Consider the following 55,025-nt stretch of genomic DNA (forward strand, 5'->3'; position numbering starts at 1 on the left):
TTTGGTTTTCAAAGACCGAGTCGCTTGTTTCAACCGCGACCTTCTGCTACTCTCGCTCCGCTTTCAACTTCCTTCTCGCCGTCAGCGGGGCGCCTCTTCTATTTCATCTTCGCGTCCGCTGTCAACCCCTCAGCTTCAGCTTTTTTCTTTTCAACTTCCCGCCAACTCCAGCGCCGCCCAGTGGCTTCCGCTTTCGTTTTCGGGAGGCGCGCCTTCTATCACCGCCGCGCTCCAGATCAACCTATTTGGTTGAGCCCTTCTTTTTCTTCCGTCCGCCATCCGCGTGCTGCCTGGATCAGCGGGCCGGTCGAGGGGGCGCGGCTTCTATCACCACCGCATCCCAGGTCAACAACCTTCGTCGACCTCCTACTTCCCCCGTCCTGCTGACTCCGGATGCCGGGGCACCGAGGCGTCGAGCAGGGGTCCATTTAGTACCCTGCCGCGTTGCGTCCGTCAAATACCCAATAACGGGTTCGTGACGGATGGGGGTCCCCCTTGTGGGGTCGCCCTGAAAATGGAACGCGGGCCCCCTCCCCGGGACTTCCCCCCATTTTCCGGCCGCCCCACCGCCCGCCCCTCCTTCACCGGGCCGAGCCTCACGCCCCCTCCCCGCGCTCCATTGGAGCGGGCCGCGGCTTCGCGTCCACCGGGAGCTCGGGGCGATGGAGGGTCCCGAAGAGCCAGTCCCCCAGGGGAACGGTGATGTTGAAGTGGTAGCGCTGCATCAAGGAGGGGTCGTGGTGCGCCTGGTGGTGGCGACGCAGGCGGGCCATCCCGGGGAGCCGGGCCACGGGGTTCGTGGGCGGCAGGTGGTGGCAGAAGTGCAGCCACTCATAGGAGAGGTAGTAGCCCACGGCCGACGCGGCGAAGAGCCACCCGACCTCCGGCGAGACCCACCAGTAGGCCAGGGCTCCCAGCGGGGTGGCGATGGCTCCCAGGAAGAAGAGGAGGAGCACCGGGGGGAAGAGCACCATCTTCACGTCCCGGTGGGACTCGTAGGCCAGGGCCTCGTGGGTGAAGAAGCGGTGGTGCTGCTCCGTGTGCCGCTGGAAGAGCAGCCCCAGTCCAAGCTTCCGGTGGTGCATGGGCCCCCGGTGCCCCAGGAATTCCACGAGGTTGCCCAACAGGAAGACGGCGGGGACCGTCAACCACTCCAGCGGGCGCACCGCCTCCAGCCGCCCGAGGGCGAAGGCGATGGCGCTCAGGGAGACCCCACTCGTGAAGGCGAAGTGCGCCACCCCCGAGTAGCGCGGCCCGACGTGGCGCCGCCGGTACTCCTCCCGGAACCTCGCCACCCCCTGCGGAACCGCGCGCTCGTTCATGGCTTCCCCCCGGGCGGGCGCTCAGCCCTCCCGCTTCTCGTGTCGCACCTTCGCCTTCTGGTACTTCTTCATCCGGTCGAGGATGAGCGTGCGCTTCAGGCTGGAGAGGTGCTCCACGAAGACGTGCCCGTCCAGGTGGTCGATCTCATGCTGGAGGATGTGGGCGAGGCGGCCCTCCGCCTCCAGTTCGTGCCACTCGCCCGCGCGGTCCTGGAAGCGCACCTTCACCTTGTGGAAGCGCGGGCACTTCTCCCACTCGCGCGGCACGGAGAGGCAACCCTCCTCCAGGGAGACGGGCTCCTTCTTCTCGAGCAACCGCGGGTTGACGATTTCGAAGGACGTCCCGTCCTCCCGGGAGACGAGCGCCACGCGGAGGGACTCGCCCACCTGGTTGGCGGCGATGCCGATGCCCTCGGCTTCCTTCATGGACTCGGCCATCTCCTCCAGGAGCTTCTGGAGCGAGGGGCCGAAGTCCGTCACGGGCTTCGTGGGAGAGTTCAGGACCTTGTGGGGCCAGATGACGATGTCGCGAGCCATATTGGCCCCAATCTGCCACGCGCCCCCGGGCCCTGCCCCCCGATTCCGCATTTCCACGGTTCGGCGGCACACACCCCATGTCCTGGCGCGGCCCCAGGTCTGGTAGACCTTGGACATGCACCCGCACGCCCAGCTCATCCACGACTTCTACACGGCGTTCCAACGGCGCGACGCCCAGGCCATGGCCGCCTGCTACCACCCGGACCTCGAGTTCTCCGACGCCGTCTTCGTCGGCCTCCGCTACGCGCGCGCCTGCGCCATGTGGACGATGCTCGTCGAGCGGGGCACCGACCTGCAGCTCACCTTCCGCGACGTCCAGGCCGACGACCGCACCGGCCGCGCCCACTGGGACGCGCACTACACCTTCTCCACCACCGGTCGGAAGGTCATCAACCGCATCGACGCCGAGTTCGAGTTCCGCGACGGGAAGATCGTCCGTCACCAGGACCGCTTCGACTTCTGGACGTGGTCGCGCCAGGCGCTCGGGCCCGCCGGACTGGTGCTGGGGTGGACGCCCTTCCTCCAGAACAAGGTCCGCACCCAGGCGCAGCGCTCCCTGGACAAGTTCATGCAGGAGCGGGGACTCACCGGCCCGTGAGCCCCCGTGCCCGAGTGGGCGCGCCGCATCAGGGCAACGGGGCCACGTCCGGCGCCACCCACCCGGTCCGTGCCTGGGGGGAGTCCAGCGTCTCCTTCCGGTAGTACCGCGCCAGGAGCCTCCCCTCCAGGAGCTCCGGGCTGCGCCCCAGGAAGTCCGCGAAGGTCTCACCCGTGGGAGCGGCGGCCACCGCGGCCCCCACCAGCAGGACCCACGCCCGGGTCTGCGTCTCGTGGTACTTGCCGGTCGCCCCCAGCGCGGCGGCGTACCGCTGGATGAGGTCCCGCACCTTCGCGTGCCCCGCCTCCACGCCGTGCGCCCGGATGCACAGCCAGGCCAGCCGGACATGCTCCCGGTGCCGGAAGCGCTCCCCCGGTAACGTGGCCCTGTCCACCGCCGCGAGGAAGGCCGCGTCGTCCAACGTCTCCGCCGTCGTGTCACCGCTCATGTCCGCCCCTTCTTCCTCGCGCTCGCGCGGGGGGCGTGGGACGCCGGCGGCGCCGGCTCCTCGGGGGTATCCGCCCTCGCGAACGCCTCGAGCACCTTGCACAGCCCCTCCACGTCCCGCTCACCCACGTGCTCCTGGACGAGCGCCTCCAGCGCCTCCAGCCGCCGGTGGACCCTCGCGGCCAGCGCGCGCCCCGAGGGCGTCAGCAGCACCTGGAACGAGCGCCGGTCCTCCTCCCGCGCCACCCGCTTCACCAGCCGCTTCGCCTCCAGCCGGTCCATGTAGCTGGTCAGCGTCGAGCGCTTGTGCGCGAAGGCCGCGTGCAGCTCCGCCAGCGACGCGTCCCCCGCCTCCACCAGGTAGGCCAGCAGGTGGGCCTCCCCCTGGGACAGGTCCAACGGCGGTTCCGCCCCCTCCAGGAACAACCCCACCCGATGGGTGGCCCGGTGGAGCTCCAAGATGAATCGAAGCGGCTTCATGCGTGGACATCAACATTCATTCCGACTTCGGATATTCCGAATTCGGAGCGAATCGTCCGATTTCCCACGCTCGGCCGGAGGGGACGCCCGCCGGGACGGGGGCTACTTGTCGACCTTCGCCTCCGTCTTCACCGCCGCCTCGCGCTCCTCGCGGTCCTGCTTGCGCGCCCGGGCGTCCTTCGCCTTGTCGTCCCGGTACGCGTGGAGCGTGTAGAAGGAGCCCGTCGCGTACCCGGGCAGCTTCGCGGGGTTGAAGATGCTGGTGCTGGAGACCATGCCGCCCTTGAAGCCCTCGGGGAACTCCACCAGCTTCAGCGCGCACCCGCCGAGCACCAGCCTGGGCTCCGGCACGTCGTTGCTCACCAGCGTGCACGCGCCCGTCGCCGTGAAGGTCCCGTCCGGCAGGTTGAAGCGGAAGTGCGCCGGGACCTGCTGCCCGGGCGGGAACGTGGGGTCGGTGATGCGAAGGCACGCGGTGGCCGTGCCCGCGCGCCGCTGCCCCTCGTAGACGACCTTGCCGTCCTGGGGCCGGTGCAGCGGGATGTAGACGCTCGCGCCCAGCTTCACCGTGGCCACGAACGGCGCCGCGTCACACACCGCCGCGTCCGGCGGCTTCGTCGGGTCCTCCTGCGTGCGGAACTGGTACATCACTTCCTCGGCGCGCGCCTGGGACACCCCCGCCAGCGACAGCAGGACACCCAGCGCCACATCCCCGCGACTCAGCGACATGCACCATCCTCCCGGGAAGACCTCGGTCCACAGCCCCACCGCGACGACGTGAAGCCTCTCGCGCCTGTCCGGGCGCCGGGCCCTCCCTCCCGGCGCGCCGAAGAAGGCCTACTGCCAGGACAGCTCGTACTCGGCGTCGAGCGGGCCCGTCTTCTGTCCTTGCACGCGCACGTTCTTGCCGCCCACCGCCTCGACGACGGCCTGCAGGACGCCCTCGTGGTAGGGCGGCGTCATGAAGTCGCGCTTCATGGTGAACACGCCGCTGGTGTCGCCCGTCCAGCGCACGCTGCGCTCGCCGTAGCTCACCGCCGCGCGATAGCCGGAGTGCAGGTTGCCCAGCATCCGCTTGGGGTTGTTGGCCGCCAGCAGCAGCAGCGTCTTGCCCGCCGCCGAGGACAGGAAGTCCGCCGTGGCCTGGACACCCATGCGGCGCACGGCGCCGTCGAAGCCGCCGAGCTGCGGGCCCATCACGTGCGCCGCGGTGAAGGCCAGCTTCAGGAAGGCGGTGACCGGGTAGTTGAAGAAGTCGACGAACTTCTTCTCACCGGCGGCGACGAGGCAGCGCTGCACCGCGGCGTCGCCACCGAGCACCCTGACCGCGCCAAGCGCGCCGTTGAAGAAGAGTCCTCGCGCGGTGTCGTCTCGCGTGGCCAGGGCCAGGCGTTCGTCCAAATCCCGTGCGTGTTGCGGTTCGAGCTCGATGGTGGAGTTGGGGTTCATGTCTCTCATGACGGAGTGTCTCCATGGGGGGAGGGAGCCACTCGAATGCTACAGGCGGATCAACTGCGCGCCGTAGTGCACGTTGGCGCCAACGGCCGCCACCAACACCAGGTCGCCACCACCCAACCTCACCCGTCCCGACTCCAGGTCCTCCGCCAGGAGGATGAGCATCCCCGCGGCGGAGGTGTTCCCGTATCGGTCCACGTTGCAGGCCACCGCGTCCGGAGGCAACCCCGCACGTGAGACGAACGCGTCCATCACGCGTTTGTTGGGTTGGTGAAAGTAGTAGCGGCGCACGTCGCCGCGCAGCTCCGGCCGGGGGCCCAGCACGGTGTCCAGGCACTTCTGCATGTACTCCGGATAGCTGCGCGCCACGCGGAACCCATCCACCACGAAGGCCATGTCCGCAGGGCGCATCCGCCCCGGCTGGTAGGGGAGCTTCAACAGACCGCCGCCCTTGCGAATCACCAGGTCCGCGTACGCGTTGCCGGAGAACGAGGCGACGATGCCCGACTGCCCCGGCGCGCCCGGCTTCGACTGGAGCACCACCGCGCCCGCGCCGTCCCCGAAGACGTACATGGACAGATAGCCCTGCAGCGCCTTGGTGCGGCCCGGCGCCGGCGGCAGTTCGTCCATGTAGACCTCCCGGTTCACCAGCGGGGAGGTGAAGGCGGACGCGACCACCGCCACCGAACGGAAGCGGCCCCCGTCCATCATCTTCTTCACCAGGTCGAGCACGTACGGCGTGCCGCCACAGCCGTCGTCCACCACCAGCGCGAAGGCGTCCTCGCGCAGCTCGAGCCGCCGGTGCAGCTCCATGGCGTCGTGGTTGAAGTGCGGCGCGTCCGGCGTGCACGTGACGACGAAGAGCGCGTCCAGCTCCCTCGGGTCCACGCCGGACTGCGACAGCGCCTTGCGCAGCGCCACCTCGCACATGTCCGTGTTCGTCGCCGGGTAGTAGTGCCCGTCATCCGTCGGCGGTGGCACCGCGCGGCCCGTCGCCTCGTCGATGTCCCAGAGGAAGCGCCGCTCGCGGATGCCCAGCTTCTCCTCGATGCGCTCCGCCGGCCACCCGGGGATGGCTCGCGTGATTCGCGCGTTGCTCACCTTGCGAGTGGGGACGAAGGCGCCAGCTCCGACGACACAGACATTGAGTGTCATTTCATGGCCTCGCTTTTTTCACAGCCACGCCGGAGGGGAGGAATTCCCTGGCCAAGACGTATCGAGCAGGATCCAGGCCAGAGGCGAAACCCTTGAAATGACGGATGCGGGCTGGTGAAGAGACTTCAACACTGAAGCCTCCTCCACCTTTCAACCCACTGTATTCATTCGCTTCTATGAGTCTTCTCAGATGCTTCAAAACTGAAGCACGAATCAGCACTCTTGAAGCACGCGTATTCCGCGGAGCGATACTTCCCGTGCGACACCGGCTGCACCGCGCGCATTCGAAGCGGCCATCACCCGGGTCGACGCAGACATTGCGCGCGTGAGACACCGTTCGCCATCCTCCCTTGGAACGATGTGAGCCGTACTGCAAGTGATTGGACCCGGGGGGCATGGAGGCTCGCTCGGGGGAGTGTTCCGTACTCCAAGTCCTTCCCCGCGCCGGAGGGCCCGTGTCAGGCTGCCGCCCCACCGAAGAAAGGCGCCGGCCACGAAGCGCGCGGGGCATGGGTCCCCGGCACGGCCCGACGAAGTGGAAGGACGTGCCCACGTTCGAGCTCTACCGCCGTAGCTGGCAGCCCCTCGCCCGACTCGTGCTCTTCACCTGCGCGTACCTGCTCGGCACGCGGCTGGGCACGACGCTGGCCTTCGCGCCAGAGGGCGTGTCCTCCATGTGGCCTCCCAGCGGCATCGCGCTGGCGGCGCTGCTGCTCACCCGACACCGCGAGTGGCCCGGCATCGTCATCGTGGCCATCCTCGTCGAGCCGTTCGGCGTCGTCGGGTCCGGGGCCACGGTGACCCCGGGCGCGTTCGTCATCTCCGCAGGCAACATGCTGGAGGCGCTCGCGGGGGCGGGGCTGCTGCGCTGGTGGGTGCGCTTCCGGCCCTCCCTGGACCGGGTGCGGGACGTGCTGGGGCTGGTGGGGTTGGCCGCGGCGGCGAGCCCCCTGCTGAGCGCGACGGTGGGCATGGGGATGTCGCTGCTGGAGGGCCGCATCGACGCGGCCTCCTTCTGGCCGGGGTTCCGCGTCTTCTGGGTGGGCGACGCGATGGGCGTGCTGCTGGTGGCGCCGCTGCTGCTCACCTGGCTCTCCCGGGGACAGGCGCCGTGGTCCCCGCGGCGGCGCTGGGAGCTGGTCGCCCTGCTGCTGCTGCTCGGCATCGCCACCCACGCGGTGTTCCGCATGCCGCCCGCCGCGGAGCCGCCCGCGACGTTCCACCCGGCGACCTACCTGTCCTTCCCCTTCCTGCTGTGGGCCGCGCTGCGCTTCGAGGCCCGGGGCATCTCCATGGCCACCGCGCTGATGGCCACGCTGTCGCTGTGGCACACCGCGCGCGGCAACGGCCCGTTCGCGCAATTGGCCTGGAGCCACGACAGCCTCACCTTCCTCCAGTCCTTCCTCGCCGGGGCCAGCGTGTCCGGGCTGCTGCTGGCGGGCGCGCTGGGTGAGCGGCGCCGCGCCCAGGAAGAGGTGAGCCACCTCAACCAGGAGCTGCGCCAGTCCCTCCAGCAGCTCGCGGCCACGCAGGCCGCGCTGGTGCGCCGCGAGCGCATGGCCGCGCTGGGCGAGCTGAGCGCCACCGTGGCCCACGAGGTGCGCAACCCCCTGGGCGCCATCTCCAACGCGCTGGCCGCGCTGCGCCGGCTCGCGCCCCAGGTGGCCGAGGGCCCCGCCAACACCCTCCTGGGCATCATGGACGAGGAGGTGCAGCGGCTGGACCTCATCGTCAACGACCTGCTCGACTTCACCCGCCCGGTGGAGCCGCGCCTCCATGCCCAGCCCCTGGGCCCGGTGGTGGAGGGCGCCCTGACGGCGTCGCTGCGCTCGGGCTCATCCGGCATCACCGTGTCCCACGCGTTCGACGAGCCCCTGCCGCCCATCTCCGTGGACGCCCACCTGCTCCACGTCGCGCTGACGAACCTGTTCACCAACGCCGTGCAGGCCATGCCCTCCGGAGGCCAGCTCGTCACCCGGCTCGAGCCGGACACCCGCGCCGGGACGCCTCACGCGCGGCTCACCATCTCCGACACGGGGCACGGCATCACGCCGGAGGTGCAGCAGCGCATCTTCGAGCCCTTCTTCACCACCCGCGCCAGCGGCACCGGGCTGGGGCTCGCCATCGTCCGGCGCATCGTCGACGGGCACCATGGCGAGGTGGCCGTCCACAGCACCGTGGGCCAGGGCACCACGTTCACCGTGTGGCTGCCGTACGCCCAGGAGTCCGCGCCCCGCGCCTCGGCCTGAGCCCGCGCGCGCCCCGCGTCCTCCAGACGCCCCACCGATTCCCACCGGCGGGGCGTCCACCACACTCCCGCTCAGAACGGGATGTTGTCGTCGTCGCCCGGCGGCGGGATGTCGTCGTCCTGGAAGCCGCCGCCGCTCCGGCCACCACCCCCGTAGCCGCCGCCCCCGTAACCGCCGCCCCCACCGCCCTCGCCGCCACCCTCGCCGCGCTGACGGGCCATCTCCGCCTCGATGGACGCCAGGAGCTGCTTCTCCTTGTCGTGCCAGCGGGACTTGCTCGGGTCGTTCAGCGAGCGGCGCGCGCCGTTCGCGTAGAACTCGAGGTCCTGCATGCTCGCGCCCGCCACGGGGGCGCCCTTGCTGCGACCGTAGTTCGGGAAGACCATGCCGTCCCCACCACCACCGCCGCCACCACCGCTCGGGGCCGCGCGACGCGGGGCCGGGGCCGCCGCGTCCGGCGTGGACCCGATGGACATCTCGCCCAGCTTCAGGCTGAAGCCCTCGGCGTTCTTGAACGCCGTGCCCACTCGCACCTGCTCCACGCGCCCGTCCGGACGCCGCACCGCCACGGTGACTGGATAGCCTTGCTCACTCATGCGCGCCCGAATCCCATCCCCGCCCCCATGGTGTCAACGGCCGCGCGGGCCCGCCTGTCGGCCAGCCACCCGCGCGCCACTCGGGCAAGCACGCCCCCCGTGAGCGACGGCGCCCTGACAAGGGAGCGCCCACATGCAGACTCCGGGCATCCGCGCCGGACTGGCAAGGTGCCATCCGAGCTTGGCGTCACGACACGCCACCCGAGGAGCGTCCACATACCGCCCCCTGCGCATCCGCGCCGGACTGGCAGATGCCATCCGAGCTTGGCGTCACGACACGCCACCCGAGGAGCGTCCCCTCGCCGACCCCGGGCGCGGACGCTCGACCCTGGTGGCGTCACGGGTCCGGACGACACACGCCCGGACCCGGGGCGACCTCAGTGCAGCGACAACTGGTTGGAGCGGCCGCCCTTCTTGCGCCCCTTGCCCTTCGCGCCGCGCGCCGGAGCCGCCGCCTGGCGAGCCTCCTGGAGCACCTTGCTGGCCGCGCGACCCCGCGGCAGCTTCACGTCCTGCACCGACTGCGACTTCGCGTCATCCACCCACGCCGTGGGGCGACGACCCGTGCGCATCAGGAGCCGCAGCTTCTGGTAGTGCGCGGAGCAGTACCCCTTCGACCGGCTGGGGCGCTTGCACCCGATGACCGCGCACGTGCGCAGGCCCTCGGCGCCACCGCGCGCCCGCACCACCGGCGCCTTCACCGACGCGGCCCGCGCCACGCTCGCCAGCGGCAGCTCCTCCTGCCGCGCCGCGCGCCGTCCACCCCGGCCACGCTTCGGGACGGGGAGCACCGCGGCCTGCTTCGTCGTGGGCGCCCGCACCCCCGCCATGGCCCCCAGCCTGCTGGTCAACGGCGCCAGACGGAACGTCACCGAACGCAGCATGTCCAGGGCCTCCAGGCCCTCCTCCATGCGCCGCACGGCATCCTGAAGGGGCACGAGCTGAGTCTGCAGCTCACGCCGGAACAATTCTCCGAGCTCATTCGCGATGGACATGTGTCGGGAAGATATACGCCCTGACACGTCTCGAAACGGGAAATCCGCTGCATGGCACGCGCCAACGGTCATCCCGAGGGCGAATCGCCGGCGCGCCCCCCGCCCAGGGTCGTCCTCCGGGCGATTGGCTCCGACCGCCGGGCCACCTCCAGCGCCAGGGATTGAACCCTCGCGCGAGACGGCCGCGGCGCGCGGGCCTCAGCCCCGGACCGACGCGGCGGGGGCGGGCGTCTTCCCCGACACCGGGCTGGTGACGGTGGGCCGCGCCGAGGAGTGCTCCGGGCGCAGCGACTCCGCCATGGGGCAGGCGCGCAGCGCCGTGGAGAGCGCCCACAGCAACAACAGGGTTGGAACGAACGGGTGACCCACGACGACGCCTCCAGGAGCCAGAGAATCCCCAGCAGAAACGTGACCGACCGCTTTCCTTGGAGGGAATACGCGCGAGCCTCGCGAAAGGGTCTGACCTGCACCCGGGGTGGGGGGCGGGGGCCCGCCCGGTGTCCGGGCGAACCGGGTGCCCGGCCCCCCCGCGGCGGCACGAGGGTGTTAAAGGAAGCCGGACATGACTTCGGCTCCCCCTCCCGTCCGCTTCAAAGGCACCGCGACCTACCTGACCCACGAAGGCCTCCAGGCCGCGGTCAACTGCGCGCTGACGCTCCAGCGCCCCCTGCTGGTGAAGGGCGAGCCCGGCACCGGCAAGACGCTGCTGGCGGAGGCCATCGCGGAGGCGCTGGGGCTGAAGCTGCTCACCTGGCACGTGAAGAGCACCACCCGCGCCCAGGACGGCCTGTACGTCTACGACACCGTGCAGCGGCTCTACGACTCGCGCTTCGGCGACGGGGACGTGCGCGACATCCGCCGCTACATCCGCCTGGGCCCGCTGGGCGAGGCGTTCTCGTCGCCCGAGCGCGTGGTGCTGCTCATCGACGAGGTGGACAAGGCCGACCTGGAGTTCCCCAACGACCTGCTCCACGAGCTGGACCGGATGCGCTTCCGCATCACCGAGACGAACGACGAGGTGAGCGCGAAGCACCGCCCCGTGGTGGTCATCACGTCCAACAACGAGAAGGAGCTGCCCGACGCGTTCCTGCGCCGGTGCGTGTTCCACTTCATCGACTTCCCGGACACGGAGCTGATGCGCCGCATCGTCGACGTGCACCACCCGGGGCTGGACACCGCGCTGGCCGAGCAGGCCCTGAAGGTCTTCTACGAGCTGCGCGGCTTCGCCCGCCTGCGCAAGCGCCCGTCCACCAGCGAGCTCATCGACTGGATCACCGTCCTCAAGGCGCAGGGCATCCACGACCTGAAGCTGGAGGAGCAGCTGCCGTTCCTCGGGGCGCTCCTGAAGAAGGAGCAGGACCTGGTGTCGGTGGCGGAGGCCTTCGGGCGCGGGCGCAAGAGCCGGGCGTAGCCGACGGGAGCACGAGCCATGTTCCTGCCCTTCTTCTACGAGCTGCGCCGACGGGGCCTGAAGGTGGGCGCGCAGGAGGCGCTCGCCCTGGCCGGGGCGCTCCACGCGGGCCTGCACGACAGCAGCCTGGACGGCTTCTACCACGTGGCGCGCGCGCTGCTGGTGCACTCGGAGACGCAGCTCGACCCGTTCGACCAGGCCTTCCTCGCCCACTTCCAGGGAGTGGAGACGGCGGGGCTGGAGCTGACGCAGGAAATCCTGTCGTGGCTGGAGGAGGCGCGCGAGCGGCCCCAGCTCTCCCCGGAGGAGATGGCGCTGCTGGAGGCGCTGGACCCGGAGGAGATCCGCCGCCTCTACGAGGAGCGGCTGCGCGAGCAGCAGGAGCGCCACGACGGCGGCAACCGCTGGATAGGGACCGGCGGCACGTCGCCCTTCGGCAACAACGGCTTCAACCGCGCGGGCATGCGCGTGGGCGGGAAGACGGGCGGCCGGCAGGGCATGGCGCTGATGCAGGCGGGCGCGCGCGCGTACGCGGGCTACCGCGACGACCTGGTGCTCGACACGCGGCAGCTCGCGGTGGCGCTGCGCAAGCTGCGGGCCTTCGCGCGCGAGGGCGTGGCGGAGGAGCTGGACGTGGACGAGTCCATCGCCGCCACCGCGAGGAACGCGGGCGAGCTGGAGGTGGTGACGCGTCCGCCGCGCAGGCCCAACACGCGCGTGGTGCTGGCCATGGACGTGGGCGGGTCCATGGACCCGTACGCGGCGGTGATGAGCCGGCTGTTCTCCGTCGCCAGCCAGGCCACGCACTTCAAGGAACTGCGCATCTATTACTTCCACAACTGCGTCTACGGGAAGCTCTACGCCACGCCCCAGCTCACCGGCGGCATGACGGTGCCGGAGCTGACGGCGCAGGTGGGGCGCCACCACAAGCTGGTGATGGTGGGCGACGCGTCCATGGCGCCGTACGAGCTGGCCATCCGCACGGACGCGGAGGGGCGCTACAAGTCGGACGGGCTGGAGGGCCTCACGTGGCTGATGCAACTGGCGCAGCACTTCGAGCGCAACGTGTGGCTCAACCCGGAGCCCATGGGGAGCTGGCGCTCGGGGAGCATCGCCACCATCGCGCGCGTGTTCCCCATGTTCGCCCTCACCGTGGAGGGCCTGGGTGAGGCCGTGAACCACCTGACACGGGGCCGCACCGCGAAGGGCAGCGCGGCCCGGCGCTAGCTCGGACGGTCGCCGCTCGGGGCCCGGGATTCCCGGGGACCCCGTGGACCGCAAAACGCCCCGGTCGGGGGGCATGGCGTTTGGTGCGGCGCCCCGGCGCCAGTTACGGCATGGTGCGCGCCACGCAAGGGAGTGCGAGGACACCATGACGACCAATTCGCAGGACGTGCTGAGCATCAACACCATCCGCACCCTGGCCATGGATGCGGTGCAGCAGGCCCACTCCGGCCACCCCGGAGCGCCCATGTCGCTGGCGCCCGTGGCGTACCAGCTCTGGCAGCAGGAGCTGCGGTATGACCCGGCCAACCCCATCTGGCCGGACCGCGACCGGTTCATCCTCTCCAACGGCCACGCGTCCATGCTGCTGTACGCGCTCCTCCACCTGTCCGGGGTGAAGCGCGTCACGAACGACTACCGCGTCGAGCAGACGCCGGCGGTGTCGCTGGAGGACATCCAGAAGTTCCGCCAGTTGGATTCGTCCACGCCGGGCCACCCGGAGTACCGGTGGACCACGGGCGTGGAGACGACGACGGGCCCGCTGGGCCAGGGCGTGGCCAACAGCGTGGGCATGGCCATCGCGGGCCGGTGGCTCGCCGGGCACTACAACCGGCCGAACTTCGACATGTTCAGCTACGACGTGTACGCCATCTGTGGCGACGGCGACCTGATGGAGGGCGTCGCGTCCGAGGCGGCGTCCATCGCCGGGCACCTGCAGCTGCCCAACCTGTGCTGGGTCTACGACAGCAACCACATCTCCATCGACGGCAGCACGGAGCTGGCGTTCACCGAGGACGTGGGCCGGCGCTTCGAGGCCTACGGCTGGCGCGTGCTGCGCGTGGCCGACGGCAACGACCTGACGGCGCTGAGCGAGGCGCTGCGCACGTTCAAGACGCTGCGGGGCAAGCCGACGCTCATCATCGTCACCACGCAGATTGCCTTCGGCGCGCCCAAGCTCCAGGGGTCGTCCAAGGCGCACGGCGAGCCGCTGGGCGAGGAGGAGATCAAGGGCACCAAGCGCAACTACGGCTGGCCCGAGGACGCGAAGTTCCTGGTGCCCGAGGGCGTGCGCGAGCGCTTCCAGGAGCGCCTGGGCGCGCGCGGGCAGGAGCTGAGCCGCGCGTGGGACCAGCGCTTCGCCGAGTACAAGAAGGCGCACCCGGAGCTGGCGGAGCAGCTCGAGAACATGCAGCGCCGCGAGGCGCCGAAGGGCTGGGACGCGGAGCTGCCCGTCTTCCCGGCGGACGCCAAGGGCCTGGCCACGCGCGAGTCGAGCGGCAAGGTGCTCAACGCGCTGGCGAAGAACTACCCGTGGCTCGTGGGCGGCTCAGCGGACCTGAATCCGTCGACGAAGACGTACATCAACGGCTCCGAGTCCATGAAGCCCGGTGAGTACGCCGGCCGCAACATCCACTTCGGCGTGCGCGAGCACGCGATGGGCTCCATCGTCAACGGCCTGTGCCTGAGCAAGGTGCGCGGCTACGGCGCCACGTTCCTCATCTTCAGCGAGTACGAGCGCCCCGCCATCCGCCTGTCGGCGCTGATGGAGCTGCCGGCCATCCACATCTTCACGCACGACTCCATCGGCCTGGGCGAGGACGGCCCCACGCACCAGCCCGTGGAGCAGCTGGCGAGCCTGCGCGCGATTCCGGGGCTCATCGTGCTGCGCCCCGGGGACGCGAACGAGGTCACCGAGGCGTGGAAGGTCATCGCGCAGCAGCGGCACCACCCGGTGGTGCTGGTGCTCACGCGGCAGGCGGTGCCCACGCTGGACCGCAGCAAGTACGGCGCGGCGTCCGGCGTGGCGCGCGGCGGCTACGTGCTGGCGGACGCGGAGGGCGGCAAGCCGGAGCTGGTGCTCATCGGCACGGGCAGCGAGGTGTCGCTGTGCCTGGATGCCCACGAGAAGCTCAAGGCCGAGGGCATCCGGTCGCGCGTGGTGAGCCTGCCGTCGTGGGAGCTGTTCGAGCAGCAGCCGCAGGAGTACCGCGACAGCGTGCTGCCCCCGGACGTGCACGCCCGCGTGGCGGTGGAGAAGGCGGCGGCGTTCGGCTGGGAGCGGTTCGTGGGCCTGCGCGGCAGCATCGTCGGCATGCGCAGCTTCGGCGCGTCCGCCCCCATCAAGGCGCTGCAGCAGAAGTTCGGCTTCACCGTGGACAACGTGGTGAAGGTGTCCAAGGACACGCTGGCCAAGGCAAAGGCTTAAGTCGCCGGCTGACGGCGCTCCGGGCGCCGGGAAAAGACAAGGGCCTCGGACCATCCCCCGAAGGTCCGAGGCCCTTCCGTTTTCCGGTGCTCCTCCGGGCGCCGGGAGCCCACCCCCCGGTGGCTCCCCATGCGCCCGGCGTCCTTCCTTTCCGACGACCCCGACCGGCTCCCGGGACCACCCCCCGGTGGTCCCCGGCCCCTGGCCGTGGCCTTCGTCCTTCCACCCTCCCACCGGGTGCCGGGAACCACCCCCCGGTGGTTCCCGACGCCCGGCGTCGGGGTTCTTCCTTTCGACCCGCCTCCCCGCGCCCGGAGCCACCCCCCGGTGGCTCAGGAGCCCGGTGTCGGGCCTGGATACGGACCTCACAGGCGACTGGATCCCCCGGACTCCAGGCGCCTGACGCCCCCTCTAAGAAGGGGCCCTTCCAAGAGAAAGGGACTCGGACCATCCCCCGAGCGCCCGAGGTACCCGGGGCTCCCGTGCAAGAGAGGAGCCCATCCCGGCGACCGCGGCTCAGCCCATGATGCGGCGGAGCACCGGCACGGCCACGGCCAGGTTCATCGTGCCCAGCATCTTCTTGAAGTCGCCGTTGGCGATGCCCGTCTCGCCCTTGGCGAGGGAGTTGGTGGCGGTGCGCTCGTAGATGCCGAGCACGCGCTTGGCGTCCGGGCTCAGGCGGCTGTAGTTGTCGCGGGCCCACTTCTGGAGGTCCGCGAACTCCACGCCCGCGGCCTGGCCGTCGGCGTCACCGGCGCCCTTGGAGATGGCCTTGATGAGCTCGCGGCCGGAGATGGTGCCGCCGCTCTTGTTGTCGAGCTTGTCCAGGGCGGCGCGCATGGAGTCGTCGCGGAAGGTCTTGAACTGGGAGGCGTCCTTCACCATGTCCTTGAACTCGGACTTGTCCAGCCCGTCGCGGCCGGCCTTCTTCGCGTGCTTCTCGTAGGTGGAGAGCACCTGGCGGGCCTCCGGCGTGAGGCGGTCCTGGTTCTTCTCCGCCCACTTCTTGAAGTCGCGCAGCTCGGACGTGGAGGAGTGGCCGTCCGCGTCGGAGACGCCCTCCTTGATGGCCTTGAGCATGTCCTCGCCGGAGATGGAGCCGTGGTCCTTGTCGAGCTTGGCGAGCGCCTTCTGCGCGCTCACGTCGCCGATGTTCTTGAAGGCGCGGTGCAGGTCGCGCAGCTCGCTCTTGGAGAAGTCCTTGCTGCCGGACTCGGTCACCTTCTTCGCGTGGCGCTCGAAGGTGGAGAGCACCTCCTTCGCCTCGGGCGACAGCTTGCCCTGGTTCTTCTTCGCCCAGTCCGAGAGGGCCTTGGCCTCCGCGTGCGTCTGGCCGTCCGTGTCGCGCACGCCGCGCTCGATGGCGCGGGCCAGGTCCTCACCGGAGATGGGGCCGGGCTTGCCGTCGAGGTGCGCGAGCTGGCGCTCCATGCTCTTGTCGCCCACCGAGCGCATGTCCTTGACGAGCTGGTTCCACTCGCCCACGGGGATGCCCGTCTGGCCCTGGGCCTGCGCCTTGGCGGCGGCCTTCGAGTACAGGTCCATCACCTGCTTGGCCTCCGGCGTGAGGCGGTCGCCGTTCTTCTGCGCCCACTCCTCGAAGGCGCGGTACTCGCCCCCCGCCGCCTGGTTGTCCAGGTCCGCCGTGCCGCGCTCGATGGCCTGCGTCAGCTGCTCCGCCGTGACGGGGCCCTTCGTCTGGTCCAGCCTGGCCGTCTCGCGCAGCGCGCCGGTGTCGAGCGGCTGCCAGTCACCGCCGCCCAGCTTGCGCAGGGCGCCCTGCCCCAGCTTGTGCTGGTCGAACAGGTCCGGCTTGCCGTGGCAGCCGTGCTGCACCACCGGCCGGCCGTGGTTCACCACCTGGTTCAGCGTGCCCAGCAGCTGGCGGTCGGCGCCCAGCGAGCGGGCCAGGCCCACCTGCGAGGAGACCTTCGAGGCGAGGCCGTTGCCCTGGAGGTTGACGGTGGCGGTGAGGTTGGCGTTCAGGCGGGTGGTCATTCGAGTTCTCCGTGTTTCGTGTGGAGCGTGATGACCAGCCCTATTGCGCGCCTCGTGCCACACCTCGACGCCAGGTTCCCACCTCCACCCCATCAATGATTTCAGCATGTTGAACAGCCGCGGTCGTCACCAGGGGGTGGTGACAGCAGTCACCACCGGTGACTCCAATCACCAGGGGTCTCCGCCTGGGGGGTGGTGACGGGAGTCACCGGCTCCGCGTGGAGGCCTTCCGTGGCGACAGGCGCCGACGCACGCGCTGCTTCCCCCGCGGCCGCTCCGCCACCAGGGTGAAGCCCTGCTTCACGAAGAGCGGCACCGTGCCGGTATAGGCGGACGCATTGGAGGTACGCGTGGCGCCCGGGGGCGGTTTCACCGGATAGGCCTCCACCGTGCGCGCGCCCTCGCGACGCAGCACGTCCAACGACGCCTTCAACAGGGCGGTGGCGACCCCCTGGCCCCGGAAGTCCTTGTGGATGAAGAAGCACGGCACCGACCAGACGTCGTCGGCGTCGTCGCACCGGAGGCTCGGCGCACGGTCCAGGCGGGGGAAGCTCCTGCGGGGCCCGAGCGTGAGCCACCCCACCGGCGCGCCGTCCACGAAGGCCAGGAGGCCCTGGGCCTCGCCCGCCAGCACCAGGGCCTTCATCCGCGCCTTCGCGGTGGGGCCCTTCACGTCGCGGAAGTGCTCGCCCTCCCCCAGCCGCCAGAACATGCACCAGCACCCCGAGCAGGCGCCGTTCGCGCCGAACAGGGTCTCGAGCGCGGGCCACAGCGCCGGGGTCAGCTCACGGATGTCGAGGTCGCGGGGCATGGGCTCCTCCAAGGTAGGGCCGGGGCGCTCCGCGCCCCAGGGGGCGTCACAGGCCGCCGCGCAGCTCCTGCTCGCCCCACAGCCCGCCGTCCCGCTCGCGCAGCAGGAAGGTGAGGCGCCCCTGGTGGAAGCCTCGGACGAGCGGCTCCGGCTCCGGGAAGCCCGACGGCGGACGCCAGTCGGGAGGCTGCCGGGGATTGAGCGGGATGGACTGCTCGCGCCGCAGCGCCCCGACCTCCTGGTCCGTCAGGAGGCGGGAGGCGAACCAGGGGAGCAGCTCGCGGCCGTGCACGCCCACGCGCGCGCCCTGGGGCCCCGGGTCCTCCCACGGGCCGATGTCCGTGCGACGCAGCGTGGACAGGTGCGCGCCGCAGCCCAGGGCCCGGCCCAGGTCCCTCGCGAGCGCGCGGACGTAGTAGCCGCCGCGACAGGTGAGGCGCAGGCGGCTGGTGCGCGGCAGGTCGTGGGACAGCCACCGCGCGGAGTGCAGGTACACGCGCGAGGGCGGCAGCTCCACGACCTCGCCCCGGTGCGCCTTGCGGTACGCGGGCTCGCCGCCCACCTTCTTCGCGCTCGTGGCGGGGGGCACCTGCTCCGTCCAGCCCAGGAACGGCTCGAGCGCGGCGTCGAGCCGCTCGGGCGTGAGCAGCGCCGTGTCTCCCTGGAGCGTGGGGCGGCCGAGCAGGTCGCCCGTGTCCATCTCCGTGCCCCAGACGACCTGCGCCTCGTAGGTCTTCGGCACCGCGTGCAGGAGCTCGAACAGGCGCGTGGCCTGCCCCACCAGCACCAGCAGCAGTCCGTCCGCGAACGGGTCCAGCGTGCCGCCGTGACACACGGGCACGCGCTTTCCCGGCGTGGCGCGCGTCTCCTCGAGGAAGGACTGCACCACGGAGAAGCTCGTCGGCCCCACGGGCTTGTGGACGCGGTAGATGCCGGGCGTCATGCGGAGGTCTCCCGTATCAGAGGTCCCGGGAGTTGGGGCTCATTCCGTGTCCCGGGCCTCGTCATCCCCGACACGGAGGCCCAGGGGGTGGACGCCCTCGAGGGTGGTGGCGCCCTCCGTCTTCACCAGCCGCGTGGGCTCACAGCCCGAGCCCTCCGACACCACGCGGGCCAGCGTCTCCGCGTGGGTCGTCACCCAGAGCTGGCTGTGCTTCGAGGCCTTCACGATGAGTCGACCGAGCGGGGCGAGCAGGTCGGGGTGGAGGCTCGTCTCCGGCTCGTTCAGCACGAGGAACGGCGGCGGGCGCGGGCTCAACACCGCCGCGAGCAGGCACAGGTAGCGCAACGTCCCGTCCGACAGCTCCGACGCGGTCATGGGCCGGCCCAGCCCCGGCACGTGCATCAGGACACCGAAGCGCGTCTCCCGCGAGCGGGTGATCTCCAGCCTCGCGCCGGGGAAGGCGTCCTCGATGGCGGCGAGGAAGCCCCGCTTGTCCCCAATCAACAGGATGGTCTGCAGCGCCGCCGCCAGGTCCCGGCCGTCCGGGGCCAGCACGGGCGTGCGCACGCCAATCTGCGGGTGGCGCATGGGCGCGTCCGGGTCCGTCCGGAAGTGATGGTAGAAGCGCCACGCGCGGAACTGGCGCTGCACCTCGGCCAGCCGGGGGAACCGCTGCGGGTCCCCGAGCTGGTCCATCACCGACTCGCCACTCCAGAGGTCCGAGGGGAACCGCACCCGCGTGCCCTCCGCGTCGCGAAGGAACGCGGTGCGGTTCTTGCGCTCCATCAGCGCGACCTTGCGGCCCCCCGAGAAGGCCCACAGGTGCTCCTCCTTCACCTCCGGGTCCAGGTCGAAGAAGGTCTCGGCAATGAACTCCAAAGGCACGGGCGTCGTCGGAGGGACGACGCCGCAGCTCAGCTCGTAGGCCAGCTCCCCCAGCTCCACGCCCACCGTCACCCTCGCGGCCTCCTGTCGCTTGCGAGGCCCCGCCCACAGCGCGCTCGGCGTCCCGCCCTCCTCCGCGAACGTGCGCGCCAGCCGGCCCTCCGCGGCGGCCACGAGGAGCGACAGCGCGCGATACAGGTTCGACTTGCCGCTGCCGTTGGCGCCGACAATCACATTCACGGGGCCCAGCTCGAGCGACAGTTCGCGCACGGAGCGATAGCCGGAGACATGCAGACGGGTGAGAGGCATTCGGGCCCGACCCTAACCTGGAACCCGGGCAGGCGACTCGACGCGGACCCGAGGGCTCGTGAAGACGCCCCCAGACCCGAACCGAGCCAGGGGAACCGAAGGACCGGCCTCCTCCCGCTCACCCCGACGGGACCGGAGGACCTCTCCATCCGTTCGCTCCGGCCCGGACCGCGGCCTCCAGCCTACCGTCGCGTGACAGCCGGCGTCTCCCCCACCCCTCGCCCCTCGCCCGCAGTGGTGTCACCGGACCCACCCGCGAAGTCGCCATGACGGGGTGTCCCAGGAAGCATCCGCGTCCGGCCGGGACGCGGGGAGCCCCTCCGCGCGCGCCCGAGACGTGCCGCGTCGAGAGGGCCGTGCGCTGGCGTGCGAAGTGCAGTTCCCCGCGGCCTCCAAGGAGCCACGCCATGGCCATGCGCTGCCTGCAGTGCGGTCACATCGAGGATGACGAGACACCTTCCATTCCCGATGGCCTCTCCCTGGACGAGGGGCTCGGGAGGCGGTCGTCCTCGTCGCGGTGTCCGGAGTGCCGGGGGATGATGAGCCCCATCCAGCTCTGCCGGCTGGTGCCGCCGCCCGTCGTGGTCCGCGTGGAGCCACCACGCCCGCGCCCCATCCTCGACTACCTGCTCGTCGACGGGCACCTGGGCAACTACGGTCCGCCTCCCGTGGAGGCCCTGGCGTTCGTCAAGGTGGAGGGGCTCATCGCCTCCCCGGGGGATTACCTCCCCCCGTTCAACGGGTGCCTGCTCCGCGTCCAATACAAGTTCGGCCCCTGGAACGTCTTCGTCCCCTGGCCCGCGGTGTGGCTCATCCGGGGCAGCGACTACGCGCCCGCCAAGAACCGCTACGGGTTCGCCCCCTCCGCGGAGTTCGGCGTCCCGACGTTCAGCGGAGAGACGGCGCCCAAGCTGGGGATGGGCACCGTCGCCCCCTTCGCCTACCTCACGGTCGGGGGGCACATGTACACGCCCGAGGTGCCCTTCATCTTCGGAGAGGCGATCTCCGGCTTCACCTATCGCTCCATCGCCGGAGCGGTGAGGAAGGGCATGTCCGTCGAGGAGGCCGTGAAGCAGTTCATTCCTTCGCGGAAGTGAGCGAGGGCTCGCCGAGCGTGCGCAGGAAGAACAGCGCCACGTCGTCGAAGACGTAGCGGTCCACCGGAGGCATGGGCGAGTGCTGCTGCCCTGGCAGGACGAGCAGCTCGAAGTGCTTGCCCGCCCGGATGAGCGCGTCCGCCATGCGCATCGTCACCGAGAACGGCGCGTTCACGTCACCCGTGCCGTGCCACAGCTTCAGGTGCCCCTGGAGCCTCCCCGCGAGCGGCAGGTTGGAGCCCACCGCGTAGCCCTCCGGGTTCGCGGCCGGCGTGCCGAGGTAGGGCTCGTTGACGAGGGACTCCTCCTCCATCGCCCCCGGCGCGCCCGCGTAGCCCGCCTTGAAGAAGTCCGGCGCCGTCAGCATGCCGCGCAGCGCGAAGTAGCCCCCCCACGACGCGCCATGGATGCCGACGCGCTCCAGGTCCATCCACGGCCGCGTCGACGCGAGCTGCTTCAGCCCCTCCACGTAGTCGGGAATCTCCGTCTGCCCCACGCGCCCGTGGTTCGCGTCCTGGAAGGCCTTGTCTCGCCCGGTGCTCCCTCGGGGGTCCAGCAGCACCACCACGAAGCCCATCCGCGCCAACGCCGCGCTGGTGAGCGACATGCTGTTGCCCACGTAGCTCCACGGGACCACGTTGATGAAGGGCCCGCCGTAGACGTACGCGAGCACGGGGTAGCGCTTCGCCGCGTCGAAGTCCGGAGGCATGTAGAGGACCCCATGCAGCGGCGTGACCCCGTCCGCCGCGCGCACGACGAAGCCCGTCGGCGGCACATAGCCCATGGCCTCCACCTGGCTCACGTCGGAGGTGGTGAGGCGCACGCGCACGCGCCCATCCATGGAGCGCAGCTCCCGCAGCCTCGGCTGCGTGCGCGAGGACCACGCGTCCACGAAGGCGTGCCCCGACGGCGCGAACGACACGCGATGAATCCCCTCCCCCGACGACACACGCTCCAGCGCGCCGCCCTTCAGGCTGCCCCGATAGACGAGCTGCGCGTACGGTGAGCCCGGCTCCGCGGAGGCCACCACGAGCAGCGCGTCCGTGCCGGGCTCCACGCCCACCACCTCGTGCACGGGGAACGCGCCCCGGGTGAGCTGCCGCGCCCGCTTGCCCCCGGTGTCGTAGTGGTAGACGTGACGCCAGCCGTCCCGCTCCGACAACCAGAGGAAGCCCCGGTTCGCCGGCAACGGGAACACCTGCCGCGCGGCGGCGCCCACCTCGAAGTCCAACCCCAGGACGAAGCTCTCCGCGCGCTCCTCGCGCAGCACGCGCCGACGCCGCCCCGACACCGCGTCCACCGCCGTGAAGTCCAGCCGCTTGCCGTCCCGCGAGAGGTGGAGGAACAGCGCCTCGCTCCGGTCCGGCCACCAACCGACGAAGGCATCGTGGTGCTCGCCCTCGGCGGGCGCGATGGCCGTCACGCGTCCCGTCGCCACCTCCACCACGTGCGCCTCCCAGCGCGGGAGCGGCGTCCCCGTCTTCGCGTAGGGCACCCACGTCACCTTCTCCAGCGCGCCGGAGTAGTCCACGACCGGCACCGGGTGGACCGCCCGCGTGTCCACGCGCCACACGACGAGGAAGCGACCCTCCGGCGACCACGCCTTCTCCGGGATGCGCCAGTCCCACCCGGACTCGCCGGCGCGCTCCACCACCGTCCGTCCCGCCGCGTCCAGCACCGCGAAGCCCTCGCCGCGACGCACCGCCACCGCGCCGCCCTCCGGCGCGACGACGTGCTCGCGGGACAGCCCCCATCCGCTCCGGTCCTCCTTCGAGAGCGCGGTGAGCTCCCCCTCCGCCAGGCCGAGCCGGAACACGCGCCCCCCCAGCGAGAAGACGAGGCCGCGCTCGTCCGGCGTCAGCGCCACCTCCGTGAAGCGGAGCGTGGACACCGGCTCGTCGAGCAGCTTCGACAGGCGCGCGCGCAGGTCCGCTCCCGACAGCAGCGGCTTCACCGTCCCCACGCGCGCGTCCGCCAGCGCCCACGTCCCGCCCCACTCCTGGCTCCAGAAGACGAGCCTCACGCCGTCCTTCAGCCAGCGCGGCGAGACGAGGCTGTCCCGGATGCGCGCGGGCATGCGCAGGAGGTCGAAGGCCGCGTCGAGCCGCGCCTGGAGGCCCGGCGAGGGCGTGGGCCCGGAGGCGTCGTCGCGCGGGGGACGTGCATGGCCGGCCGCGCCCAGGGAGAGCGCGAGCAGGGGGCCGAGACACACGAGGGAGCGTCGCATGCGCGGATGGTAGGGAGCGCGTTCGCGGAGGACCAATATCTCTTTCGACCCTCATCGAGACGGATATCGTCTCGATATGGAATTCCGACAACTCCACCTCTTCGTCGCCGTCGCGGAGGAGCTGCACTTCGGACGGGCCGCCACGCGCGTGGGCATGGCCCAGCCGCCGTTCAGCCAGCAGATCCGCCGCCTGGAGTCCGAGCTGGGCGTCGCGCTGCTGACGCGCACCAGCCGCCGCGTGGCGCTCACGGCCGCGGGCGCGTGGCTGCTGGAGGAGGCGCGGAGCCTGCTCGCCCGCCGGGTGGACGTGGTCACCGCCGTGAAGCGCGCGGCGCACGGCGAGACGGGCACGCTGCGCGTCGGCTTCGCCGCGTCCTCCGCCTTCGGCGTGCTGCCCGCCATCGTGTCCCGCTACCGCAAGCGCTTCCCCCACGTGACACTGGAGCTGGACGACCGCGAGGCCCTCAACGTGGGCGCCGCGCTCGTCGGCGGCGAGCTGGACGTGGCCATCCTCCGCGCGCCCTTCCGCCATCCCGGCGTCACCACCGAGCGGCTCCTGAAAGAGCCCTTCGCGCTCGCGCTGCCCTCCGGCCACCCGCGCGCGCACCAACGCACCGTCACCCTGTCCACCCTGGCCCACGAACCCTTCGTGCTCTTCCCCCGCCGCGCCGCGCCGGGGCTGCACGACACGGTGACGAGCATGTGCCTGGCGGCGGGCTTCTCCCCTCGCGTCGTCCAGGAGGCCAGCTCCTGGACCTCCGTCATCGGCATGGTGGAGGCGGACATGGGGCTCACCATCGCCCCCATGTCCGCCCAGGCGCTCAAGCCGCGCGGCGTCGTCTTCCGCCCGCTGCGCGGCGCGAACGGCCAGGCCGAGCTGACACTCGCCTACCCAGGCACCGACCCCTCCCCCGCGGCGGCGCACTTCCGCGCGCTCGCCCACGAGACGGTGGCCCGCACCCGCGCCGGCGCGACGGACTGAAGGACGGGCGCGCCAAGCCTCGGCGCCGCGCTGGAAGGCACAGGCCGCCTCAGCCGCGCGCCGCCGCCTTGCGTGACACGCGGCCCGTGCCCTTCGCGGGCTTGCGGCGGGGCGTGGACTTCACCGGCCCCAGGTTGAACCAGAAGGGGGACAGCAGCGGAGGCGCGCCTCCGCGTTCGGGCCGGGAGAGCACCTGCCTCCCATCCCGACTCCACGCGCGCCGCTCCGACCGCTCGGGCGGCACCACCCGCTTCTCACGGCGTGCCATCAGGGTTTCGCCCCGGGCAGACACCTCGCCCCCTCCACGTCCACGGGGTCCAGCTTGGGCTTGGGCATGCCCAAGAGCTAACATCATGACAGGACCCTGTCAATTCAGACCCTGGAGCGAGTGGAGTGTTCAATGGCTCAGCGAGCCTCATTCCCTCCATGTCTGCGCCACGCGGCGGGTGTGATTCCATGTACGCGGCGGAAGAGGCGGATGAAGTGCGTCACATCCGCGTAACCGACACGCTCCGCGATGATGTCCACGCGCTCGTCGGTGCCCCGCAGACGACGGCGAGCCTCGGCCATGCGGCACTCGAGAATCCATTCGCCGACGGTGCGGCCCGTCTCCTGTCGGACGATGCTCGCGACGTGGGGTGCGGAGCGACCGAGCGCGCGGGCCACCTTCGCGAGCGACAGCGGCTCCAGGCAGTGCGCCTCGATGTAGGTGAGGGCCTTGCGCCCCAGGCTCACGCTCGCGCCGTCGGGCGGGGCGGACGTCGCGGTCATCCGCTCCAGTTCGAGCAGGACCAGCTTCAGCAATGCCAGACACGCCTCGTCGCGGCCGGGCTCGTTGCGGGACAGCTCGTCGGCGACGAGGAGGATCCACCGGCGCAGGCGCCGACGCTGGGTCACCGTGGGCCGCAGCACCGGGTGACAGCCCTGACGCACCTTCAGGAGCGGACCGAGCGGGGACTCGCCCTCCTTCGCGGGCAGCGCGTCCGGATAGAAGGCGATTCCCAGGCCCTCGCCGTCCGAGGTCTCCCGACCGTGGACGTCCCCCGGAGGGATGAGGTGGACGTCGCCCGGGCGGCGCACCACCTCACCGGCGTGGTGCACCCTCGACTCGCCGCGCGTGACGAGCAGCACGACGGCGTACGTGTGCACCGCCGTGGTCTTGCAGGGCCGTGGGCCATGGCGGCCCAGCGGCCCCGCCCACACCGGCAGGCGCCCCTCCTCGAAGTCGCGACGGGAGGGGGAGTGGGGCCGGGCTCGGCTCTCGGCGCGGGGCTCGGGAGACATGCCCGTCTGCGTAACGGGTACGGCGTATGGACTCAAGCCCCCGTCATCCATGGCTCGCGCCCAACGCCTCCATGTTCAGCTCGTGATTCATCCGGTACGCGGACATGGCGCCCGCCGCCGCCGCCACGAGCGCGCCCTGCAGCCGCGTGGTGAGGTCCCCCGCCGCGTACAGCCCGGGGACGGAGGTCTGCTGGAAGGCGTCCACGCGCACGAAGCCCATCTCGTCCAGCGCGAGCCCCATCGTCTGGACCAGCGACTCCACCAGGGACACCTGCTTCTGTGGCGGGTGGATGAAGAGGAACTCCCGCGCCACGCGCGTCCCGTCCTCCAGCTCCACCGCCTCCAGCGCCTCCGGGTCCGAGGCGGAGACCCCGAGGCGACGGACGCGCGACTCGACCACGCGAATCTCCGCCCGGCGCAGGCGCTCGCGGTGCTCGGCGGACAGCTCCAGCGCGCCGTTCGTGAACAGCACGAGGTCCGAGGACCAGCCCTTCACGAACAGCGCGAACTCGAGCGAGTGCTCCCCCGACGCCACGATGCCCCAGGCGCGGTCCTGGATCTCCCAGCCGTGGCAGTAGGGACACTGGAAGAGGGCCTTGCCCCACAGCTCACGGAAGCCCGGGAGGTCCAGCGGCTGGTCCACCAGGCCCGTGGCGAGCAGCATGCGCCGGGCCACCACCCGCGTCCCGTCCTCGAGCGTGAGGTGGAACACGCCCTCGTGGCGCTCCACGCTGGCCACGCGCACGTCGCGCAGCTCGACGTCGTAGCGCGCGAGCTGCTCGCGGCCGATGGCCCGGAACTCCGCCGGGGAGATGCCGTCCCGCGAGACGAAGCCGTGCATGTGCTCCGCCGCCGCGTTCCTGCGCGGCCCCGCGTCACACACCAGCACCTTCTTGCGCCCGCGCCCCAGGTTCAGCGCCGCGCTCAACCCCGCGGGCCCCGAGCCCACGATGACCACGTCCTTGCTCAACACGCTCCGCTCCATGCCGTCCCTCCGGGCCGCTCGGGGGGAAATGCCCCCCGGGAAATCACCTGGGAGAGAGGTAATCGGCGGGTGCCGCCGTCACGAGAGCGGGGGTTGCGCTGGAATCGGCGCATCGGCGGGTCCTCCCGCGTCACCCCACCTGACGAACGGCCCGCCGGGGACACGGGTGTGGGCCCGCACTCACGGTGAGCCCCCGAGCGATGGAGCCCACCGTGAACCTCTCCGCTCGCGCTGGGGCTTCGTGTTCCCGCCCCGCGGGGAACACCTCCATCCGACAAACACCCTCCGGGCGAGCCAGTACGTCCGCCCCTGCGTGACGTTCCAGGGCCGCCCGCCACCTTGGAGCGGGCCTTCTCACGAGGTGCTCATGACCGGTTCCACCGTCCGTCGACTCCGGACGTCCCTGCCCTGTTGTGTCCTGCTGTTGCTCTCGCTCCCCGGTTGCGAGGACTCGCCCGCGCCGGGCACGCCCACGCCGACGGAACCCACCACGCCGACCGAGCCGACCGAGCCCTCCACGCCGCTCCCCTGGGATGGCACGTACACGGAGATGGCGGACCCCGGGGACATCGTGGACGAGGGGCCCTTCGACACCTGTCGTTTCCTGGCCGCGGAGAACCCCGACCCGGCGGTATGCGAGGACCCCTCCCAGTTCGACCTCTCCGGGTGTGACGCGGCCGGGCTCGCGGCGACGGAGATGACCGGCATCTACGGCAACAACCTGCGCATCGAGCAGCGCCTGCGCGAGGGACAGCCTCCCTCGAACACCCTCGCGTGGAGCGCGGCGGACTTCCAACTGTTCGCGGATGGCACCACGGGCACGATGTTCCGCACGCCCCTCGCCACGCGGGACACGTCGGGCGGGCGCTTCTTCGTGCTCAACAAGCGCGCGCTCCGCAACACTCCCTACACGACGACCACCGCCCTCATGGGCTGCCACGCGCGCACCCCGGGGCTCATCACCGGCTGCTTCGTGAGCTGCTCCACCAACCCGCGCACCGGGCGCACCGTGGGCACCTTCGCCGCGCACCGCATGTCCTGGCACGGACACGAGGGCGAATCCTCGGGAGGCCTGACGCTCGTCTCCGAGGCCCCCACGCCGGTGGGCATGCCCGTGGATGTCTACGTCACCAAGGGGCACGCCTATGTCGTCTCCCTCTCCGAGGGGGTCCGGCTCGGCGGGCTGAGCGTCTTCGACGTGAGCGACCGGAGCCACCCCAGGCTCAAGACGACCCTCTCCCCATCCGGCGACAACTCGTGGAACGGCGTCTGGGCGAAGGGCGATGCGCTCTACATCGCGGCCAACGGCTCCGGCCTCATCGTCTTCGACATCACCCAGCCGGCGGCGCCCGTCTTCGTCCGTCACTTCCCGGCGGCGCCCTATGGCGTGCACACGGTGCTGGTGGACGGCGACCGGCTCTACGCGGTGGCGCCCGACGGCCGCACGCTCGTCTACGACGTCACGAATCCCCTGGACCCGGTGCTGCGCACCGTCATCACGCTGGCCGAGGAGTTCGCCTCCGGCGGCCCGCATGACGTCTTCGCGTACCAGGGCCGGCTCTACATCAGCAATGGATTCGGCGGCTACTCCGTCATGGACGTGTCCGACCTGGACGACGTGAAGCACGTGGGCCAGTACCCCCACCCGGACCAGGGCTTCGCGCACCACAGCGCGGTGGGGACGTTCGCCGGTCGCACCCTCGCGTTCGAGGGCGGGGAGTTCGGCGGCTCGCACCTGCGCGTGCTCGACGTCAGCGCGCCCGAGCGCATCGTGAAGCTGGGCGAGTTCCGCCTGCGTCCGACGGCGTCCATCCACAACCTGCTGCTGCGGGGCGACCGCCTCTACATCGCCTGGTACCAGGAGGGCCTGCGCGTGCTGGATGTCTCCAACCCGACGAAGCCCCGGCAGGTGGCGCACTTCAACACCTTCCGCGACAGCGACCCCTACCGGACGGACAACCTCTTCGAGGGAGCCATCGGCGTCCGCCTGGGCGAGGACGACACCGTCTACGTCGTGGACACGTCACGCGGGCTGCTCATCCTCGACGCGCCGTGAGCCTCCGGGCCCGCCCGGGCCTCCGGCGCGGTGCGGGCCCGCGAGCCGATGTGTGAGGTATGGCGAGGAACCCCACCTCCCAGGGTGGGCTTCCCGAAACACTCTCGCAATCCCTACACTTCGCTCCAGGGGGCCCCCTGCCCGAGGAGGACGCCCCCGGAAAGGGAGCGCGATGAGGCCCACGCGTCTCGCGTCGATGGTCCTGCTCGCTTGCGCGGCATCCATCTCCGGATGCTCCGGCGCCGTGGAGGACGCTCCCTGGGACGGCAACTACACACCCTTGGTCGAGCGCGGGGACTGGGTGGACTCCGGGCCCAAGTCCACATGTCGGGTGTTGGGCGAAGAGGCCCCCTGTGGGTCGCTGGAGTCGTTCGATTTGTCGAAGTGCCAGCGCCGTACGCTGTCGACGCTGGAGCGCCAGGGCATCTACCGCGGCGAGCTGCGCCCGTCGTTCGGGGCGGTGGATGCGACGCTCTCCGGGCCGGTGGGCGCGGGGTTCAAGCTCGACGCCCAGGGCGTGCCCGAGCGCGTCCAGGGCCTGCCCGCGGCGCAGGGGGTGTGGGACGCGCGGACGTTCCTCATCTCCGGGCAGGACGGGCGCGAGGTCTTCACGTTCGCGGGCTGCAACGCGGTGAGTCCGCGCGCGCTGACGGGGTGCTATTCGCGGTGCGTCCAGGGGCACCGCGTGGAGTCCGGGACCTTCCGCGTCGAGCGCATGTCGCGCTTCAAGGGCGAGGCGGACCTGTCCGGTGGGTTGAGGCTGGTGTCGGAGACGTTCGTGGGGTTGGGCGCGCCGGTGGACGTGCACGTCGTGGGGCACTACGCGTACGTCGTCTCGCAGAACCAGCAGGAGCGGCCCGGTGGACTGACGGTGTTCGACGTGAGCGACCCGGCGGCGCCGGTGCAGGTGGCGCGGCTGGTGCCTCCGGGCAACACGGACTGGAAGGGCGCGGCGTCGCGGAAGGACGCGCTCTACATCGCCAGCAGCCAGTGGGGCGTGGTGGTGGTGGACATCTCCGTGCCGACGGCGCCGAAGGTCGTGGGCCACGTGCCGGAGGAGCCCACGGACGTCAGCCTGGTGAGCGTGGCGGAGGAGCGGCTCTATGCGCTGTCGACGTCGCCGCGGTCCGGCACGCTGATGTTCGACCTGGCCACGCCCTCGGTGCCCTTGTTGATGGAGCGCATCACCAGCGGCTCGCGGATGTCGGACGAGCCCTACTCGCGGGGCGCGGTGTCGTACGAGGGGCGGCTCTACGTGAACCACCTGCATGACGGGTTGCAGATCGTCGACGCGCGCAACGCCACGCGGGTGGAGGTGCTGGGGCGGTACACGTACCCGTACACCAACAGCCGCGCGAGCGCGGTGGGCACGTTCGCGGGTCGGGTCGTCGCGTTCGAGAGCAGCCTGGGCGTGGGGGCGCGGCTGCGCGCGCTGGACGTCACGGACCCGGCGCACATCGCGAAGATTGGTGAGTACGGGCTGCGGGGCGCCGTGTCTCCGCGCGGGCTGGAGCTGCGCGGCAACCGGCTCTACATGACGTACCACCAGGAGGGCCTGCGCGTGCTGGACGTGTCCAACCCCACGCGCCCACGTGAGGTGGCGTACTTCAACAGCTTCCGCGAGACGGACCCGGACCGGGGCGACACCATGACCGAGGGCGCCACCGGACTCCAGGTCCCCGGGGACGGACACGTGTACGTCGTGGATACGTCACGGGGGCTGTTGGTGCTCACGGAGCCGCAGTGACAGCGAAGTGGCCGGGGTGTCAGAGACCGCGAAGAAACGCCCTCAGTGCGTCGAACGCAGCATGGTTCGGATCGATGCCCTGCGGGTCTTGCAACGCCTGATGAAACCGGATGGGGTCCGGCAACATCGCGAGATAGGCGCTGAGCCAACCCTTGTCACCCAGCGCCACGGTGGAGTGCGGTGCCCCGGCACAGCTAGGGACTCCAAAGTGCTGTGGTGGAGACCGTTCTCGACCTCGTCGATGCAGAGCACCGGGTGTTGCTCCGAGGCAAGGGCGATTGCGAGTTCGAAGCTCCGCTTCGCGCCCTCGCCCATCATGCTCAGGGGCAGGAGCCCGTCGTGCTCGAGTCGCACGAAGACGGTCGCCCGTTCGCCAGTGGGAGCCAGCAGCTCTACTCCCGAGACGCGCTCGTTGATGAGGCGCAAGAGGCTCACCACTGCGTCCCCTCGTCCCTGCTGCTTGAGCCTCGACAGGGTGCGGATATCCGTCGCGGTCACAGATGGACTGGGATTGATCCACGTCCGGCCCTCAGGAGGCTTCAGCAGGGTTGGAAACCGAATGCTCTTCCCGTCCGAACCGAGCATCCTGACTTCCGATGTCTGTCCATGGGTCATCGTCCAATCCAACGCCCAGGAGGTCCGGGCTTCGGCGCCGACTCCTTCCTCAGGCGCTTGGACCGCGAAGGTGGCCGTGGGGGCTTTCGCAACGGCCAGTTGGCGCCACTTCCCCTGGGAGTCGGTTCCTCCGATACGGAAGCCACGCCTGGCATCCATTCTCCGGAAGATGGGCAACCAGAAGTCGTCGAAGTCCATGAACTTGGTGTCGGGATGACGTGCGGCCTGCCTCGCGAACAGCACGAAGCCGGCATCCTCGAGATCCCACAGCATCTGCAGCGCCTCCATCAGCGCCGTCTTCCCGCTGTCGTTCCTTCCGATGATGAGGTTCACACGGCCCAGGCCCTCGACCTGGAGCCGTTCGATTCCTCGGAAGTTCTCGATGGTCGCGGACGTCAACATGACCGGCCTTCTAGCAGACTCTCTCTCCATGTGACGTGGCCTGGCCCAGGTCCTCCCGACACAGGCCAGGCCCCTTCGACGCCCACGACTCACGTCTCGATGCGATTGCGCCCGTTCGACTTGGCGCGAATCAACCGGACGTCCGCCACGCGCAGCAGCTCCTCCATCGTGACGCCGTCGCCCGGCGTCGCCGCGATGCCCGCGCTCACGGTGATGTGGAAGGCCTCGCCCGCGTCACCCTCGAAGGTCAGCTCCGCCACCTCCGTCAGCGTGCGCTGGAGGATGGCCTTCGCGCTCTCCACCGTCTCCCCCAGCAGCGCCACCACGAACTCCTCCCCGCCCCACCGTCCGCGCACGTCCTCCCGCCGGAAGCGCGCGCCCAACAGCCGCCCCAGCCGCGTCAACACGCGGTCCCCCGCCAGGTGCCCGTACTTGTCGTTCACCCGCTTGAAGTGGTCCACATCCAGGAAACACACCGCCAACGAGCGCTGCTGCCGCTGCGCCTCCGACAACCGCGCCCGCAGCCCATCGATGAACGGCCGCCGCATCAACAGCCCCGTCAGCGCGTCCCGCTCCGCCCGCTCCCTCGACAGCCGCGCCCGCTCCAGCCGCGCGTGCACCCGCGCCCGCAGCTCCTCGCGCAACACCGGCTTCGAGATGTAGTCGTCCGCCCCCGCCTGGAACGCCGCCAACCGGAACTCCAACCCCAGGTGCGCCGTAATCAACAACACCGGCAGCTCCTGCCACTCCGGCGTCGAACGCAGGATGCGACACAAGTCGAACCCGCTCGGCCCCGGCATCTGCACGTCCAGCAACAACAGGTCCGGCCGGTGCTCCGCCAACGACTCCATCAACCGGTGCGCGTCGCTCAGCCCCACCACCTCCACCTGGTCGCTCGCCAACGCATGCACCAACACCGCGATGGCCTCCGGGTCGTCGTCCACCACCAACACCCGCGAGCGCTCCGGCCGCCGCGCCGCCACCATCCGCTCCGCCGCCGACGAGAAGTCCAACCCCGTCAACGGCCGCGGCAGGAACAACGACGCCCCCGCGTGCGCCGCCGCCACCCGGTCCTCCAACCCCAACGCCGTCCCCGTGAACGCCAAGGGCAACGCCTCCAACCCCGGCTCCGCCCGCAACACGTGCGCCGCCTGGATGCCGCCCTGCGCCCCGCCCAGGTTCAGGTGGATGAGCGCCCCGTCCACCCACTGCCGACGCGCCACCGCCCGCGCCCCCTCCGGCGTCCCCGCCGTCACCACCCGCACCACGTGCGCCCGCCCCAGCCGCTCCGCCTCCGCCAACACCTGCGAGTCCTCGTCCACCACCAGCAGCACGCCCTCCGCCGGCAACACCGGCGCGGGCGCGGCCTTCGGCGGCGGCGCCATGGGCACCCGCGCCGACGCCCCCAGGTCCCGGAACGCCGCGTCCACCGCCGCCCAGTCCAGCGCCAGCCCCTCCCGCCCCGGCCGCAGCGCGTCCTCCAGCTTCCCCGCCGACGCGCTCACCGCCGCGAAGCCATAGCTGCCCGCCGTGCCATGCATCTTGTGCGCGAGCACGTACGCGTCCTCCATCGCCCCCCGCGTCCCCGCCCGCGCCTCGCCCAGCAGCGTCTCCAACGCCGCCACCTTGTCCTTCAACCGGGCGCCATACTCCGCGTTCAGCGCCGCCAGGCTCGCCGCCAGCTCGTCCCCCGGGTCCACGTCCGCCAGCGCCCGCGGACTCGCCGGAGGCGGCAACGCCCGCGTGAAGAGCTGGCTCACCCAGACGAGCAGCTCCTCCGGCCGGTACGGCTTGTGGATGATGCGCGTCACCCGCAACTGCCGCGTCAGCAGCTCGTGGCTCTTCAGGTCCTTCCAGAACGCGGACGCGAACAGCACGGGCAGCTCCGGCTGCGTCTCGCGCAGCTCCCGGATGAAGTCCGTCCCCGTCACCCCCGGCAACAGGCCATCCACGATGGCCGCGTCCACCTTCGTCTTCGACAAGAGGGTGCGCGCCTCCACCGCCGTGCGCGCGGCCTCCACGCGAAAACCCTTCTCGCGGAGGAAGGCCGCCACCAGGTTCTGCAGGTCCTTGTCGTCCTCGAGGAACAGGAGCGTCCGCGCTTCGCTCATGACATCGCCTTTCTCGTCGGCTCGATGGCCTCTTTGCGCGACAACAATCCACTGAGCAGCTCCCGCACGGAGGACACCAGCTCCTCCTCCGTCGAGCGCGCCTTCATCAGGTGCCGGGTGATGCCCAACGTCAGTTGCCGCTGGTCCGCCCGCGACAGCTCCCGCGCCGTGAAGACGATGAGCGGCGTGGCCCGCCCCCGCCCCTGTCGCAGGATGTCCACCACCTCGAAACCATCCAACCGGGGCAGCGCCACGTCCAACACGATGAGGTCCGGCGGCGTCTCCCGCGCAAGCTCCACCGCGCTCTCCCCGTCCGCCGCCTCGAAGACCTGCACACTGCCCAACTTCTCCAACTGCGCGGAGATGATGCGCCGGGTGGTGGCGTCGTCATCCACCACCAGCACCCGCGCCTGCCCCGGCCGCCGCATCGCGCACCGCAGCGCGGAGAGCAACCGCGACGCCTCCAGCGGCTTGGGCACCCAGTCCACCCACAAGGGCCGTCCCACGCCCTCCTCCTCCGACGAGCGCCCCGACAACGCCAGCACCGGCAGGTCCCGCGTGCGCGCCTGCTCGCGCAGCCCCCGCACCCAGTCCAGCGCGTGCCCGTCCGGCATCTGCGTGTCCAGCACCACCGCGTCCGGCAGCACCTCCTCCAACGCCCGGGCCGCCTCCACCAGCGACGCGGCGCCCACCACCCGGTAGCCCTCGTCCGTCAGCAACCCGCGCAAGAGCGCCGACAGCGCCCCGTCCGCCGTCGACACCAGCACCGTGTGCCGCGACGCGCCCCGGGGCGACTGCACCGCCGCGTGCGAGCCCGACACCGCGCGCGGCGCCTCCAACGTGAACGTGAACGTCGAGCCGCGCCCCAGCTCGCTCACCACCTCGATGCGCCCGCCGTGCTGGTTCACGATGGCCTGCGAGATGGCCAGGCCCAGCCCCGTGCCCCCCTTGGAGCGCGTGTCCGAGCCGTCCAGTTGCTGGAAGCGGCCGAAGAGCTTCTGCCGCTGCTCCTCCGCGATGCCCGGCCCCCGGTCCACCACGCCGAAGCGCACCTGCCCCGAGCCCTCCGACCGCACGCGCACCGTCACCTCCGCCCCCGCGGGCGAGAACTTCACCGCGTTGGAGACGAGGTTGGTGAGCACCTGGATGAGCCGGTCGCGGTCGCCCCGGACCTTCGGCGCGTCCTCCACGTCCGCGCGCAGCGACACCCCCGCCGCGTCCGCCATGCCGCGCACGCCGGAGAAGGTCGCCTCCACCAGCTCGTGGCACTCCAGCGAGGCCAGCTTCAACTCCAGCTTGCCCGCCTCCATCTTCTCCAGGTCGAGGATGTCGTTGATGAGCCGGATGAGGCGTTCGGTGTTCGTCCGCGCGATGCGCACCATGTCCAGCGCCTGCGCCGGCATCTCCCCCACGATGCCGCCCTCCAGCAGCCCCAGCGAGCCGCGGATGGAGGTGAGCGGCGTGCGCAGCTCGTGGCTCACCGTGGAGACGAACTCGTTCTTCATCCGCTCCACCTCCTTGCGCTCGGTGATGTCGCGCACGAAGGCGGTGAAGCGCGCGGGGCCGTCGCCGGGCACGCGCGTCATCGTCAGCTCCGCCGGGAACAGGCTCCCGTCCGAGCGCAGACACGGGGACTCCACGCGCGTGGCCCCCCGCGCCGTCTCGCGCAGCGCGGCGGCCACCTCCTCGCGCTTGTCCGCCGGCAGCGACGCGGGCAGCGCCAGCGCCAGGAAGTCGCGCCCCCGCGCCTCCGCCTCCGACACGAGGAACACGCGCTCCGCCGTGGGGTTGAGCTCCAGCAGCCGCCCCGCCTCGTCCAGGAGCAGGATGCCGTCCGGGGCCGCCTCCAGGATGGCCGCCTTGCGCGCCTCGCTGGCGCGCTGCTCGGCGCTCACCTGCGACAACGCCCGGCTGCGCTCCTCCACCCGCCGCTCCAGGTCCTGGTTGAGCAGGGCCAGCTCCTGGCTCATGCGCGACAGCCGCAGCAGCACCACCGACACGTAGGCCATCAACCCCAGCGACACCCCGAAGAAGACGATGCGCGTGCGCTCGTTGTCCGCCTGCGTCCCCTCGTACAACTGGAGGAAGGTGCTCATCAGCCGCTCGGCCTGCGCGCTGGCGGAGTGCTCGAGCAGCGCCTGGAGCGACGCGTCCGCGGCGAGCCGGTCGCCCCGCGACCCCGCCTCCCGCGAGCGCGCCAGCAGCGCCTGGTTCTCCTCCAGCGTGCGCACGTACGCGTCCAGCACCGCGCCCAGCACGCCCCGCTCCTCGCGCGACAGGAACGACGGGAAGTCACGCAGCGCGTCCGCGCGGGCCCGGAGCGCGGCGAAGGCCGGGGCCTGGGAGCCGTGCTGCTCCGGCAGCCCCAGCCGCGCGCGCAGCATGTCCTGCTCCAGCTCCACGCTGGCCACGCGCAGCTGCTGCAGGAGCGTGCGGTAGCGGTCGTTCTCCGCCGTGGCCCACGGGCGCCCCACCACGAACAGGGCACAGAGCACGAGCAGCGCCCCCACCGCCAGCGCCGCCGAGCGCTTGGAGAGACGCGAGCGCGTCATCCCGCCACCAGCTTGCGAATCTCCTGGGGCAGCGTCATGGGGTCGAAGGGCTTGCCAATCACACCCGCGGCGCCCAGCTCCAGGTAGCGCGCCACCTCCTGCTTCTGCACCTTCGCCGTCATGAAGATGATGGGCGTGCGCGCCGTGGCGTCCTGCTCGCGCAGCTTGCCGAACGTCGTGGGGCCGTCCATCCCCGGCATCATCACGTCGAGCAGGATGAGGTCCGGCTGCTCCGCCACCGCCACCGCCAGCGCCTCCGCCCCCGAGGACGCCAGCACCGTCTCCCACCCGCCCACGCGGCTCAGGCTGAGCCGACCGATGGCGCGGATGTCCTCCTCGTCGTCCACCAGCATCACCTTGCGAAGCATCGTCATGAGAACAGTCCTCGGAGACCAGCGGGGGCGGGGGTACGGACGGGGAGGAGTGCTGGAGTCATTCCACGACCTGGGGTGACGGGAACGGACACACGGTAGCGCGCGAGCACGGGGACGGGGGCACTCCCGTGCTACCGCATCCTCCCGAATCCAGGCAGTGGACGTCCGTCCAAGGCCGCTTCCCCTGGGGGGCGGGCGAGGTGGGAGCCCACGAGGACTGTCGTCCAACCTACCCGGACGCCCGGCGGCGCCTGACGGGCCGGGGCCGGGGCGCCGCGGCGGGGGCCCGGGGAACCACCGTCACCACGGCGTTGACCACGCGGGACACCGCGCGCAGCTGGGCCGCGTCCAGCTCCCGCAGCTTGCGCGTCATCCGGCGCAGCTCGAGCGAGTCGTCCTCGTCCGGGGCGCGCACGGGGCGGCCCACCGGCGCCTGCCCCCGGCCCACGCCCAGCAGCGTGTCCGAGGAGACCTGGAGCACCTCGCACAGCCGGCGCAGCGTCTGGGTGCGCGGCAACATCCGCCCGCGCTCCAGCCGGCTGTAGACCTCCATGGACATGCCCACGCGCTCGGCCACGTCGGTCTGGGTCAGCCCCAGCCGCATCCGAGCCACGCGGGCCGCGCCGCCCAGGACGGCGGCCAGCTCGAAGTCGACAGGCTCACGCATGGCCCGCGAGCCTCTCACGCGCGCGGGAGGCGGCAAGTTTCCGGGCGCCGCTTCCGTGCCGTCGACCCGGGGCTCCGGCCCACCCTGCCCCGGGGGCGGGCCGCTCATCGCCGGGGGGCTCCCAGCAGCCCCAGCGCGAGCGACAGCCCGCGCAGCTCCTCCGGCCCCAGCCGCCGCAGCCGCCTCACCAGCCGCCGCAGCGCGGGCGGGTCGAGGGGGACGTGGGGCCCCCGGCCGTCCGACAGCCCCAGGAGCACGTTGGCGTCCAACCCCAACACCTGACACAGCCTGCGCAGCGTGACGACGGAGGGCAGCACCCGGCCCCGCTCCAGCCGGCCATAGACCTCCCTGGCGATGCCCACGCGCTCGGCCACGGCCGCCTGGGTCAATCCCAGCCGGGCCCGGGCCCTCCTCGCCACCGCGCCGGTGGTGATGGCCTGTTCCTCGTTCATCGTCCTCGCGCCCCTCGCGGGTATTCCCTGTCACATCCCCAGCCCCAATCCCTACCCGTCACGGCTGGACACTACCCGAAACGGCGTCCACCATGCTATGGACCTCACAGGTTGAATCAGGATGCCAGGAATGAACATCGACCCGCGACGTGACAGAGCTGGATTGGACCCTGGAAGTCATATGTCGGTGGAAGGCGTGGAGGGGAGGGACGGACGATGAGCGACGTCGAGGCGATGCATCCGCTGCTGCTCCAGGGTTCCGAACAGATTGGCGCGCTGCGCATCATCCGGAGGCTGGCGACCGGGGGCTACGGCGCCATCTTCCTGGCGGAGAGCGAGACGCGCGGCACGGTGGCGTTGAAGTTCGCGCTCGAGGGCCCCTCGCGGGACGACGAGGCGCGGGTGGACGCGCGCACGCGCAAGGAGGCGAAGCTGCTGATGCACCTGGCCCACCCGAACGTGGTGGAGCTGCTCGGCTACCGGCGCTGGCCGGACGCGCGGCGCGGCTACCTGTGCCTCATCATGGACTACGTGGAGGGCCCCACCCTGTCCGAGTGGGCGCTGGGGCCCCACGCCACGCCCCGGCGCGCGGTGGAGGTCTTCGCGTCGCTGGCGAGGACGCTGGACGCGGTGCACGGCGCGGGGGTGATGCACCGCGACCTCAAGGGCAGCAACATCATCGTCCGCGCGTCGGACGGGCAGCCGGTGCTGGTGGACTTCGGCTCCGGGGACCACGCGTGCACGCCGCCGCTGACGGAGGACCGGCTGCCGCCGGGCACGCCCAGCTACCGCAGCCCGGAGGCGCTGCGCTTCTGGCTGGGGCCCCGCGCGCCCCGGTCGCGCTACCGCTTCGAGCGCACCGACGACCTGTACTCCCTGGGCCTGGTGTTCCACGAGGTGCTCACCGGCGCCTTCCCCTATCCGGCCTACCTGCCGCCGTCCGCGCTGCTGGCGAGCATCGAGTCGGCGGTGCTCGCGCCGCCGTCGTCGCTCAACCCGCGCGTGCCGCCCGCGCTGGACGGCATCGTGCTGAAGCTGCTCAGTCGCCACGCGGCGGAGCGGCAGCCCTCCGGCGCGGCGCTGTACGAGGACCTGCGCGCGGCGCTGGAGCGCGCGGACGCGACGTGGGACGCGCCGCTGTTCCCGCCCCGCCCTCCCCACGAGGCCGTCACCGAGGAGGCGGAGGAGCTGTTCGACGGAGACGAGGACGCCCGCGCGCTGCGGCGGTGGATGCGCCGGCCGGAGTGGCCCGGCGTGGACTCCGACTCCGCCCCGCCCCGGACGCCCCCCACCGAGCCCGGCCCGGCCGCGCTCGACGAAGGCCCGACGCCCCCGTGGCGGATCTGGATGCGCAAGCGACTGCACGCGCTGCGCGCCGCGCTGCGGCCCTGGCGGCGCAAGGGCCCGGGGACGCCCCGTGGCGACTGAACGCCCCTTCCACCCCGCAGGTCCATCGACGCCCATGACGACGCCCGACACGCCCGACACGTTGGATGATGCTCCCGGAAGCCCCCGCTCGCCGCGCGTGCTGTTCAGCGTGGGCGGCACGGTGTTCGAGTTCGTGCGCAAGCTGGAGGTGCGCTCCACCGGCGAGCTGCTGATGCTGGCCCGCCGGCGCTACCGCAACGGCCTGGGAGGGCTGGTGGTGGTGAAGCGGCTGCGCAACCCGACGACGTTCGTCGAGCGGCGCCGGCTGGTCGAGGAGGTGGAGCTGACGTTCCGGCTCCACCACCCCAACATCGCCCAGGTGCACCACCTGAAGCTGTACCGGGGCGCGCCGCACGTGGTGATGGAGTACGTGGAGGGCCGCTCGCTGGACACGGTGCTCAACCTGGCGGCCATGCGGCGGCGGCCCATGTCCCCGGCGTTCGGCGCGCACGTCGTGGCGGAGGTGGCGGACGCGCTGCACCACGCCCACGGCCAGCGGGACGACGCGAACCGGCCGCTGCACATCGTCCACCGAGACGTGAGCCCCCGGAACATCCGCGTGGGCACGCACGGCGAGGTGAAGCTGACGCACTTCACCGTGGCCACGTCGCGGCTCGCCGGGCGCGAGGACACCAGCCGCCCGCTGGTGAAGGGCGACATCGCCTACGCGTCGCCGGAGGCGCTGCTGCGCGTGCCGGTGGATGCGCGGTCGGATGTCTTCTCGCTGGGGCTGGTGCTGCTGGAGCTGCTGACGGGGAAGCACCCGCTCGCCGTGGAGGAGACGCCGCCACCTCCGCCCGTGCCGCAGACGTTGGCGCTGGAGGCGCAGGGGCCCACGTGGATGCCGGTGAGCGAGGTGGCCTCGCGCATCCTCCGGTTGGAGCCGGAGCTGGTGGCCCGGCTCTCCGAGGGCGTGCCCGCTCCGCTCGCGGAGGTGGTGCGCCGCGCGCTGCGTGTCGACCCGGTGGACCGCTTCCCCAACGCCGCGGAGCTGGGCCTGGCGCTGCGCGAGTGGCTGCACACGCACGCGCCCAACCACGGCCGCCACGACGTCGCCCAGGAGGTGGTCCGCGCGGCGGCGGAGGCCACGGAGCGACGCAACCAATCCGAGCTGCTCGAGAACGGCGTGCTCCCGGAGGGCCTCACGACGGAGGAGGCCGCCCTGGCGACGGAGCCCCCCGCCTCCGCCGGGGAGGACCCGCTCGACGACATGGAGCGCTGAGCGGCGCGAGGCCCCGGTCGCCCGCCTGCCCCGCGGGCTCCGGGTCCAGCGCCATGGCCGGCTTGCGGCGCGCATTCCCCGTCACGAACGTACCCCGACGGAGGAGTCCACCATGGCGCACGACGACGAGCGGCAGCTCCCCAACCAACCGGCAGAGGACTACTACGGGCGGACCACGGGCCTCCGACACGAGGAGGGCCTGCGGGGCGACGCCGAGGACGCGCCCCCCGAGGAGGACCGCGCGGACACACCGGCGCGCCCCGCCGTGGCGAGCAGCGAGGAGGACGAGGACACGCGCGAGGTGGAGCGGCTCGCGGCGGACGAGGACGCGCTGGAGCGGGACCGGCCGCGCCCCATGGACCCCACCGAGCGCACCCCGGGCGCCATCCTCGACGACATCCCGGACGGCGACGGGCCGCGCAGCGACGCGGGCACCAACCCGCTGCCGGACCACTACTGGACGGCGTACCCCGGCGCGCTCGAGGAGGAGCGCTGAAGCCTGACACCCCGCGCGCCACCGCGACGTGACGCCGTGGCGCGCCCCGCCGCCTGACGCCGTACGGCTGGCGGTTGTCTGTGTTTCGCGGCGGGCCCGCAGCCGCGACGCGTGTTCGAGGCGCGAGGGGACCTTCCGGGTCCCCCGCCTCCGCGCTCCCCGTCAGGCCTCCCCGCGCTCGGACGCGCCCGACCCGTGGGCACGGTCCCGCCCCGGGGCGTCACGTCTCCACGCACGCACCGGACGTGCGCGGTGAGGGGCCTGTTTTCCAATGACTCACGCGCTTCCCGGGATGTCAGCCCCCCTCTGTACTGTGAACACATTCGCCAGCACCCAGGGGGAGCGACTCCATGGCGGAAATCCGTGAATTGCCGCGCGTGTCCGTGAACAAGTTGGGTGAGTACCTGACCGCCACCCCCGCGCGTCGCAAGCGCATCATCTACGACCAGAAGCACCCTCCCGAGCAGCAGTACCTGCGCTATCCCGAGGCCTCGCACGCCATCACCGACTTCCTGTGCCGGGGGATGGACCCGAGCATCCTGCGCGAGCACCAGCGCCGCTTCGCGTGCAGCGTCCCGCAGACGGAGTTCGAGGCGCAGCGCCTGCATCTGTGCTCGGAGGCGCTGGAGCGCTTCGCGGACGTGGTGCCCTGGCTCGGGCTGGACGAGGCGGTGCTGAGCGCGGTGGGCGCCGAGCCGCCAGTGCTGGAGATGGCGGGGGTCACCATCAGCGTGCGGCCAGAGGTCGTCATCCAGCGCGTGGACCGGAACGGCTCGCCGCGCGTGGGGCTGATGAAGCTCTACTTCTCCAAGCACCACCCGCTGGACGAGCGCTCGGGGCAGTACATCGGGACGATGCTCCAGCGCTTCGCGGAGCAGCACCTGTGCCAGCTCGGTCCGTCCGACCACCGGCTCGTCCAGGTGGTGGACGTCTTCGCGGGGACCATCTTCACCGCGCCGCGCGCGCACATCCGCCGGCTGAGCGACGTGGTGCTCGCGTGCGAGGAGATCGCCGAGCGGTGGGCGGTGCACTGAGGCCCCTCGCGGCCGGCGGGCGGGCCGCCGAGGGGTGGCTCGCCGCCACCGCCCTGCAGACGTGGAGCGGACCGCCGTAGCGGGCAGGCGGGCGAGCCCGGGTTGGAGGGGGGTGGAGGCGTCGTCAATTTGCCTCCATGGCCCAGAGACTCGACAACGGCCGGGACGACTCCCGGGAAGCGCGGCGGCAGGGGGTGGAGCAGGAGAACTCGCGGCCCGTCGACGCGGCCCCGCCGGGCTCTCGCGAGCGCGGTGAGTCGGACCTGACGGGCTGGAATCCGGCGCGGGACGAGGAGCCCTCCTTGCGAGAGGGGCGCTTCCACCGCGCCGCGCAGTTGCGCATGGCGCAGGTCCGCACGGACATCGACGACCGGGACGCGTCCCAGCGGCGCTCGGGCCGAGGGCCGGAGTGGGCCACGGGTGGGGTCCTCGGTGGACCGTACGGGCTCGATGACCGCGACGACCGCTACGCGGACGGACGGGGGCCCCGCGCCATCATGGGCGACCACGACGAGGAGCTGTCGCCCCAGCGCGCGGAGTTCCGCCCCTGGAACCGCAGGGGCTACGGCCCCGAGGACGCGCCTCGTGAGGACGCGCGATATCAGGGCCGCGACCCGGGCGGAGAGGTACGCCGGCACGGCGGCGGACCTTCCCACCGCAAGTGGATGCACGAGGGCAGGCCCGGGGGTGGTGAGCACGCGCGCGGGTCACCGATGCGCGGCGACGCCGAGGCGCACGAGTACGTGCGGCCCCTGGATGCGCGCGGGTCGGGATGGAGCGTGCGGGAGCGGCATCACGACCGGGACCCGCGCGAGCGCGACGAGCGGACCTTCGTGGCCGACCACCTCCGCGAGGACCGGAGCCAGGACTTCCGCATGACGGCGTCGGGGCGGCGTGGTTGGAGGCGGGAGCCCCTGACGGCGGGCGAGGTGATGACCCGCAACGTCCGCACCGTGCGGCGCAACACGCCCCTGCGCGACGTCGCGCGCATCATGAAGGACGAGGACTGTGGCGTGGTCCCCATCGTCGACTCGCTCGGGCGACTGGAGGGCATCGTCACCGACCGCGACCTCGCCGTGCGCGCGTTCATGCAAGGACGGCCCGTGGAGCAGCTCCAGGTCTCGGACGTCATGACCGATGACGTGGAGGCCGTCACCTCCACGGAGGACCTGCACGGCGTGCTGGTCGTCATGGGACAGAAGCAGGTCCGCCGCCTGCCCGTCGTCGAGCGCGATGACCGGGTCATCGGCATCATCTCGCTGGGCGACATCGCGCAGCGCGCCGACGACGACGAGGCGCTTCAAGAGACGCTGGAGCGCATCTCCGCGCGGCGCTCGTTCTGGACGCGGCTGCGGTGAGACAGAGGACTCCGCGTCGACCTCGGGTCACGACGACATGAGGCGACGCAGCTCCTCGTCGTTCACCCACCAGATGCACTCGAAGGGAATCACCCAGAATCCGTCGCTCGCGAGCGAGAGCAGCGCTGGGGGCACCCATCCGTAGATGACGTTCCCGTGGCGTGGGTGGTCCTCTTCCGCGAACCAGGTGTCCCATCCTGGAGTGTCGTCATCGTCCAGGAATCCATTCGAGGGCGCGGTCGCCGCACCGCAGAGGTCTGTATTGAAGTCCGTGGCGAAGACGCGCCCCCCCAACAGCTCTCCCAGGGGAGGCAACGGATGAGGCGTCCGCAGCAGCGCCTCGCGCCGCTTCTCGACGATGAGGTCCACCGCTTCTCGTCCCGTCTCGGGTGAGCCGAGGATGCGGCGGATCCTCTCGTACCCTTCGAACCCACAAAAGGACGGCTTCCACTCCAGCGTCCGCGTCGTCTCTCCCGCCCGCTCGGGGATGGCGCGGGGCAGGCACCACGCGATGGTCTCCGCCAACCGCAACGTGAACTCGTTCGCCATCCCCGAATCCTCACACCGGGGTCTCGAGGAAGTCCACGAAGGCCCGCAGCGCGGCGGGGAGCTGGCGGCGGCTCGGGTAGTCCAGGAAGAAGCCCGGCAACCCCGCCAAGCTCGCCCGCGCCGTCCTCGCGTTGGTCAACGCCCCCCAGCCGCCCCTGCGCCTGGCTTTGGACAGCGACACCCTCGAGCGCGTCGCGGAGAAGAACCGCGAGGTCAACCGGGAGCTGGCGGCCTGGCGCGCCCTGTCGCTCTCCACCGACGGGTTCGAGGACACGCAAGGCGCGCAGGCGTGAGGCGCCCGTGCCCGGCGTGGAGGCAGCGTCACGGCACACACGACTGCGCCTTCGCGACGGGGGCCCCGCCGCCCAAGCCCAAGCCCATGCTGAGCACGGTGGTTCCACGAGCCGGCAGGTGACCAGGACCTCCCAGGTCCCCCGCATGGGAGACCCGGGCCGGCCCGTGGCTCACTGCACGCCGGTGACGACGACCGCGTCGGTCGTCTCGCTGACCGTGAACTTCTTGAGGGGCAGCGTGGCGACACCGCTGACCACGTCTCCGGACGACGAGAAGATGGAGGCGTGGCAGGGGCAGAAGAGGTCCTGCTCCGCCGGGCGGGCCTCCACCTCGCAGCCCTGGTGGGTGCAGATGGAGTCCACGGCCGTCAGCGTCCCGTCGTCCCGGCGGAAGATGAAGATGCGCTTGCCGTAGCCGCTGGGGACGCCGTTCACGATGCCGCCGTTGTCCCGCAGCGCGGGGAACTGCGCGAACGTCAGGCGCACCTCGCCGTTCACCGCGGCGGGGAAGCCCTCCTCGCCGGCGCGCAGGTCGATGCTCAGCACCTGCGTGGCGGGGTTGTACTTGGAGGTGTACTTGCGCAGCCCCACCGTGGCCGGACGCTGCGTCACCGCGCCGTCCACGGGGTTGAACTTCGACAGGTGGCAGGGACACACCACCTCGCGACCGTCGAACCCGAGCGGGCAGGCCGCGTGGGTGCAGATGGAGGACAGGACCGAGAAGTCGTCCTTCGCGTTGTGCGTCACCAGCACGGGTTCGGACGCCCCCGACACGCGCACCGTGAGGGAGCCACCCACCGGCTCCAGGTCCGGATAGCGGGTGACTTGCAGGCTCACCACGCCCTCGGAGCTGGCGGTCACGTCCGTCACCGGCGCGGGGTTGATGTCCGGCGCGCAGGCCGGCAGCGTCGCCGCCGCCCCCGCCGCGCTCGTGCCCAGGATGCCTTTCAGGAAACCTCGCCGCGTCGTGCTCACTTCCCCTCCACCTCGAACGTCAACTTCGGCTCCAGCACCAGCTTGTCGTCCACCTTCACCATCAGCAGCGACGGGCGCTCGATCTTGAACGCATCCAGGCTGACGTCGAAGGCGCCCTCGGTCGTGACCACCGTGGGCGACTTGAAGACCACCGTCACCGGAATCTCCACGTTCTGCGTCACGCCGTGGAAGGTGAGCTTGCCCTTGAGCGTCACCGGCACCTTGCCGGGGAGCGACGCGGGGGGCTTCACGCCGGTGGCAGCGCCCTTGAAGTCGACGATGGGGTACTTGGCCACCTCCGTCACTTCCATCATGTGCGCGTCGCGGTTGGCGTTCTTGGAGTCGAAGTCCTTCACGTTGGCGCGCACCGCCACCTGCAACGTGCCGTCCGGCAGCAGGCGGGCCTTGCCGTCGCTGGGCTTCGCCGTGCCCACCACCTCGTGCGCAGGGTGGTTCATCTTGTAGGTGAGCGAGCTTTCGTCCTTCTTCAGCACGTACGTCTTCGCCGCGTCCTGCGCGGACGCGGAGACGGAGAGGAGCAGCGGAGCCAGCAGAGCGAGTCGTCGAACCATCATGTGCGTCTCCAGGAAAGGACCGGATGGGCCCGCGTCACCCCATGGCCAACGGCGCGCGGGCGCGAAGATTCAGAAGAAGAGCGAGACGACACCCGCCGTCACGGCGCCCAGGGTCGCGTAGCCGACCACCTGGTGCGCGGTGGCCATGTCCGTCTCCGACAGCCGGCCGAAGCGGTCCGTGGCCATCACGCCGAGGATGATCTGCGCCACCATGCCCGCGGTGGCCAGCGCCATGAAGAGCTTGTGGTAGCTGATGGTGTCCCACTCGGTCTTCTCCTTGTCGAACGGCTTCGGCGCCAGGAGGCCCAGCAGGCCCACGGACGCGAACACCGCGGAGGTGCCAATGGCGAAGCCCCGGTGCAGCCCCAGCAGGTTGCGGTCGTCACCGCCGCCCCGGAAGGAGTCGTTGAACTGGAGCTGGCCGATCACCGTCGTGGTGGCGATGCCCGCCGCCAGCGCGAAGCCCAGGCCCTGGTGCAGCTTGAGCATGGTGCGACGGCGGTCGATGCGGGCCTGGAGCTCCGGGTCCACCTGCGCGGCGGCGGCGGATTCGGCGGGCTCGAGCAGGTCGAAGTCGAGCGCGGGGTCCTCCACGGAGGGCTTCGCCTCCTGGGGCTCCTTCTTCGGAGCATCCGCCTTGGGCGCTTCCTTGGACGAGGACGACTGCTGCGCCCGGGCCGTGCTGGTGGAGAGGAGGGAGAGGATGACGAGGACTGCGGCGAGGCGGTTCATCGAGCGAGTTCCGTGGGGGACGCCAGGCGGGGCCGACGGGTAACCAACGCGAGAGTGACTTCCAGGGTGGGCCGGGCCCGTCGCCCGGACCCCAGGGGGACCCTCGGGAGACGGTAGCGCCACACGACGCATTGCGAAAGGAGCATGGCGGTTTGTCGGGTTTGTCCGACAGGAACCTTCCTTCCCGCTTCGGGTCGGACCGCTCCGGGCGGTGTGTTCACTGGGCACGCGAGCGAGTGACGGGCTTGCGACAATCATGGGCCGGGGGCCGGAAATCCGGCCTCGGATGCGTTTCAGTGGAGCCGCTCACGGTGTCACCTGCGCCGGGGGGCACCGCGCATGGAGAAGCATTCGTCCGCCAGCCTCCGGTTGCCGCTCCCCGAGGAAGGGCAGGGCACGGGGCTGGACCTGCTGGCCGAGGCCCGCCGGGCGCGCCAGGGGGCGGAGCTGGCCAGCGCTCGGATGCGCAGCCTCCAGTCGCTCACGCTGGCGCTGTCCGGAGCCCTGACACCGGAGGACGTGGCCCGGGCCGTGGTGGTGGAGGCGGCGCGCACGATGGAGGCCCACATCGGCGTCCTGTACCTGCTCGACGCGGCGGGCACCTGGCTGGAGCTGATGCACGCGGTGCGCTGTCCTCCGGAGGTGGAGGCCCTGGTGCGCCGCCTCCCGCTGGAGGCGAACCTGCCGGTGGCGGAGGCGGTGCGGACGCGCGCGCCGCTGTGGCTGGAGAGCTATGAGCGGATGACGGAGCGCTTCCCGCCCGCCTCCATCCTGACGCGCCCGGCGCACGGGAACATGTCGCTGGCGTGCCTGCCGCTGCACGCGCGGGGGCGGACGGTGGGGGCGCTGGGCTTCACGTGGGAGCGCTCGCGCGACTTCGACACGGAGGAGCGGGCCTTCATGGACATGATGGCGCAGCAGGCCAGCATGGCCCTGGAGCGCGCGCGGCTCCTGTCCGCCGAGCGGCGGCAGGTGGAGCGCACGGAGCTGCTCCAGCGGGCCACCGCGATGCTCGCCACGTCGCTGGACCTGGGCCCCACCCTGCGCGGCGTGGCGCTGGGGCTCGTGCCCACGCTGGGCGACTTCTGCATCATCGACGTGATGGGGCCGGACCGGGAGGTGCGCCGCACCTTCCACGCCTCCACGCCCGAGTGCGCCGCGCTGCTCGCCGCCAGCCGGTGGCAACCCTCCGAGCGCCCCGGCACGCAGGTGTGCGCGCTCGCCAGCGGGCGGCCCCAGTTCCATCCCCAGGTGAACGCCGCGTGGGTGGAGGGCACCGCGTGTGGCCCGGAGCAGCTCACGCTGCTGCGCGCGCTGGCGCCCTGCTCCTGGCTGTCCGTGCCCCTGGAGACGCCGGAGGGGCTGCTCGGCGCGCTGACGCTGGGACACTCCCTCTCCGGGCAGCACCACACGCCCGAGGACCTCGCGCTCGCCACGGAGCTGGCGCGCCGCGCCAGCGCGGCCGTGCAGAACGCGCACCTGTTCCACCAGACCCAGCAGGCGCTCCAACTGCGCGACGAGTTCCTCGCCATCGCCAGCCACGAGCTGAACACGCCGCTGACCGCCCTGAAGCTGCAACTGTCCCGGCTGCGGCGCATGTCCTCGGACGTGGACATGCAGGAGCGCACCCTGTCCGCCGTGCAGCAGGTGGACCGGCTGGGCCGGCTGGTGCGCGAGCTGTTGGAGGTGGCCAACCTGTCCGAGGGCCGCCTGCACCTCGCGCCGGAGCCCATGGACCTGGTGGGGGTCTGCCGCGACGTGCTGGAGCGCTTCGCCGACGAGCAGTCCCGCGCGGGCACCACCGTCTACCTGCACGCCTCCGACGCGGTGATGGGCCGGTGGGACCACTCCCGGGTGGACGGCATGGTGACGCACCTGGTGTCCAACGCCCTCAAGTACGGCCAGGGGCGGCCGGTGGACGTGGAGGTGCGCGGCATCCCCGGAGACCTGGCGCGGCTGGTGGTGCGGGACCGGGGCATCGGCATCCCTCCGGAGCAGTTGGCCCACCTCTTCCAGCGCTTCGGCCGGGCGGTCCCCCTGCGCCACTACGGCGGCTTCGGGCTGGGGCTGTGGTTCTCCCGCCAGGTGGTGGAGGCCCACGGCGGCCACATCCACCTGGAGAGCGCGCCGGGCCAGGGCACCACCGTCACCGTGGAGCTGCCGCGCACGCCCGAGTCCCCCGACGACGCCTACCCCTGAGCCCCGCGCTCACGCCGGCGTGGTGGCGGGCACCTCCGAGCGCCGCGCGGTGCCCTGGGTCAGCTCCAGGCCCAGCAGGTGGGGGTCGAAATACGCGTAGAACCGGCGGATGTGCTCCCCATCCCACTCCAGGATGGAGACCCCTTCGTAGGCCACGGCCGCGCCGTTCTGCGCGGTGCCGTGGGACTCCCACTCCAGCGCGACGCGCTCCCCGGCTTCGATCTGGTTGCGGAAGACGGACTTCACCTGGCGCAGCGTGCTCTTGTACTCGGACCAGAACCTCCGGGCGCCGTCCTTGCCGGAGAAGTTCCGCGAGGAGGCCACGTTGCTCACCTGCGCGTCGTCGCTGAAGAGGGCCACCATGCCCTCCACGTCCCCGTCCTCCTCCAGCCTCGACAGTGCATCCACGAACCGCTGTGCTCGCTCCATCGCCATGCGCATCCTCGCTCGACCCGGGTGAAAGGAGTCTCCTTCCGGGGAGGGTGCGCACGGCCTGGAGGCATGGCGCCGCCCCCGGCCTCCTCCCCCGCCCGACAGGCGACCGGCACCGGAGGCCCGCCCGCTCCGTCGGCCCGGCCCGGAGGGAGGGGAGGACGAGCGGCCCCGAGGGAGGGCGCCGTCATCCGCGCGGGAGGGCCCGGGCCCAGTCCTCCCGCGTCCAGCCGTTCAGCGTGTAGCGCTCTTGCTGCCCCCGCGTCAGCGCCTCCCAGGACACGCCGCGAGACAGCTCGGGGGGTTCGTCGAAGATGCCCACGTGGGCCCGGTCGACGGCCGCCTCCGCGCGCTCCCGCGACAGGCCCTTCATGGTCGCGCCGAGCTTCACCTCCGCCTTGTCGCGCTCCGTCTTCACCTGCGCGTAGACGCCCCCGCCGAACTTCGCCGCCTCCGTGTCGAGCGTCACGTAGCCGCCGAAGGTCTCCCCCACGCCGACCGACACCTTCAGCTCTCCATCCGAGGCGCGCCCGAGGCTGACCACCCCCAGGTCCACCTTCACCTCCGAGCGGGTCTGCCCCTTCGTATCGCGCGAGACCTCCAGCCCCAGCGGGCCCCCCTTCACCGACACGGCCGACTTCGACTTCACGTCCACGCGGCCCCGTGAATCGAGCGAGGCCTCCCCGCCCAGCTTGAAGCTGTCCCGCGACAGCTCGGCCTCGCCCTCCAGCGCGAAGGTGCCTCCCGCGCGCTGACCGGAGAGCGCCCACTGTCGCGCGCTGACGGCCTGCCAGGCGCGCACGGTGGACTCGGGTGTCCCGATGGCCCTGCGCCACTCGCGGGCCCGCGCCTCCCGCTGGGGGTCGCGCGCCTCCAGGCCGAGCACCCGGTCCCGGAGGTCCGCCTCGCGAGGGGGGCCGAGCCCACGCAGCTCCGGCAGGCTCTTCGCGTCCTCGACGGCGCGCGTGTACCGGTCGAGGTACTCCCCATGGGCCGCGAGGTACGCGCGCCCCGCGCCCACCGCGTGCTCGGCCACGGCGCCCCGGAGTGAGGCGGGGAGCCGGGGCCCCTCGCGGTAGAAGTCCGGTCGCCCCGGGTAGCCCAAGGGCCCCGACGCGGGCGCCCCCTGGAGTCGCAGCAGCAGTCCCTTGGATTCGGCCTGTGACAGGAAGGCCTTGCGCGCCTCCGGCCCCTGCTCGCCCACGTACGTCTTCAGCAACCCGTCGCGCTCCAGCCGCTCCAGGGCCGCGCGATACACCTCGGGCTCCAGCTTCCCGAGCGCCCCATGCACCGCCGCCACGTCGCCATCCGTGACGGCCCAGTCCGCCACGCCTCGCGTCAGCCTCGACTGGAGGTCCGCATACGTGTCCGCGGGCACCTCGGGCGAGGCCGCGCGCAGCCTTCCGCCCGTCGCCGCCAGCGCTCCCGCGGAGACCGCCGGCCCCGAGTCCCGCGGCACCACCGGGCCCTTCGCCGTCCCCGACGAGGCGCGTGGTGCCGGGCCGTCGTAGGGCCTCACCGCGTCGTGCTCGCGGGGCGTCGCGAGCGAGGGCGCGCGCGGCAAGGACGGGCTGGCGGGCGGGAGGGGTTCGGCGGTGGGGTCGGGAGACAGCGGCGAGGCGCCGGACGGCTCGATTCGGGACATGGGGTCGACTCCGGAAAGGACCTCCGGGCCCGTTGCATCCAGCGCACCAGGACGTCCCTCCAGCGAGCCGCCCCGCGCGACGCCTCCCCGGAATCGCGACTCCGGGACGTGGCATCTCCGCGAACGGACGTCCCGCCCCGCCCCGCTACGACTGGAAGGGCCGCGCGTCGAGCGGGAGCTCCAGCGCGAACGTCGTCCCGTGTCGCGCGTCGCTCTCGACGGTGACCCGTCCCCCGTGGGCCTGGGCGCACCCCCAGACCAGCGTCAGCCCCAGGCCCCAGCCCCTGGCCGGCCCCGCCTCCGCGGAGCGCGTCCGGTTGAAGGGTTTGAAGATGGCCTCCTGGTCGGCGACGGCGATCATCTTCCCTTCGTTGTGGACCGCGGCCCTCGCGCCGGACTCCGTCCGCGCCACCGTGACGGTGATGGGGGTGTTGGCGGCCCCGTACTTCACCGCGTTGCTCGCGAGGTTCCAGAGCGCGCGGCGCAGCTCCTCGGCGCTCCAGATGCCCCGGACCTCCGGCTGCGCGTGGAGGATGAAGCGCTCGCCGTGCAGGGCGCGCATCTCCTCGACGACCTCCAGGGCGACCCCACCCAGGTCACACAGGTCGAGCCGCAACGGGAGCCGCTCGCCCGCCCGGATGCGGTTCGCGTCGAGCAGGTTGCGGATCATCTGGTCGGCCCGCTCGATGCTGTGGTCGATCTTCAGCGCCAGGTCCCGCCGTTCGTCGAGCTTCGCGGGATTCCGGCTGAGCATGTACGCGCTCACCTTCGCCGCGGACAAGGGACCGCGGAGGTCATGGGCCAGCACGGACACGAACCGCTCACGCAGGTCCCGCTCCGCGTGCAGCGCGCCGACCTGCTGTTGCAGGTCCGCATGCAGCTTCGCGTTGTCCAGATGGACCGTCAGGCGCTCGCCCAGCGACACGAGCCGCCGCCGCTCGCCGGGAGAGAACTCCCGAGGCGCGGCGCTGCCGACGTACATGACCCCCGCCAGCGCGTGGCGCGTGTTCAGACGCACGCCGAGCAGGGAGCGGATGCCGTCCCGTTGGAGCGCCTGGGCCTCCTCGCTTCCAGGGTGTGCGTCGAGGTGGATGGTCACCGCGTCCACCTGTGGAGGCGCGCGCCCCACCGTCGGAGCGAGGGGCTGGATGGCCGACATGAAGCGGGGCCAGGGACCTTCCACCACGCCCACGGAGGCCATCATGACGCGCTCGGGAGTCGCGGGCTCGTACAGGAGCAGGGCCGCGCACCGGGCCCCCATGGACTCCTGCACCAGCGCGAGGACCTCCTTCAGCCGGTCCTTGAGCGCGACGGAGTCCACCTCGAGGGCCTCGCTCGCCACCTCCTGGATGAGCCGGAGATAGCGCTTCTCCGTCCGCTCATCCTCCAGGAGCCGCCCGAGGAAGACCTCCATCGCCGCCGCCGACATCGCGTGCAGCTCGGAGAAGAGGCGCTCGACCTCCAGCGCCTCGGGCGCTTGCCGACGCGGCTCCGCGGTCCACCTGCGGACGATGCAGCGCCCCAGGATGCCGAGCTCCTCGACACTCTGGGCCAGGTGGAACCCGGGACGGAGCTGTGTCGTCAGGGCGATGACGAAGCGTGACCGTCGGGCAGCGGGGGTCCCCGGCGAGGAGAGGGCCTCCAGGCAGGCCGGGATGACGTCGAGGAGTTCGGGCGCGGCCAGCCCTCGCGCCGTGGCCGCGAGCGTCGCCTCGTCACTCCAGCACTGGAGGAGTTCATTCCGATGACCGTGGATGACCTCCGTGACGCTCACGCCGACCCCGCTGCTCTCACGCGTTCACCCTCCGGAGAAGTCACCCGAGCTGCCTGGGTGCGTCCCCTCCTCGGCCAAGGCGAGGAGCATCCAACGAAACGGCGTGTCGCCTGTTGGCCTGCTGACGCTTTCGGTCGATCCCTGACACCCACGTGACACCGCGCGCGGTTTGCCCCTCCATGGTTCCATTCTTCTTCGTCACGCACTGGGCCCTGAGCGTCTTCTTCCAGAGTCTCTTCCAGCATCGCTACGCCGCGCACCGCATGTACACGATGAAGCCGCGCACCGAGCGGGCGCTCCACCTGTGCACCGCGCTCGTGCAGGGCTCGAGCTACCTCGACCCGCGCGCGTACGCGCTCCTGCACCGCGAACACCACGCGTTCGCGGACACCGCGAAGGACCCGCACGCGCCCACCCATCACCGGAACCCGCTGCGGATGATGCGCGAGACGGCGCGGCGCTTCGAGGGCCTGCTCACCCGACGCCTGCGCTCCGAGCCACGCTTCGAGGGAGGCTATCCGGAGTGGCCGCTCGCGGAGCGGGTCTTCAACCACTGGGCCTCTCGCGTCACCTTCGGCGCGCTCTACACCCTGTTCTACGTGCGCTTCGCCACCCAGCCGTGGCACTGGCTGCTCCTGCCCGCGCAGTTCGTGCTCGGCCCCATCCACGGCGCCATCGTCAACTGGTGTGGCCACCGCTACGGCTACCGCAACTTCGCGACGCGGGACGAGTCCCGCAACTCGCTGCCGGTCGACCTGCTGTGCATGGGCGAGCTGTTCCAGAACAACCACCATGCCCGCCCCGCGAGCCCCAACTTCGCCTCGCGCCGCTTCGAGGTGGACCCGGTGTGGCATGCGCTGCGGCTGCTCTCCCGGCTGAAGCTCATCCGACTCCAGTCGAGCCCCGCCTCCCAGCTCGTGCCCCTCCCGGAGACGACGGACTCCGTGGCCACGGCCGCGTGACGCAGGTCAGGGAGGGCTCCCCATGGTGGAGCTCCGGAGCCGGGCCTTGAGCACGTCCGCCTCGTCCGTGTCGCGCAGCCTCACGAGCGATTGCACGTAGTACGCGAGCGCCCAGAGGTTCTCCTCGGGGATGGCGCCCTTCCAGGTGGGCATGGCCGCGCCCCCCACGCCGGAGGCAATCACCCGGTAGAGGTCCTCGCGCTGGCGCTCCGCCGTGTACGGTGTGCCGTCGACCCGCTCGCCCTCCGGCCACACCGTGCGCAGCTCGTGGAAGAGGAAGTCCGGCGGGAGCACCTTCTGCGTACGCGTGGGCTCGCCCTTCGCGTCCAGCTCCACGGGGTGGTCGGACTCGCGGGCCTGCGCGGTGTACGGGTCCAGCTTGGAGAGGTCCACCTTGCGGCCCAGGGACGTCCCCAGCAGCGCGGCCAGCTCGGCGCGCGGCAGGTACGCGACATGGCAGCCCGAGCAGCCCGCGTTCCCCTTCCCCGCGACGTGATACGCGACCCTGCCGCGCTCCAGGGCCTCCGCCTCGCGGCCCTTCCACGGGTCCGGCGACACGGGCAGCGGCGGTCCGGGTGGCTCCTGCGTCCAGCGGGGGCTGAAGGTCTTCAGGTACTGCAGCACCGCGTCCTGGTCCGCGTCCGGGACGTCCCAGGCGAACATCGGCGTGCCGTGCAGGCCACGGCGCAGCGTGCGCTTCAACGCCTCGTCCGTGGGTAGCTCGCCCACCGCGACGTCTCCGAACTTGAAGAGGGCCAGCCGGAAGTTGCGCGGCACCGGCCGCATGCCGCGACCCGCGGGCCCCTGCCCGTCCCCGTTCTCGCCGTGGCACGAGGCGCAGTAGTACGTGTACACCGAGTGCCCGCGCGACAGCGTCTCCGCCGGGACGACCCGCCCGTCCGCGAGCTTCAGCGGCTCGAACGTGGGACTGGAGCGCGAGCGACAACCCGCCAGCGCGAGCACCGCGACGAGCCCCAGCGCCCATCGGCCCGACGACCCGGACATCCGCGCGCCGCGAGAGTTCATGGGAGGTACACCGCCGCGAAGAGGAACAGCCACATCCCGGACACGAAGCGCCAACCGAGGACGTGGCGCCGCAGCGAGGCTCTCACATCCGCGCCCCGCAGGTGTCGGACGGCGACGAGGAAGAAGCCGAACATCACCCCGACGACATGCAGCGCGTGCAGGGCGGTGAGGCCGTAGAAGGCGGACGCGGGCACGCCGCCCTCGGGGATGCGCAGGTGCTCGTTCCACCAGGCCAGGTGCGTCCACGTCGCCTGGAGCGCGAGGAAGACGAGCCCCAGCCCCAGCGCGACCCACGGCGTGAAGGGCGTGGCGGACGGCTCGCGGAGGTCGCGGCGCACCGCGAGCGGCAGCAGGCCATTGCCCACGAGCAGCGCCAGCCCCGTGCCTCCCATCGCCCAGCGGGAGATGGGCAGCTCCGGCCACGGCGCGCGCATCCGGAACCAACCCACCGCGAAGACGAGCGACACGAAGAACATCGCCCAGGCCGACCATCCGAGCACCGTGCCGAGCCAGGCCGTGCCCTCGTCCTGACGGGACGCGCGGGAGGACGGAGGAGGTGTCGAGGAGGATGGCTCCGGCGGCATCGCGTGCATGGAATCCGTGCTCATTCGACCGCCTCGGAGATGTCGGGGCGCATCACGTCACGACCCCCAGCGCGGGGGGCTCGGATGCCGAGGCCGACGCGGGCTCACCCGGCAGCGCCTCCGCCTGTCCCAACCAATCGCGCCCCAGCCTCTCGAGCGACTCGGGCTGCGACAGCGCATGCGGCCCGCGCAGCACCACGGGGACGTGCGGGAAGTTGTCCTCGGGCGGAGGGCTCGGCGCGCAGGTCCACTCCAGGGTGCCCACGCTCCAGGGGTTCGGCCCGGCCGCGCGCCCACGCCGCAGCGTCCACACCAGGTTCACCACGAACAGCACCTGCACCGCGCCCAGCAGGAACGCACACGCCGTCGTCCACTGGTTCAGCGGAAGCAGGTGCCGCAGGAACGTGTACTGGTACGGGTCGTAGAGGCGGCGCAGTTGTCCCGCGTAGCCCGCCGCGAGCTGTCCGCCGAACACGCCGAGGAACAACACCGCGCTGACCAGGACGTGTGCCTTCGCGAGGCCCTCGTGCAACGCGCGGCCGAACATCTTCGGGAACCAGAAGTAGAGG

The 55,025-nt window shown here is 71.6% G+C and carries 52 protein-coding genes (1 of these 52 running past the window's edge); 18 read left to right on the plus strand and 34 right to left on the minus strand.

Annotated features, from left to right (window positions below; all coding sequences use genetic code 11):
• On the plus strand, nucleotides 1-253 hold a 253-nt coding region (locus LZ198_RS35005), incomplete at its 5' end, for a hypothetical protein (protein WP_253976485.1).
• 343 nt (nucleotides 254-596) lie between these two features.
• On the opposite strand, the gene LZ198_RS35010 is transcribed toward LZ198_RS35005, so the two are convergent.
• Both LZ198_RS35010 and def read right to left on the minus strand, forming a co-directional pair.
• Nucleotides 597-1,322 (minus strand): sterol desaturase family protein, encoded by a 726-nt coding sequence (locus LZ198_RS35010; protein ID WP_253976486.1) that lies wholly within the window; start codon nucleotides 1,320-1,322, stop codon nucleotides 597-599.
• Nucleotides 1,323-1,343: 21 nt separating this feature from the next.
• Complete coding sequence (gene def / locus LZ198_RS35015) at nucleotides 1,344-1,859, minus strand: peptide deformylase (protein WP_253976487.1); 516 nt, start codon at nucleotides 1,857-1,859, stop codon at nucleotides 1,344-1,346.
• A 115-nt stretch (nucleotides 1,860-1,974) separates the two neighbouring features.
• On the opposite strand from def, the gene LZ198_RS35020 reads away from it, so the two are divergent.
• Nucleotides 1,975-2,457, plus strand: a complete 483-nt coding sequence (locus LZ198_RS35020) for a nuclear transport factor 2 family protein (protein ID WP_253976488.1) — start codon at nucleotides 1,975-1,977, stop codon at nucleotides 2,455-2,457.
• A 28-nt stretch (nucleotides 2,458-2,485) separates the two neighbouring features.
• Here the strand turns inward: LZ198_RS35020 and LZ198_RS35025 are convergent, their stop codons facing one another.
• The 5 genes from LZ198_RS35025 to LZ198_RS35045 form a co-directional block, all read right to left on the minus strand.
• The gene (locus LZ198_RS35025; RefSeq protein WP_253976489.1) at nucleotides 2,486-2,905 is read right to left on the minus strand and encodes a hypothetical protein; all 420 of its coding nucleotides are present in this window, start codon (nucleotides 2,903-2,905) and stop codon (nucleotides 2,486-2,488) included.
• On the minus strand, nucleotides 2,902-3,384 hold the full coding sequence (locus tag LZ198_RS35030; RefSeq protein WP_267145499.1) for a MarR family winged helix-turn-helix transcriptional regulator: 483 nt from the start codon (nucleotides 3,382-3,384) through the stop codon (nucleotides 2,902-2,904). Before LZ198_RS35030 ends, LZ198_RS35025 begins: the two co-directional genes overlap by 4 nt.
• 102 nt (nucleotides 3,385-3,486) lie before the next feature.
• A complete protein-coding gene (locus tag LZ198_RS35035) occupies nucleotides 3,487-4,113 on the minus strand; it encodes a hypothetical protein (protein WP_253976490.1) in 627 nt (208 codons plus the stop codon).
• Nucleotides 4,114-4,221: 108 nt separating this feature from the next.
• Nucleotides 4,222-4,842, minus strand: coding sequence for a DUF2378 family protein (locus tag LZ198_RS35040; protein ID WP_253976491.1), 621 nt, complete (start codon nucleotides 4,840-4,842; stop codon nucleotides 4,222-4,224).
• A gap of 39 nt (nucleotides 4,843-4,881) precedes the next feature.
• A complete protein-coding gene (locus LZ198_RS35045) occupies nucleotides 4,882-5,994 on the minus strand; it encodes a 3-oxoacyl-ACP synthase III family protein (RefSeq protein WP_253976492.1) in 1,113 nt (370 codons plus the stop codon).
• A gap of 509 nt (nucleotides 5,995-6,503) precedes the next feature.
• Here LZ198_RS35045 and LZ198_RS35050 point away from each other — a divergent pair.
• A complete protein-coding gene (locus tag LZ198_RS35050) occupies nucleotides 6,504-8,243 on the plus strand; it encodes an MASE1 domain-containing protein (RefSeq protein ID WP_253976493.1) in 1,740 nt (579 codons plus the stop codon).
• A gap of 71 nt (nucleotides 8,244-8,314) precedes the next feature.
• On the opposite strand, the gene LZ198_RS35055 is transcribed toward LZ198_RS35050, so the two are convergent.
• From LZ198_RS35055 to LZ198_RS35065, 3 genes are all read right to left on the minus strand, one after another.
• Entirely contained in the window at nucleotides 8,315-8,839 is a 525-nt protein-coding gene (locus LZ198_RS35055; protein ID WP_253976494.1) for a hypothetical protein, read from the minus strand.
• 377 nt (nucleotides 8,840-9,216) lie between these two features.
• Nucleotides 9,217-9,777 (minus strand): vegetative protein, encoded by a 561-nt coding sequence (locus tag LZ198_RS35060; protein ID WP_253976495.1) that lies wholly within the window; start codon nucleotides 9,775-9,777, stop codon nucleotides 9,217-9,219.
• A 255-nt stretch (nucleotides 9,778-10,032) separates the two neighbouring features.
• Nucleotides 10,033-10,203, minus strand: a complete 171-nt coding sequence (locus LZ198_RS35065; RefSeq protein ID WP_253976496.1) for a hypothetical protein — start codon at nucleotides 10,201-10,203, stop codon at nucleotides 10,033-10,035.
• Between the two features lie 193 nt (nucleotides 10,204-10,396).
• Between LZ198_RS35065 and LZ198_RS35070 the strand changes: the two genes are divergently transcribed.
• The 3 genes from LZ198_RS35070 (at nucleotide 10,397) to tkt (ending at nucleotide 14,675) form a co-directional block, all read left to right on the plus strand.
• A complete protein-coding gene (locus LZ198_RS35070; RefSeq protein ID WP_253976497.1) occupies nucleotides 10,397-11,245 on the plus strand; it encodes an AAA family ATPase in 849 nt (282 codons plus the stop codon).
• An 18-nt stretch (nucleotides 11,246-11,263) separates the two neighbouring features.
• Nucleotides 11,264-12,472 carry a vWA domain-containing protein gene (locus LZ198_RS35075; protein ID WP_253976498.1) on the plus strand — a complete coding sequence of 403 codons (1,209 nt, stop codon included), beginning with the start codon at nucleotides 11,264-11,266 and terminating at the stop codon, nucleotides 12,470-12,472.
• Nucleotides 12,473-12,617: 145 nt separating this feature from the next.
• Nucleotides 12,618-14,675, plus strand: a complete 2,058-nt coding sequence (tkt, locus tag LZ198_RS35080; protein WP_253976499.1) for a transketolase — start codon at nucleotides 12,618-12,620, stop codon at nucleotides 14,673-14,675.
• A gap of 516 nt (nucleotides 14,676-15,191) precedes the next feature.
• On the opposite strand, the gene LZ198_RS35085 is transcribed toward tkt, so the two are convergent.
• The 4 genes from LZ198_RS35085 to LZ198_RS35105 all read right to left on the minus strand — a co-directional run bounded on the left by LZ198_RS35085 (nucleotide 15,192) and on the right by LZ198_RS35105 (nucleotide 19,621).
• The gene (locus LZ198_RS35085; protein ID WP_253976500.1) at nucleotides 15,192-16,673 is read right to left on the minus strand and encodes a hypothetical protein; all 1,482 of its coding nucleotides are present in this window, start codon (nucleotides 16,671-16,673) and stop codon (nucleotides 15,192-15,194) included.
• A gap of 205 nt (nucleotides 16,674-16,878) precedes the next feature.
• Entirely contained in the window at nucleotides 16,879-17,484 is a 606-nt protein-coding gene (locus LZ198_RS35090) for a GNAT family N-acetyltransferase (RefSeq protein ID WP_253976501.1), read from the minus strand.
• 46 nt (nucleotides 17,485-17,530) lie between these two features.
• Nucleotides 17,531-18,427, minus strand: coding sequence for a tRNA pseudouridine(55) synthase TruB (gene truB, locus LZ198_RS43305; RefSeq protein ID WP_267145500.1), 897 nt, complete (start codon nucleotides 18,425-18,427; stop codon nucleotides 17,531-17,533).
• 39 nt (nucleotides 18,428-18,466) lie between these two features.
• On the minus strand, nucleotides 18,467-19,621 hold the full coding sequence (locus tag LZ198_RS35105; RefSeq protein WP_253976502.1) for an AAA family ATPase: 1,155 nt from the start codon (nucleotides 19,619-19,621) through the stop codon (nucleotides 18,467-18,469).
• Between the two features lie 407 nt (nucleotides 19,622-20,028).
• On the opposite strand from LZ198_RS35105, the gene LZ198_RS35110 reads away from it, so the two are divergent.
• The gene (locus LZ198_RS35110; RefSeq protein WP_253976503.1) at nucleotides 20,029-20,718 is read left to right on the plus strand and encodes a hypothetical protein; all 690 of its coding nucleotides are present in this window, start codon (nucleotides 20,029-20,031) and stop codon (nucleotides 20,716-20,718) included.
• Here the strand turns inward: LZ198_RS35110 and LZ198_RS35115 are convergent.
• A complete protein-coding gene (locus tag LZ198_RS35115) occupies nucleotides 20,699-22,945 on the minus strand; it encodes a S9 family peptidase (RefSeq protein ID WP_253976504.1) in 2,247 nt (748 codons plus the stop codon). The genes LZ198_RS35110 and LZ198_RS35115 overlap by 20 nt on opposite strands.
• Nucleotides 22,946-23,021: 76 nt before the next feature.
• On the opposite strand from LZ198_RS35115, the gene LZ198_RS35120 reads away from it, so the two are divergent.
• Complete coding sequence (locus LZ198_RS35120) at nucleotides 23,022-23,927, plus strand: LysR family transcriptional regulator (RefSeq protein WP_253976505.1); 906 nt, start codon at nucleotides 23,022-23,024, stop codon at nucleotides 23,925-23,927.
• A 49-nt stretch (nucleotides 23,928-23,976) separates the two neighbouring features.
• On the opposite strand, the gene LZ198_RS35125 is transcribed toward LZ198_RS35120, so the two are convergent.
• From LZ198_RS35125 to LZ198_RS35135, 3 genes are all read right to left on the minus strand, one after another.
• Entirely contained in the window at nucleotides 23,977-24,195 is a 219-nt protein-coding gene (locus LZ198_RS35125) for a hypothetical protein (RefSeq protein WP_253976506.1), read from the minus strand.
• Between the two features lie 137 nt (nucleotides 24,196-24,332).
• Nucleotides 24,333-25,211: a helix-turn-helix domain-containing protein gene (locus LZ198_RS35130; protein ID WP_253976507.1), complete on the minus strand. Its 879-nt coding sequence runs from the start codon at nucleotides 25,209-25,211 to the stop codon at nucleotides 24,333-24,335.
• A gap of 43 nt (nucleotides 25,212-25,254) precedes the next feature.
• The gene (locus tag LZ198_RS35135) at nucleotides 25,255-26,196 is read right to left on the minus strand and encodes an NAD(P)/FAD-dependent oxidoreductase (RefSeq protein ID WP_253976508.1); all 942 of its coding nucleotides are present in this window, start codon (nucleotides 26,194-26,196) and stop codon (nucleotides 25,255-25,257) included.
• A gap of 367 nt (nucleotides 26,197-26,563) precedes the next feature.
• On the opposite strand from LZ198_RS35135, the gene LZ198_RS35140 reads away from it, so the two are divergent.
• Both LZ198_RS35140 and LZ198_RS35145 read left to right on the plus strand, forming a co-directional pair.
• Nucleotides 26,564-28,252, plus strand: a complete 1,689-nt coding sequence (locus LZ198_RS35140) for an LVIVD repeat-containing protein (protein ID WP_253976509.1) — start codon at nucleotides 26,564-26,566, stop codon at nucleotides 28,250-28,252.
• Between the two features lie 172 nt (nucleotides 28,253-28,424).
• Entirely contained in the window at nucleotides 28,425-29,999 is a 1,575-nt protein-coding gene (locus LZ198_RS35145; RefSeq protein ID WP_253976510.1) for an LVIVD repeat-containing protein, read from the plus strand.
• Between the two features lie 42 nt (nucleotides 30,000-30,041).
• Here the strand turns inward: LZ198_RS35145 and LZ198_RS35150 are convergent, their stop codons facing one another.
• The 6 genes from LZ198_RS35150 to LZ198_RS35180 all read right to left on the minus strand — a co-directional run bounded on the left by LZ198_RS35150 (nucleotide 30,042) and on the right by LZ198_RS35180 (nucleotide 37,172).
• Nucleotides 30,042-31,016 carry an AAA family ATPase gene (locus LZ198_RS35150; protein ID WP_253976511.1) on the minus strand — a complete coding sequence of 325 codons (975 nt, stop codon included), beginning with the start codon at nucleotides 31,014-31,016 and terminating at the stop codon, nucleotides 30,042-30,044.
• Between the two features lie 89 nt (nucleotides 31,017-31,105).
• Nucleotides 31,106-33,127: a response regulator gene (locus LZ198_RS43040; RefSeq protein WP_256560195.1), complete on the minus strand. Its 2,022-nt coding sequence runs from the start codon at nucleotides 33,125-33,127 to the stop codon at nucleotides 31,106-31,108.
• Nucleotides 33,124-35,679 (minus strand): ATP-binding protein, encoded by a 2,556-nt coding sequence (locus tag LZ198_RS35165; protein WP_253976512.1) that lies wholly within the window; start codon nucleotides 35,677-35,679, stop codon nucleotides 33,124-33,126. Before LZ198_RS35165 ends, LZ198_RS43040 begins: the two co-directional genes overlap by 4 nt.
• Nucleotides 35,676-36,053 (minus strand): response regulator, encoded by a 378-nt coding sequence (locus LZ198_RS35170; RefSeq protein WP_253976513.1) that lies wholly within the window; start codon nucleotides 36,051-36,053, stop codon nucleotides 35,676-35,678. Before LZ198_RS35170 ends, LZ198_RS35165 begins: the two co-directional genes overlap by 4 nt.
• A 229-nt stretch (nucleotides 36,054-36,282) precedes the next feature.
• The gene (locus tag LZ198_RS35175; RefSeq protein ID WP_253976514.1) at nucleotides 36,283-36,720 is read right to left on the minus strand and encodes a helix-turn-helix domain-containing protein; all 438 of its coding nucleotides are present in this window, start codon (nucleotides 36,718-36,720) and stop codon (nucleotides 36,283-36,285) included.
• Nucleotides 36,721-36,824: 104 nt separating this feature from the next.
• Nucleotides 36,825-37,172 (minus strand): helix-turn-helix transcriptional regulator, encoded by a 348-nt coding sequence (locus LZ198_RS35180; RefSeq protein WP_253976515.1) that lies wholly within the window; start codon nucleotides 37,170-37,172, stop codon nucleotides 36,825-36,827.
• 216 nt (nucleotides 37,173-37,388) lie between these two features.
• Here LZ198_RS35180 and LZ198_RS35185 point away from each other — a divergent pair, with 216 nt between their 5' ends.
• The 5 genes from LZ198_RS35185 to LZ198_RS35205 all read left to right on the plus strand — a co-directional run bounded on the left by LZ198_RS35185 (nucleotide 37,389) and on the right by LZ198_RS35205 (nucleotide 42,710).
• Nucleotides 37,389-38,600 carry a serine/threonine-protein kinase gene (locus tag LZ198_RS35185; RefSeq protein WP_253976516.1) on the plus strand — a complete coding sequence of 404 codons (1,212 nt, stop codon included), beginning with the start codon at nucleotides 37,389-37,391 and terminating at the stop codon, nucleotides 38,598-38,600.
• A 34-nt stretch (nucleotides 38,601-38,634) separates the two neighbouring features.
• A complete protein-coding gene (locus LZ198_RS35190; RefSeq protein WP_253976517.1) occupies nucleotides 38,635-39,822 on the plus strand; it encodes a serine/threonine-protein kinase in 1,188 nt (395 codons plus the stop codon).
• A 112-nt stretch (nucleotides 39,823-39,934) separates the two neighbouring features.
• Nucleotides 39,935-40,318 carry a hypothetical protein gene (locus LZ198_RS35195; RefSeq protein WP_253976518.1) on the plus strand — a complete coding sequence of 128 codons (384 nt, stop codon included), beginning with the start codon at nucleotides 39,935-39,937 and terminating at the stop codon, nucleotides 40,316-40,318.
• 350 nt (nucleotides 40,319-40,668) lie between these two features.
• Nucleotides 40,669-41,352 carry a hypothetical protein gene (locus LZ198_RS35200; RefSeq protein ID WP_253976519.1) on the plus strand — a complete coding sequence of 228 codons (684 nt, stop codon included), beginning with the start codon at nucleotides 40,669-40,671 and terminating at the stop codon, nucleotides 41,350-41,352.
• 137 nt (nucleotides 41,353-41,489) lie between these two features.
• Nucleotides 41,490-42,710, plus strand: coding sequence for a CBS domain-containing protein (locus LZ198_RS35205; RefSeq protein WP_253976520.1), 1,221 nt, complete (start codon nucleotides 41,490-41,492; stop codon nucleotides 42,708-42,710).
• A gap of 27 nt (nucleotides 42,711-42,737) precedes the next feature.
• Here LZ198_RS35205 and LZ198_RS35210 read toward each other — a convergent pair whose 3' ends face one another.
• Nucleotides 42,738-43,259, minus strand: a complete 522-nt coding sequence (locus LZ198_RS35210) for a hypothetical protein (RefSeq protein WP_253976521.1) — start codon at nucleotides 43,257-43,259, stop codon at nucleotides 42,738-42,740.
• Between the two features lie 131 nt (nucleotides 43,260-43,390).
• Here LZ198_RS35210 and LZ198_RS35215 point away from each other — a divergent pair, with 131 nt between their 5' ends.
• Nucleotides 43,391-43,552, plus strand: a complete 162-nt coding sequence (locus LZ198_RS35215; RefSeq protein WP_253976522.1) for a hypothetical protein — start codon at nucleotides 43,391-43,393, stop codon at nucleotides 43,550-43,552.
• 171 nt (nucleotides 43,553-43,723) lie between these two features.
• On the opposite strand, the gene LZ198_RS35220 is transcribed toward LZ198_RS35215, so the two are convergent.
• The 3 genes from LZ198_RS35220 to LZ198_RS35230 all read right to left on the minus strand — a co-directional run bounded on the left by LZ198_RS35220 (nucleotide 43,724) and on the right by LZ198_RS35230 (nucleotide 45,834).
• Nucleotides 43,724-44,527 (minus strand): Rieske 2Fe-2S domain-containing protein, encoded by an 804-nt coding sequence (locus LZ198_RS35220; RefSeq protein WP_253976523.1) that lies wholly within the window; start codon nucleotides 44,525-44,527, stop codon nucleotides 43,724-43,726.
• Nucleotides 44,524-45,102 (minus strand): YceI family protein, encoded by a 579-nt coding sequence (locus tag LZ198_RS35225; RefSeq protein ID WP_253976524.1) that lies wholly within the window; start codon nucleotides 45,100-45,102, stop codon nucleotides 44,524-44,526. Before LZ198_RS35225 ends, LZ198_RS35220 begins: the two co-directional genes overlap by 4 nt.
• 69 nt (nucleotides 45,103-45,171) lie before the next feature.
• A complete protein-coding gene (locus tag LZ198_RS35230) occupies nucleotides 45,172-45,834 on the minus strand; it encodes a hypothetical protein (RefSeq protein WP_253976525.1) in 663 nt (220 codons plus the stop codon).
• A 339-nt stretch (nucleotides 45,835-46,173) separates the two neighbouring features.
• Here LZ198_RS35230 and LZ198_RS35235 point away from each other — a divergent pair, with 339 nt between their 5' ends.
• A complete protein-coding gene (locus LZ198_RS35235; RefSeq protein ID WP_253976526.1) occupies nucleotides 46,174-48,033 on the plus strand; it encodes a sensor histidine kinase in 1,860 nt (619 codons plus the stop codon).
• A gap of 9 nt (nucleotides 48,034-48,042) precedes the next feature.
• On the opposite strand, the gene LZ198_RS35240 is transcribed toward LZ198_RS35235, so the two are convergent.
• From LZ198_RS35240 to LZ198_RS35250, 3 genes are all read right to left on the minus strand, one after another.
• Nucleotides 48,043-48,462: a nuclear transport factor 2 family protein gene (locus LZ198_RS35240; protein WP_323383231.1), complete on the minus strand. Its 420-nt coding sequence runs from the start codon at nucleotides 48,460-48,462 to the stop codon at nucleotides 48,043-48,045.
• Between the two features lie 190 nt (nucleotides 48,463-48,652).
• The gene (locus tag LZ198_RS35245) at nucleotides 48,653-50,110 is read right to left on the minus strand and encodes a hypothetical protein (RefSeq protein WP_253976528.1); all 1,458 of its coding nucleotides are present in this window, start codon (nucleotides 50,108-50,110) and stop codon (nucleotides 48,653-48,655) included.
• A 145-nt stretch (nucleotides 50,111-50,255) separates the two neighbouring features.
• Complete coding sequence (locus LZ198_RS35250; protein ID WP_253976529.1) at nucleotides 50,256-51,884, minus strand: sensor histidine kinase; 1,629 nt, start codon at nucleotides 51,882-51,884, stop codon at nucleotides 50,256-50,258.
• Between the two features lie 179 nt (nucleotides 51,885-52,063).
• Between LZ198_RS35250 and LZ198_RS35255 the strand changes: the two genes are divergently transcribed.
• A complete protein-coding gene (locus tag LZ198_RS35255) occupies nucleotides 52,064-52,846 on the plus strand; it encodes an acyl-CoA desaturase (protein WP_253976530.1) in 783 nt (260 codons plus the stop codon).
• 6 nt (nucleotides 52,847-52,852) lie between these two features.
• On the opposite strand, the gene LZ198_RS35260 is transcribed toward LZ198_RS35255, so the two are convergent.
• The 3 genes in view from LZ198_RS35260 to LZ198_RS35270 are tightly spaced (at most 28 nt apart) and all read right to left on the minus strand, a layout consistent with a single transcriptional unit that may run on beyond the window.
• Nucleotides 52,853-53,872, minus strand: a complete 1,020-nt coding sequence (locus tag LZ198_RS35260) for a c-type cytochrome (protein ID WP_253976531.1) — start codon at nucleotides 53,870-53,872, stop codon at nucleotides 52,853-52,855.
• Complete coding sequence (locus LZ198_RS35265; RefSeq protein ID WP_253976532.1) at nucleotides 53,869-54,480, minus strand: cytochrome c oxidase subunit 3 family protein; 612 nt, start codon at nucleotides 54,478-54,480, stop codon at nucleotides 53,869-53,871. The genes LZ198_RS35260 and LZ198_RS35265 overlap by 4 nt, the downstream gene beginning before the upstream one ends.
• Before the next feature lie 28 nt (nucleotides 54,481-54,508).
• Nucleotides 54,509-55,025 carry the 3' portion of a cytochrome c oxidase subunit I gene (locus tag LZ198_RS35270; protein ID WP_253976533.1) on the minus strand. Its footprint extends 1,217 nt past the window's final position, so 517 of the gene's 1,734 nt are visible here — the last part of the coding sequence; its start codon lies beyond the right edge, outside the window — the gene reads right to left on this strand; the stop codon is at nucleotides 54,509-54,511.

Origin of the sequence: Myxococcus dinghuensis, from assembly GCF_024198235.1 — a bacterium.
Taxonomy (GTDB): Bacteria; Myxococcota; Myxococcia; order Myxococcales; family Myxococcaceae; genus Myxococcus; species Myxococcus dinghuensis.

Excerpts from the sequence above, each read along its gene's own strand:
- LZ198_RS35040 (WP_253976491.1), bottom strand. The coding sequence starts at position 4,842 with ATGAGAGACATGAACCCCAACTCCACCATCGAGCTCGAACCGCAACAC.
- LZ198_RS35025 (WP_253976489.1), bottom strand. The coding sequence starts at position 2,905 with ATGAGCGGTGACACGACGGCGGAGACGTTGGACGACGCGGCCTTCCTC.
- LZ198_RS35135 (WP_253976508.1), bottom strand. The coding sequence starts at position 26,196 with ATGGAGCGGAGCGTGTTGAGCAAGGACGTGGTCATCGTGGGCTCGGGG.
- LZ198_RS35035 (WP_253976490.1), bottom strand. The coding sequence starts at position 4,113 with ATGTCGCTGAGTCGCGGGGATGTGGCGCTGGGTGTCCTGCTGTCGCTG.
- def (WP_253976487.1), bottom strand. The coding sequence starts at position 1,859 with ATGGCTCGCGACATCGTCATCTGGCCCCACAAGGTCCTGAACTCTCCC.
- LZ198_RS35210 (WP_253976521.1), bottom strand. The coding sequence starts at position 43,259 with ATGGCGAACGAGTTCACGTTGCGGTTGGCGGAGACCATCGCGTGGTGC.
- LZ198_RS35070 (WP_253976497.1), top strand. The coding sequence starts at position 10,397 with ATGACTTCGGCTCCCCCTCCCGTCCGCTTCAAAGGCACCGCGACCTAC.
- LZ198_RS35235 (WP_253976526.1), top strand. The coding sequence starts at position 46,174 with ATGGAGAAGCATTCGTCCGCCAGCCTCCGGTTGCCGCTCCCCGAGGAA.
- LZ198_RS35115 (WP_253976504.1), bottom strand. The coding sequence starts at position 22,945 with ATGCGACGCTCCCTCGTGTGTCTCGGCCCCCTGCTCGCGCTCTCCCTG.
- LZ198_RS35200 (WP_253976519.1), top strand. The coding sequence starts at position 40,669 with ATGGCGGAAATCCGTGAATTGCCGCGCGTGTCCGTGAACAAGTTGGGT.
- LZ198_RS35245 (WP_253976528.1), bottom strand. The coding sequence starts at position 50,110 with ATGTCCCGAATCGAGCCGTCCGGCGCCTCGCCGCTGTCTCCCGACCCC.
- LZ198_RS35240 (WP_323383231.1), bottom strand. The coding sequence starts at position 48,462 with ATGGAGCGAGCACAGCGGTTCGTGGATGCACTGTCGAGGCTGGAGGAG.
- LZ198_RS35090 (WP_253976501.1), bottom strand. The coding sequence starts at position 17,484 with ATGCCCCGCGACCTCGACATCCGTGAGCTGACCCCGGCGCTGTGGCCC.
- LZ198_RS35180 (WP_253976515.1), bottom strand. The coding sequence starts at position 37,172 with ATGAACGAGGAACAGGCCATCACCACCGGCGCGGTGGCGAGGAGGGCC.
- LZ198_RS35230 (WP_253976525.1), bottom strand. The coding sequence starts at position 45,834 with ATGAACCGCCTCGCCGCAGTCCTCGTCATCCTCTCCCTCCTCTCCACC.
- LZ198_RS35050 (WP_253976493.1), top strand. The coding sequence starts at position 6,504 with ATGGGTCCCCGGCACGGCCCGACGAAGTGGAAGGACGTGCCCACGTTC.
- LZ198_RS35075 (WP_253976498.1), top strand. The coding sequence starts at position 11,264 with ATGTTCCTGCCCTTCTTCTACGAGCTGCGCCGACGGGGCCTGAAGGTG.
- LZ198_RS35020 (WP_253976488.1), top strand. The coding sequence starts at position 1,975 with ATGCACCCGCACGCCCAGCTCATCCACGACTTCTACACGGCGTTCCAA.
- LZ198_RS43040 (WP_256560195.1), bottom strand. The coding sequence starts at position 33,127 with ATGAGCGAAGCGCGGACGCTCCTGTTCCTCGAGGACGACAAGGACCTG.
- LZ198_RS35045 (WP_253976492.1), bottom strand. The coding sequence starts at position 5,994 with ATGACACTCAATGTCTGTGTCGTCGGAGCTGGCGCCTTCGTCCCCACT.
- LZ198_RS35205 (WP_253976520.1), top strand. The coding sequence starts at position 41,490 with ATGGCCCAGAGACTCGACAACGGCCGGGACGACTCCCGGGAAGCGCGG.
- LZ198_RS35150 (WP_253976511.1), bottom strand. The coding sequence starts at position 31,016 with ATGTTGACGTCCGCGACCATCGAGAACTTCCGAGGAATCGAACGGCTC.
- LZ198_RS35175 (WP_253976514.1), bottom strand. The coding sequence starts at position 36,720 with ATGCGTGAGCCTGTCGACTTCGAGCTGGCCGCCGTCCTGGGCGGCGCG.
- LZ198_RS35110 (WP_253976503.1), top strand. The coding sequence starts at position 20,029 with ATGGCCATGCGCTGCCTGCAGTGCGGTCACATCGAGGATGACGAGACA.
- LZ198_RS35225 (WP_253976524.1), bottom strand. The coding sequence starts at position 45,102 with ATGATGGTTCGACGACTCGCTCTGCTGGCTCCGCTGCTCCTCTCCGTC.
- LZ198_RS35130 (WP_253976507.1), bottom strand. The coding sequence starts at position 25,211 with ATGTCTCCCGAGCCCCGCGCCGAGAGCCGAGCCCGGCCCCACTCCCCC.
- LZ198_RS35085 (WP_253976500.1), bottom strand. The coding sequence starts at position 16,673 with ATGACCACCCGCCTGAACGCCAACCTCACCGCCACCGTCAACCTCCAG.
- tkt (WP_253976499.1), top strand. The coding sequence starts at position 12,618 with ATGACGACCAATTCGCAGGACGTGCTGAGCATCAACACCATCCGCACC.
- LZ198_RS35105 (WP_253976502.1), bottom strand. The coding sequence starts at position 19,621 with ATGCCTCTCACCCGTCTGCATGTCTCCGGCTATCGCTCCGTGCGCGAA.
- LZ198_RS35030 (WP_267145499.1), bottom strand. The coding sequence starts at position 3,384 with ATGAAGCCGCTTCGATTCATCTTGGAGCTCCACCGGGCCACCCATCGG.
- LZ198_RS35170 (WP_253976513.1), bottom strand. The coding sequence starts at position 36,053 with ATGACGATGCTTCGCAAGGTGATGCTGGTGGACGACGAGGAGGACATC.
- LZ198_RS35185 (WP_253976516.1), top strand. The coding sequence starts at position 37,389 with ATGAGCGACGTCGAGGCGATGCATCCGCTGCTGCTCCAGGGTTCCGAA.
- LZ198_RS35255 (WP_253976530.1), top strand. The coding sequence starts at position 52,064 with ATGGTTCCATTCTTCTTCGTCACGCACTGGGCCCTGAGCGTCTTCTTC.
- LZ198_RS35140 (WP_253976509.1), top strand. The coding sequence starts at position 26,564 with ATGACCGGTTCCACCGTCCGTCGACTCCGGACGTCCCTGCCCTGTTGT.
- LZ198_RS35165 (WP_253976512.1), bottom strand. The coding sequence starts at position 35,679 with ATGACGCGCTCGCGTCTCTCCAAGCGCTCGGCGGCGCTGGCGGTGGGG.
- LZ198_RS35195 (WP_253976518.1), top strand. The coding sequence starts at position 39,935 with ATGGCGCACGACGACGAGCGGCAGCTCCCCAACCAACCGGCAGAGGAC.
- LZ198_RS35120 (WP_253976505.1), top strand. The coding sequence starts at position 23,022 with ATGGAATTCCGACAACTCCACCTCTTCGTCGCCGTCGCGGAGGAGCTG.
- LZ198_RS35125 (WP_253976506.1), bottom strand. The coding sequence starts at position 24,195 with ATGGCACGCCGTGAGAAGCGGGTGGTGCCGCCCGAGCGGTCGGAGCGG.
- LZ198_RS35265 (WP_253976532.1), bottom strand. The coding sequence starts at position 54,480 with ATGAGCACGGATTCCATGCACGCGATGCCGCCGGAGCCATCCTCCTCG.
- LZ198_RS35010 (WP_253976486.1), bottom strand. The coding sequence starts at position 1,322 with ATGAACGAGCGCGCGGTTCCGCAGGGGGTGGCGAGGTTCCGGGAGGAG.
- LZ198_RS35055 (WP_253976494.1), bottom strand. The coding sequence starts at position 8,839 with ATGAGTGAGCAAGGCTATCCAGTCACCGTGGCGGTGCGGCGTCCGGAC.
- truB (WP_267145500.1), bottom strand. The coding sequence starts at position 18,427 with ATGACGCCCGGCATCTACCGCGTCCACAAGCCCGTGGGGCCGACGAGC.
- LZ198_RS35190 (WP_253976517.1), top strand. The coding sequence starts at position 38,635 with ATGACGACGCCCGACACGCCCGACACGTTGGATGATGCTCCCGGAAGC.
- LZ198_RS35260 (WP_253976531.1), bottom strand. The coding sequence starts at position 53,872 with ATGAACTCTCGCGGCGCGCGGATGTCCGGGTCGTCGGGCCGATGGGCG.
- LZ198_RS35145 (WP_253976510.1), top strand. The coding sequence starts at position 28,425 with ATGAGGCCCACGCGTCTCGCGTCGATGGTCCTGCTCGCTTGCGCGGCA.